The sequence below is a fragment of the Paenibacillus sp. J31R120 genome, from assembly GCF_056269225.1.
In genome coordinates this window covers 576,247-633,917 of record NZ_JBWDNN010000002.1, presented here as the reverse complement: position 1 = coordinate 633,917, position 57,671 = coordinate 576,247, and the positions used below count along the sequence as shown (strand labels likewise).

Here is a 57,671-nt window from a genome sequence, read left to right as displayed (position 1 = left end):
GGTTATTTTCACACTGGCGCTTGAGCCTTGAGACTCCTCCAGCGAACGCCCCCAGAGCACGTAATAACGGCCCTGCTCATCCAGCGCCAAGCCACCGAAGTACGGATATTCCTTGGGAATCGACTGCGTGCCCACCAGCTTCATCGACGAATCATATTTGGCGATAGTCAACTTGCCATTGTCGGCTTTTTCAGCTGCCGCTACATAAATATGGCCGTCAGCTCCAACTCTGGTTACGACTGAAGGAGCAACGTTATCATAGGATTCCAGAAACTGAGTGCCCATATCAATGTTTGATTCCACTTCCTGAGCGGTAGCTTCCACTAGAGAACGCTTCGCATTAGGATATTCGAATTTCTTCTCCAAATAAATCGACTTGGTGCTCGGATCCCATTCAATATCCGTATCCGTATATTCAGCAACCTGTCTGACAGGCAAGAAGGTCGTATTATTGATCGAGTAGGCATCAATGGATTTGGCCACCAGCTTGCCGTCCACATTGAGATTGACCTTAACCGACTTCAGCTTGACTTGGCTCGTCGTCTCGTAAGCGTAGCTATACTGATCTTCCGGTTTCTTCCCGTTATAGCGACCTTCAATAATAATAGTAGAAGTCGATGACTCGTACCTTACATTTTTGTTCAGCGCCTCCGCTACTTTGCGTACCGGCAAATAAGTGACGCCATTAAGCACAAACGGAAACTGTGTCGTCTCCTCATACCTCAAATACTCCGTATAATTATAGAAGACTTCAATACCGCCAAACTTGATCCACTGTTTTTCTTCCGTCTTGCTTGCGGCAGACGATAAGCCGCTCCAGGACGTGCTGACGATGATCCCTGCCATAGCGGCAGCCAACATTTTCTTGAACATATCATTCTCCTTTACACATGATCGCTAGTCGGCTATACAACATCTTCCATTATGCCACCTTATTCCTAGATCGATCAATAGTAATGCGAGACTTTAAGACTAGAGATGGAACGGTTAATAGCTCTTGCTAGAGCTGGTACGTATGAGTGACCCGAAAGGCATAATAGTTATACGTTAGACCTAACTTGGGCCGCCCGTTTCCTTCGATCTCTTATACAACCTGCGAATCACCGATATAAGGAGATACACAACGACAATGTTCAAAAACAAGCTCAATGGATTTAGACTTAGCGATGCCAATAAATTGGTCCGCCAGTTGCTATAGATCGTCAGGAATGGAATAGGGAACCCCACTTCTATCCATCCGTTTTTGACTGTTCGAAAGGGAACAACATAGGCCAGAATAACAACTATCCATGCGGATAGGTTAAATACTCTCCAATTGACTGGATCGAAATACTTCATCATCCGATTGGGTCGCTCCTCCCATGCAGAGTACAGCGCTTATCACCTAGATGGAACTGAATGCGAACATAATCTCCGCCTCGCACACCAGTTCACCGTTCACTGTGGCTACCCCTTTGCCCTTCACGATCGGCCACTTGACCCGGGTTACATCAAATGCGAGCTGGAGCTGGTCTCCCGGCTTGACCTGCCGCTTGAAACGGCATTGATCAATCCCCGTGAATAAGCCAAGCTTATTACCGCTCTCGCCATCCGACATGGCGATGCCCCCGACCTGCGCCAGCGCTTCTACGATTAGAACACCCGGCATAACCGGATAACCTGGGAAATGTCCCGTAAAATACGGCTCGTTGATCGTCACATTTTTAATGCCGACAGCTCTCTTCCCCTCATCCAGCTCCACGATTCGATCCACCAGCAGAAAAGGATATCTGTGCGGAATACGTTCCTGAATTTGTTCCGTGTTAAGCATAATAGCCTCCTAAAATGGGTTTATGTTCATAGTAACGTTATTTGGAAGAAATGACCACAACTAGGGCTCGGGTTACGCCAGCTAAAAAAGGCCGGCAGCCGCTTCAAAAGCGCATACTGCCGGCCAGTTCGCTTAGAAATGAAGGTGCAATTACTTCTTCCTCATTGCTTCGAGCGAATTTCTTCTATGATATGAGCTGCAAGCTCATGAACGTCTCTGGAACCGAGATCGCCTTCTCCCCTCTTTCTGACCGACACGGTAGAGGAGCTTAGTTCGTTCTCGCCCAACACGATCATATAAGGGGTTTTCTTCAGCTGTGCCTCACGGATTTTGTAGCCCAGCTTCTCGCTGCGACTGTCGATAGCTGCTCGGATGCCTGCTTCCTCGAACACTTTCTTAACTTGCAGGGCATAATCGACATACTTATCGGATACCGGAAGCAGCTTCACTTGCACAGGCGCGAGCCATACCGGGAACGCCCCGGCATAATGCTCCGTCAGGATGCCGATGAAGCGATCCACCGACCCGTACACCGCGCGGTGAATGACGACCGGACGATGCTTGCGGCTGTCCTCACCGATATAGGAGAGATCGAATTTCTCAGGCATTTGGAAATCCAGCTGAATCGTTCCGCACTGCCAGCTTCTTCCGAGCGCATCTAGAATATGAAAGTCGATCTTAGGTCCGTAAAACGCCCCGTCGCCTTCATTCAGACGGTATGCGACATTGCGGCTCTCCAGCACATTCTGCAGCGCCCGCTCCGCTTCGTTCCACAGCTCATCGGAACCCATCGAATCCTCTGGCCTTGTTGACAGCTCGATTCGATACTCGAAGCCGAAGATGCGATAGACCTGATCAATCAGTTCCATCACCTGGCCGATTTCCTCCTCGATCTGCTCCCTCAGTACAAACAGATGGGCGTCATCCTGGCAAAATGTCCGAACCCGCATCATGCCGCTAAGTGCACCGGAATATTCATGCCGATGCACTTGCCCGTATTCGAACATACGGATGGGCAGCTCACGGTAGGAACGTAGGCTGTTCCCATAGATCAGCATATGGCCCGGACAGTTCATCGGCTTAAGCGCATGCTTGGCGTCATCCACCTGTGCAAAGTACATATTGTCCTTATAATGCTCCCAGTGACCCGAATTCTCCCATATTTGCTGATTCATCATAAGCGGCGTGCGAACTTCTACATAACCGCGTTTAAGCTGCAGATCACGAGAGAAGTTCTCCAGCTCTGTGCGAATCGTCATTCCATTGGGCAAATAAAACGGCATCCCCGGAGCTTCCTCGGAGAACATGAACAGCTCCAGCTCCTTGCCCAGCTTGCGGTGATCGCGCTGCTTCGCTTCTTCCAGCAGTCGCAGATGCTCATCCAGCTCCGCTTTCTTAGAGAAAGCTGTGCCGTATACTCGCTGCAGCATTTTGTTGTTCGAATCGCCGCGCCAATAAGCGCCTGCGACACTAAGCAACTTGAATGCTTTGATGCGGCCAGTCGAGGGAAGATGCGGCCCTCTGCATAGATCCACGAACTCTCCCTGCTCATAGATGCTAATCTCCGCATCCTGGGGCAAATCGTGAATCAGCTCCAGCTTCAGCGGCTCATTCCATCCTTCGAATAAGCGAAGCGCCTCCTCCCTGCTGACAGCCTTGCGCACAATAGGGAGATTTTCTCGTACGATACGCTCCATCTCTTGCTCGATTGCCTGCAAATCCTCGCTGGACAAGGGCTTTTCGATATCCATATCATAGTAGAAGCCATCCGCAATGACAGGGCCGATCCCGAGCTTTACCTTCTGATCGCCAAAAATCCGTTTGATCGCTTGAGCCATTACATGCGCTGTGCTGTGCCGATATACGTCCAACCCTTCCGGGCTATCCAGTGTAATGATTTCCACGAGGCTATCATGTTCGATCGCGTGACTTAGATCTACAAGTCTGCCGCTTACTTTTCCGGCGACAGCATTTTTCTTCAGTCCTGTACTGATCGACTCGGCCAGCTGCATGACGGTGGTGCCTTGCTCACACCTCCTGACTGTATGATCTGCCAACGTTACCTTGATCTCCATGATCCTTGCCTCCATTTCCAATCTATTTGTGAACGCAAAAAAACGCACAATCCCGAAAGGGACGAGTGCGTTCAGCTCGTGGTTCCACCCTAGTTCAACCTGCATATGGTTGTCTGCGGCTGTTCTCCGCAGTCAGATGCAAGGTCCTCTGGTATCCGGTAACGAGGATAAGACGGTGTTCGCTTACTGCCTGTGAAGAACAGATTCACAAGGTTCAACGACACAGCTACATAGCGGTAATTTCTCGTCCGTGGCTGAAGAAGCTTTCAGCAATCGCTTCTCTCTCTGGGCAACCCGTGAAGGAAATATTGTCTTTGATCAATGCCTTGTATGAAGTTATGCCTTTGATCGTACATAATCACGATGGGAAAGTCAATATGGCTAAAAAAAATGGATTACTGCATACTACCATTCTTTTCGTTATGTTTAATGTGATAGATACGCGTTTCTCAACATTGAATCCCGTAATTGGCATGGAAATGACAATAACAATGAGGATCAAGCTGCATACGATTAAACGCTCTTTTTTGCTTGAATACAACCTCTACACTAACCCTATCGGAATAACAAAAAGGACCCTACTTCAGTATAAACCCTGGCCGCTCAGGCTTTTACATACATGATGCCAGACTTCATATCCTTATATGGATACTGCTTTATTCTTATTACCATACAAGAGCAATAATCCAAGGGAGAAAATCGTTAACCCCAGAGAAGTCGCGAGTTTAACCCACATATCCTCATTCACGGACCAAGAAGCATAGAACGCATTGATTAACGTATGAAAGAAGATGCACAACCAGATGCTTCCGCTGATCCGGTAGATGACAGCAAGCGCAAATGACATCCCAATAATCGAAATACAGAATAGTCCAAAACTCCAATTAGATTGACTTGTACCCGGGATGAAAAATAACGGCAAATGCCACAGTGCCCAGATGCAAGAAGTCATTAAAGTTGAAGGGATAAAGCTAAAGCGTGTTTCCAGATAAGGCTGCAGGATATACCGCCAGCCTAATTCCTCTAATCCGCCTCCAATAATCATCACAGGAATGGATAGGATAGCGATGTAGATTGGGAAATCAACTGTAATTCCACCCATGAGTGCAGGTATTCCAAAATAAGCAGCCGTCAGGAACAAAACGAGCATATACATCAGAAAAGGTTGTCTTACAGCAAAAGCTGTCTTTATAAAAGCTTTAAATCCGCTTACCTTGCCATGCTTCTTTAGCATAAAATAATGCAAGTATCAGAACTCCCCAAGTCAAAAGCGTCATAAGGTATGTAAATAAAATGAATTGCATGGTCATCTTACGGTCCCTGTTTTGCACAATTCCTGCCTCCAATTTAGTTTCCGCTATAACTTAGTATTTATCGTTCATACCACCACCACACCAGTATAAATGACTGCGTGTATCGCCACATTCCTCCAGAGATGTAACCTCGATCGGTCTTGAGATGGATAGGAGCAGCCTGTGGAAACACAAACAGGGAGCCCGGAGGCTCCCTGTTTTCATCCATTTAAAACATTTAAGGATTAGAATGAACGATATAGCTTTTTAATATTGCTTGCGCATGAGGCCGGATTTACGAGACCTATTATTTTCTATCTGCTAATCCGTCAAGGAGAGAATCATAGTCAAGCACCAGCTCTCTCGACGGCTTAATGCTCAGCTCCCTGGCGAGCAAACGAACATAGCTGCTATACTGTGCCGTCAAAGCTTTTTTATCAGCAGCCAGTACATGCCCCTTCATAAGCAGCCGCACTACGGATTCGTCCAGCGGATTGCGGTCATGCAGCTTGATCAGCAGCTTCATGGCCCCAGCCGTATCCCCTGCGCCAAACATCACCTCCGCCAGTCGTAATACAAATGAGGTGTAAAGCTCCGCAAGGCGCTCTGTCTCGTGAATGGCCCATACGTAAGCACGGTCCCCGAACAGCTCCCCAGTATATATCCGCTCCACATGCTGTGCTTCTTCGATATTGGAAGCATCCATATCCTTGAAACGTCCTGCCTGAGAAACGAACAACTCATAGTCAATGACCGCATCCTTAAGATCAATCATATAGCCATCATTCTCAGAACGAACGGCTTCGCGCAACCGAAGCGGCTCCAAGGATTTGCGAAGCTGGTACACGGTTGTATTCAGATAATTTTCCGCGTTGGCAGGTGACATGCCGCCGAATATATGGGTCAGCAACCGGGAACGGGGTACCCGCCTGCCTTTGTACAGCAGCAAATAGGCGAATAGCTCGGCACTTTTGCGAGAAATCCATTTCACGCGGCCTTCTCCGCTTTGCACGAAGACGTCTCCCAGCACGGTTACGACAGCCTGATGCAGTCGAGGCGATTGCGGCAACTCTTGACGTCCAGCCAGCACGCGGTTTACCGTCCGCTCCAGCCGCTCCTGTGAAACCGGCTTGACCAGATAATCGATGACCGATAGCTCGTACGCTTGCAGGGCATAATCTTTATGCGAGGTGACGAAGACAATTTGCGTCCTGAATTCTCCCGCTTCAGCCCTCGCGGCAAAAGTCATTCCATCTTCACCCGGCATAGAGATATCGACGAATGCAAGGTCAATATCACGATGCTCCCGCAAGAAGGCCGCTGCCGATTGCGTGTCTGTAAACGCTGCGCACACCTCGACACCAGGCAGCTTATCCAGCATCCTCCGCATGATCAAATGCATAGCCGATTCATCATCCACTAATATAACCTTCATCCGTCTCCCCCTATAAGGTTACGAATTCGCTCTGGCAATAATCGTAGCGATCATTTTGCCCAGCTTGTAATAATTATTAAATTCGGAGAGATAGTTCCCCACAACCTTATCCAGCATCTTCTGGATGATCATAATTCCGATGATGTCACGATAGACATCCCATACACTGTCCATCGTATCACCGATATTGTAGCCCGACAATATCATCAGCTTGATCGCCGGTTCAAACATGATGACCTCGGTCCTCCTCAATTGCCCGGTCACTTGATCGATCTTAATTCCTGCGTTGCGGAGGGCGGAAATCGTAATCATAATCGCGATTTCGTTATTGCTGAGCAGCTTCCGCTCTACCGAGCTAAGCTCATCATAAAGCGCCTGTCTCTCGCGTACAGAGACTTCTTTGATTATCTGATAAGTCTCCTTCAAATTGTTTCCGTTAGCCATCTGCAGCGCTTGAACCAGCTCGACAAGCGAGATCAGCCCCGAATCCAGCATCCCTTTTGCCACATCCTTGAACGTCCATCCGCCAATTCCTTTCAACTCGCCAAGAACCCAATGCGGACGGTCTCTCGCTGCGATCAGTGCCCCTGCCACTTCAGCAACTTTCGTAAATCCTCCATCGTACAGAGATAGGGCGATCGAGTAATAACTCTTCGTTGTGCTTTTGGAAAGCGTGATCGCAAGATCGTTTGCAGAATAGCCGTTTCCTCTCAAAATCGCAATGACACGGCCTGATGACAAGTTGAAGTATTTCAAATACTCCATCAGCGTGTAACCGTTCTGAATGAGCCAGCGTACCTGGTCTTCCTCTGACCGGCCCTTCAAATAATAAAGAGCTTCCATTCCGGTTAATCCAAGCTTCTTCAAAACGGCAGCGACATCATCACCGTTAAGATCCCAGTAACTCAGCGCACCCATGATTGCAGACTTGTCATAGCCTTGGTCACGCATGGTCAGCGCCGTATCCGCCATCGAAGCATTCGGCAAAGCGGCTCTTACAACCTCAATAACCTGAATTGCACTTGGACGGCTTCTCGACCTCATGTACTGCACAATGGCAGACGGGGTATTCGCTCCCAAACGAACCAGTTGCGCTGCCTGCTCGGACGCGCTGCCTGCATTTTGCAAATAGGAATTGTAGTATAAATACCTTGTAGTCAAAATGCTTGCGTGATCAAAGCCCAGATTGAGTAAGGTATCAACCAAATAATTCGTATCAGGGGCTGACTCCAACAATCCCCGTCTGTTAAGCTCTGCGGCAATAGAAGCTGCGTTCGCTCCGTTTTCCTTCATCTGTTTCAAATAAGCAAACAACGGATCGGTTCCGAATACCTCGGTAACCGCGGCGCGAATCTGCTCATCAGGCAATGCACCAGACATTACATTCGTTATCGCCAAAGCATCCATTTGGAACAGCACCTTCAAGGCAAGCACGATATCCGTCGCCTTGAAGGTTCCCTTCATGTATCCGACCACACCAGTCCCTGACGAGACATAGCCCGGCGGAATCAATCGGATCAGGTTGCCGATATTTTGACCGCTGTAATAGACGGCAATGACTGCCCAACCGACATCAAGTGCAGGATAGAGGGGCATAACCAGTACTGCTGCCTCGTCCGCGCTGAGTTGATAATTATCCTTCAAATATTGCAAAATATCCTTCAGCGGAATTTCCTGCTGATGCAAGACGGAGACAGCCCCTTCTGCTGTTTTGACACCATAAAGCCGCAACGCTTCCTCCAGAATATAGGAAGACGTATCGACTGCACCGTATACCTGCTCGACAGTCGACTGAATGGCTGATTCGGCATATTTGCCAAGCCCCGCCAAAATAGCTCTCGTCTCCGCCGCATTCTTGCCATAGCTCGTCTTTAAAGTCTTAATCATCCCATCCAGTCGGTAGCCGCCCGCGCTTAACTCCCTTGCCGCATCCTCTGCTGTGAGCAGGGCTCCGGCCGCTTGGAAAGCAGTCATCATGCTGTCATCGACAGTTCCCCCATAAACAGCGTTCATGGCGCCAAGGAGAATGCTTGTATCCTTCAAGCCGCTGTCCATAATCAATTGAACCGCTTCTGCAGCAGATTGGCTGTAATGGCCCTTCAAGGTTGCTGCAATCTCAAGCATGGTAAAGCCTTTGTTCCACAAATAAGGAACGGCGGCCGCGGCTTTTGCAATACCGCCCTCTTCCAGCGACTGAATCACAGCCTTCATCCCGAGTGCCTGCTCTCCATCCCTTCCATAGATGTGCTGGACGGCCAACGTAATGATGCCCTCGCTTTCAAGCTGCTGGCTTTTCAGCGCTTCAATCGTTGCAGCAGCGGTGCTGCCGTAATACTGTTTGGCGACGCCAATGACATCCTCAAGTCCATAGCCCATCGATCGGAGCAACGGAGCCGCTTCGATGAATTGGGTGATGCCGCTTTGCTGGAGCAGCTCCTCCAGGCTTTGGTTGATCGGTTTGCCGTATACTCGGCCGACAGCTTCCACAATATCCGCGCTTTTGTAACTGCCGGATTGCAGCAGGGCATAAGACGCTTCACCGGCAGACTGATTGTAATAGCTCTTGGCTGCCAGTACGATATCGCCTAACGCAAACTGTCTTTTCCCCAACTCGGAGATCGCATCAGCAAATTTCGTGATGCCCATCGCAGCCAGTGTATCCAGCATGGTCTGCGCAAGCGTCTGTCCATATATGGAGGCGACACCTGCTTCGATATCCGACTGGCCGAAGTAGCCGGTTGCCGCTAACTCTGTCGTAGCCTCCCCTGCGGTCAGGCCATAATGCTCTTTGCCTACGCGAATGATATCCCGCAAGCCAAAACTCATTTTTTGCAAATAAAGTACCGCATCGCCGAGCGTATCCAGATGCTTGGCCTTCAGCGAATCCACGATGCTGTCTCTTTGTGTGCTTCCATAGATTTCTGCAATTAGGGTAACAATGTCGGACTGATGATACAGATTGGATGCCAGCAGATGCTGCATAGCTTCCCCTGCCGACAGACCGTACCCGTTCTTCGCCAGCTTCATGCTTGTTGCCAGCATGAATTGCGATTGATAGACGAACACAATGGCATCGGCATAAGACGTCTTGCCCTGCTCTGCCAGCATGGCGTGAATGACAGGCTCCACAGATAGTCCGTATGCGGCAGCAACAGCGGTCACCAGCGCATTGTTGCTGCTTGTCATATGCTTCTGGGCAAATAGCGCCGCAGTCTGGCCCGCTGTCAGGCCATAACGCTCCTTGGCCAGATTCGCGACATCTTGCAGAGCGTAGCCTTCACTGCGCAAGAAATCGATTGCGGCATCGACTGTTGTAATTCCTGCCTTATCTAACGCCTCTGCGATTGTCGTCTCTAATTTCTGCCCGTAGAGACTGGCCAGCCCTGTCAAAATGAGCTTCTGATCGTACGGATAAGCGGCCAGGAGCAATTGCGCCGATTCCCCTGCCGATAGGCCGTAATGGTTCTTTAAAGCACCGGCAACCTCAGCCAGCTTATAACCGGCATTTTTCAAGAAAACAATCCCGGATTGCGGTGAGTCGCTGGACGAACTGTCCAGCAGTTGCGAAATGCTGATTTGCTGTTGGCCGTACATTTGCTGCAGCAATCTGACGGTTTCCTTCATATTGCCTGCAGAAGAACGAGCGATCAGCGCCTCCATAACCTCTTCCTGCCCGAATCCGCCCTGCATTAATGCGCGGCCAACTTTATCCGCTTGCCAGTAGGAAGGATATCTTGCACCAAGTGTGTTGATGACCGATGCCGCTGTTGCGCCTTGGGCACGAAGCGATTGAATCCAGAGCGGGATCGGGTCGCCTCCGTACGCCCAGGCTACGGCCCGGCTAATATCTTCCTTGTCTTCATTCGTAAGCTGGACGAGCAGCAGTACGGCTGCCGCCTGATCCAATTCATAGCTTTCACGCAGTACCAGCGCTCTGTCCTTTAACGGATAAGGAGCCAAGCGCACAATGACTTCATCCATATCAACCCGGATGCTTTGCAGATAGGCCGTCACATCACTTGCCGCAATGCCATGCTTGCTGAAGGCCTCTATCCAATCCGTCCATCCTTTTTGATCGAATACTGCGGCTACCTGCTCGAACGGGTATCCCCCGTTTTTGAGCGCTGCTGTGAGATAAGGCAGTCCCTTGGCTCTGACTCCGCCAGTAGGATAAAAGTTAATCGTCCCCTCAATAATTTCATCCAGCGTAAACAGCTTGGACATACTCATCGCGACCGTAATAGCCTCAATAGTCGTTCCCGGGAATACATATTGCGTATCCTTTACTATGACGGGCACCGAGCACGGACAATTAAATACGGGTTTAAAGGCATCCGTACGCTCTAACTCCACCCATTGCTCTATTGTCATGCCTATTTGTGTTTTTAAAGCTTTGGCAATCGCGAATTTATCAAACATATGGACGCTGTTCATTGTCGTAGCGAGGGTAGTGGCATTCAACGTTACCCCTGCATCCTGAGCAAAAGCTATCCGTAATGCCTCCAGAACTTCGCTCGCTTCATAACGGTTCATCGTGTCTTTGTTAAAGATAAGAACAGCATCTTTCATCGTGAACGAAGAATCATCTTCGATCAGTGCATCCCGCAGCGCCGACATCGCCTGCGCGTTGGTCAATCCCGCTAGCTTAAGCTGCCTGAACACCTCAATGCGTCGACCCAACTGCGCCGTGTCGTTCATAAAATAAAGCGCAAGCCCTGCAGGCTCATATCCGCCTTTCAACAAATATTGAAGCATCTCGTTTCTTTGACTCTGCGTCGCTTTTTCATATAAAGCTCCTGCGGCCGTCGCAATGTCTGCCTCATAAACTTCACGCAGCAACATCGCCTGCTTCACCAGATTATAGCCGTTCGCCCCAAATTGCTGCATCACATCGGACAAGGCTGTTCCCGCACTGCCCCACAGCTCTTTCACAACCTTGGCTACATCAAGGAGATCATACTTTTCGTGGTCCATAGCGCTGATGATTACACCTGGTTTATCGCCAGACGCAATCACGGCAGCACCTGTCTCCATCGGGCCAAAGCCCGCCTTAAGCAACGCTGTTGCCGCATCCGCCTGCGGATACGCACCTCGTGCGATTGCATAGACCTCAGTGGCAGAGAAGTCTGCATCAAGGAAAAGTTTTGTAAATGCGATGGCGTTGTCGAAGCTGTAATGCTGCTTGACTGCTGCCCCCGATACACTGGCTGTAAAGCCGGCTTGTGATAGCCACTTGAGACTTACAGTCGCATCTGCGTGGTACAGTTCTTGGATAACCACCGCGATCTCGGCTGCGGATTGCTTGCCTTCGGCCAGCGCCTCGACAACGCCCTCATTCGTCAACTTGTAGAGGGGCTGTATGATCAAGGCAATATCCTTGATGCTCACATCGATCGTCTTCAGCCATTCCACCGTTTTCTCCGACGGCTCGCGATAGACGGAGCTCAGCACGCTGGCAGTATCCTGGGCGGATACACCTGCACGGCGGTACACATAAGACAGCTGATTGCTGGCTACACCGAACTTGCGCAGGGCCGGCCCGATATCTTCCGCAGTAAAGCCTGCCGAAATCAGGGCCCCGACTCCCTCGTTCATAAAAGCATAATAACGGAAACCTACGGCATTCAACGCATCGTACAAGGTCAGAGCATCCACATCCATTGCATGCAGAAGCCTCGCGTATTCCGACCAATTATCGATACGATATTCGTAATAGACAGCACTATAGAGATTCGCCGTCTTAAAGCCGCCGGCTGTCAGCAGCCGAGCCGCCTCCAGCGCAGTCTTGCCGTATTGGTTATGAAGCACCTCTGCCACATATCTGGCATTATTGGTAGCTGCATAACCCATTACAAATCCGCTTGCGGTAGCTGTATTCGCTACAGGCGTCTCTTCAAAGACAGCCAAAAACTGTTGGTTGCGCGCCTTAATACGGTTGATGCCGCTGAAAGCCACAGCCACGGCCGACTTGGAATCGATCGTCTGGCCATTGGCATTCCATGTCAGGCTGATTTGAGTCGGGTCGGCTCCCAGCGCAGAGTGTACACTCGACTGCCATTTCCCGTTAATCTTGAGACCGAATCCAGAAGTAAGGGGCACTTCTGTCAGCGGTTTGTCAAAGGTCAAAATGACCTGTGCCCCGCTCTCGCTAGTTACCGCAGAGAGCAGCATGGGAGGCGTACTGACATGATTTACTTTCAGGTCAGCCCCGAAATCATGTCCAGGCTTGTCAAGCTTCAAGCTATGCTCCCGATTGTAGCCAAGGCCCGCTTCGATGCGGTACGTCAAGCCATTATCGGAAGCCGTTACCGACCTTAGCGCGACCGGATTGCCACCCTGCATAAGAGTAAACTTCAAATCCTGTACCGGAGCGGACAAGGAAATCGTCAACCCGTTTTCGTTCACGTTGGCAATGGCCGCATCCACATGAATAGGAACATATACGTCGAGCGCATGTCCAAACGTATACTTCTTATTGCCTAGCTGCAGCGTATAGGTGCTTCCCTCTGCCAAAACCGCTGCAATCTTGTAAGTTCCAGCCGACAGTCCGGGAATGATCTCACTTACGGCAACGCTGTCGCCATCCTCTCGCTTCAGTTGTACCATATCGGCTTGCAAATCAATTGAAGGCGACAGCGACAAGGTAATACCTTCCCTGTCTACGCTTATCACTTCACTGCGGACGGCAAGCGGCACAACCACTTCAAGCGGTCCTTCTACAGGGTGAGATGGATGATTCACAGTCATGATGTAGAGGGTTCCGGCGGCAAGAGGAACCGAGACGGTATATCCTTTGCCTGCATTCGCATTCTTGGCGTCACTATCGAAGAAAGTAGACGAATTAAGCGCAACCGAGTTGCCCGCCTCGTCCTTCAGTTCTACCTGCGATGGATTCAATTTCGGAATGGCTATGTTCAGCTTCAGCGTGAATCCGTTTGGTCTGATGTCAGTAGCCGACAGGCGGCGCACATCAAGCTGCAACGGTGTTCCAAAATCATAGCCCTGCGCCTTAATGGCGAGCTTGTAGCTATCCCCGCCGGATAAGTCGGCTGCTGCGGAATACGTCAGACCTCCATCTGCCGTAGTCAAGCTGCCTATTGTGACCACACTTCCCTCCTGATTAACCAGTGAGAGATTGTCCGATGACAAGCCGGCAACAGCAGCCGGCATCTGCAGCGTGAAGCCTTTGCTTGTAAGAGCGGTTAACCCAGCTATGACCTGAACAGGAACAACCAACTGCTTGCTCATGCCGAAATCATACCCGCTGCGTGAGATAGATAATGTATAGGCTGGTCCTTCTGCCAGCAGGGCTTGCACCTGATAGGACAGTCCTCCGTCCAGGGCAACCACTGATTGAACCGCAACCGGCTCTCCCTTATGATTCTTCAACAGGAAGCTTGACTGGCTTAAACCTGGCACCGCTTTGCTCATCTTCACCGTAAAGCCTGATTTGCGAATCTCTGCAATGGTCTGATCGATCGTAACCGCTACATCTACAGTTAGCGCTTGCCCAAAGGTATAGCCCGGAGCAGTCAGTGCAAGCGTGTAAGTCGCGCCTTCTTTCAACGCACCCGCTAATGTATAGGCGGCTCCGCCGCCCAGCTCCGTTGCAGTGACGGCGATCGTCTTGCCACTGGAATCACGAAGCGCAAAGCTGGCGGCGGTTAAGCCGCTGACCGCTGGAGCAAGCTGCACTATCAGACGCTCGGCGTTAACCTCACCTATACTAGCCGCAATCTCGCTCGGGAAGAACACGGATAGCTTTTCGCCCAAATCATAACCGCTCTTCTCTATCACTACAGTATAAGTCTGACCGCCCGTAAAGGAAGAGGCTAGACGGTACGTTGCTCCGCCATCTGCTGTTACGGCTGATACCACCGACAGCGAACGACCAGCGCTGTCTTCTACTTTGAAGTTACCTGCTTTCAAGCCCGGCACTGCCGGAGACAATCCGATATCCGTATACGTGCCGCTAGCGCGTATGACTGTCGTGTTCACAATGACCGGAATGTCCATCTTAACCGGCTCACCGAAATCATAGCCGCTCTTGACTGGCAGTACGGTATAGGTCTCTCCTCCCCAGAAGCTGGATTCGATTTTGTAGCTATAGCCGCCGTCGTTTGTCGTCACTTGCTGAACAGGAATATCCGTGTGGTTCCCGTTGCGCCTGATTTTGAAATCGCTGACTCGCATACCAGGCACCGGCTCTGTGAAACGCAGCGTAAACGCATGGTTATTGCCGCTCTCTGTACCCGCAAACGAAGCGATAACGGGCTTAATATAGACCGGAATAGGCTGGCCAAAATCATAACCCCATTTGTTGACAGTCAAAGTATAACTGACTCCTGCATCTAACGCCGTGGAGACATGATAAGTCAATCCTCCATCTCCGGAGGCGTAATAGAGCTTCACTTGCCGCCCCTGATCATCAACCATACTTAAGCTGTCCATCAATACCGGAGATGCAAAATGCAGCAAAAAGCCCTTCACGGAAAGCTCGCTGATTGATGCCTGCCCGGTGTTTAATGTGATCGTCGACGGATTGCCGAACCGGTAGCGATCTTTGCTTACCGTGACCGTATACGTTTTGCCTCCGGCAAGCGGAACCAGAATATCATATATTCTGCCGGCGTCAGCCGTGGCAAGACTTTGTACCGGAATGCGGTTGCCCTCATTGTCCTGTACGATAATGTCCGATGCCGCCAGATTGGGAATAGCCGGTGTTAGCGCCATCCGAAACCCTGTCTGCTTAGCGGCGAACACATAAGCATCTGCGCGCAGCTCCAGGCCAATCCGGAGAGGTTCTCCGAATTCAAAACCCGGATAGACCGTTTCCAGCGTATACGTATCCGACAGATTGAAGCTGCCTGCCAGATGGTACAGGCCCGCGCCTGCCTTGGTGACCGTCAATGGAACCTTCTTACCCTGACTGTCATACAAAGTGAACTGGTCAGCGGTCAGATCAGGCGGCCCTTGGGTCACATTAACAATTATTAATCCGGGTCTCGTATCCTCCAGAGTGACCTGAACAGAGACTGGAATATTGAATACAACCGGAGATGCCAGCCTGAAGTCATCCCGGACCAGCTCAAGCGTATATCCCTGTCCCGGCGCAGAGGCAAACCAGAAGTTAAACGTATAGCTAAGTCCCTGTTCTGTCGTTGTCATCTCATAATGAGCGTTAGGAATTACACTGCCGTCAGGATTTTTGAGTACAATTTGTCCGTACTTTAATCCCGCTACCTGCTCGCTGAACTGGACCTTCATCCCTCTCCAGGTTATCTGGCTTGGTGTCGCCGTAATGGTTTTGACAACGGAGAATGATACCGGGTGGTTCAATTGATACGGGACATCCGGCTTGTACTGCACGGTATAATACCTGCCTGCTGCCAGCAGGCCCGTGAGCATATAGGTAGCCCCGGAGTCGTCCGTTGCAGCCGATGACAATGAAATGTTTTCTCCAGATGCGCTTTTGATTATAAAGTGATTTGTAGTTAAACCCGGGATCGGCCTGTCCAGCTTAACCTTCAGGCCGGAGGCGGACGCCTCCAACACGGTCAGGGATGGCGGCAATACGAACGACACCGGATTCATTGCAAAATCATCTAAGCTTAATGTAAAGGTATACGCAGCTCCCGGCTCAAGCCGATTAGGGAAATAGAGCCGATAGCTGGCCCCACCGTCTGCAGACTCGAATAAATTAGGGTAATATACATTGCCGTCCAGATCCTTTAACGACAAGCCCAAGTAATTTTCGATTTCAGGCAACGCAGGTGAGAACCTTAGCGTCATATGACCGTCAAGCTCGACATTCGCGAGGCTTCCCTTTACAAACCGTCCGACATAAAAGGTAACGGCCGCACCGAACATCACGTAATCCTTCTGAAGCTTCAGGGTATAATCCTGTTGGCTCTTAAGGTTCGCTTTGACATGATAGCTGTTCCCGTTGTCTTCAGTCATCATCGTAATGCCCGTTAAGCGGTTGTTGTTGACATCGCGAATATCCAGATTTGCCGGAAGCAAGCCTGGAACAGCATGTTCGAACACCAGGTCAAAGCCCGCATTAGTTACATTCGTAACCAAGGTTTCCCCCGCAGCAATGGCAGCCTCTGCCACGAAGTCGACTCCCGCCTCCGGCAGATGGCCGTTCAGCTTCAGATTGTATCGTCCCCCAGGCAGACTTGCCTCCAGCCGGTACGAGCTTCCTTGATCTGTCGTCACGGCGGATTGAATATACACCGGGTCCCCCGTGTCGCTGTCCACAAGGATAAATCGGTCTGTGCCAAGTCCGTTAACCGGGTTGCTCAGCTTCGCGGTTACACCATTATTCGTGACGGCATCGACGGATAATGTGGCAATCACCGGGACCGTAAAAGAAAACACATTCATATCGATGTCGGCATCTACAGTTAATTGATAGCCGCCTGGCTTCAGGCTCGCCGCAATCTGGTAGCTGCCTCCCCCGTCATCGGTTGTAACAGATTGGATCACAACCGGAGTGCCGTCATTACGGATGAGCTTGAATCCATGTTCGGTATTGATCGCTGCAGGCGGATTAAGCCCTAACGTGAATCCGGAAGATGAAGGATTAATGATTTCATTGCGGACATAAATCTGAATGCTCCGCGGCTCGCCGAAATCATAGCCGGACGCGTGAGCCGATACACTGTATCTTTGCCCCGGCTTCCCGTCGAAGCCTACAATATAGATGCGTTGTCTGCTGTCCCATTGGACTTCGACAACCTCGACATCTTGTCCGGTGCCATCTTTGACGACGAAATTACCTTTGTCCAAATCCGGCACGGCGGGATTAAATCCAGCCATAAATTGTGTGATTTTCCCGCCGCCCCAGCGGTTTATGGTCGCGTTCACCAGCGTCGCAGGAGCGCCAAAGTCATAGCCGTCTGCCGCAATCGCCAGCACATAAGGGCCGCCTGCATTCAAGTCAGACGATATTAAGCTGTAGCTTCTGCCGTCATCGCTAGCGGTTACAGCATCCCATACAACCGAATTGCCGTCCGTCCTCTTTAATTGGAACTCGCTGGCTTCAAGGCCGCGTACCGGATGCGCAAAATGAACGGTCAGTCCGGTAATCCCGCCGAACGGCCCGTTGAAGGTTGTATACTTGTCAACGGAGATGGCCGACGGAACATCAATCGCACCTTCCGCATACCGGTCGTCTTCCGTCTCCAGACGGTAATGGTAGATGCCTGCGGCAGATAAATCTGCTTCCAAGATCGCCAAGCGGCCTCTGTCGTCCAGGTTAACATCCTCTATCGCAACCACATTGCCGGACGGATCCGTTAAGAAGATATCTTCCTTGGACAGACCGCTTACCGAATGCTCGAAGCGAAGCTGGAGCTCTTGACGGGCAATCCAGTCCATCTCCGCGTGCATAAGTAAGGACTCCACCTTCAACGATACAGGCTCGGCGAACACATACCCTTCCTTGTTCAAGGACAGAGTGTACGTATCATTCTTATCCAGCCCGGCCCAAACCTCATATTCTCTGCCTGCAACGACAGCGCTGAGCATATCGATGCTGACCGTATCGTTGTTGCTGTTTCTCAAATCAAAATTCAACGGGTCCAAATCCGCAACCATCTGATCCATCGAGAGGATGAAGCCGTTCCGTGTCACGTGGCTGGCCGCCGGGACGATCACCTGGGCCGACTCGCCAGGTATGACGATTTGAAGTGCCGCTCCAAAGCTGTATCCCTCTTTTACAATAGCGAGCGTATAGGCTTTGCCTGCTTCAAGCAGCGCCGTAATAGTATAGGTGAGGCCTTCATCGTCGGTTGCAACCTCGCTGATTTCAACATCAGAGCCGCTTTGGTCTGTCAAGCTGAGGCTTACTTTGTCCAACCCCGCCACAGGTTCGCTGAATGCAACTGCGAAGCCAGTGGTGCTTATATCACTGACAACTGGGACAACCTGGATGATCTCCGGAGCCGTTACCTCCACATACACCGTCAGCGGACCTCCAAAGTTGTAGCCTGTCTTCGTGAGGGTCAAGACGTACGTCATCCCCTCTGTGAGCGAGGCGGACAATAGGTAAGAAGCCCCGCTATCCGTTGTTTCTATTGATGCTATCGGGATGCTTGTACCCGTCCCGCTCTGTTTTAAGGTGAAATTTGCTGCCGACAGGCCGGCTGCCGGTTGGTCCATGCTTATTCGGAAACCAGCACTGCTGATCGTATCCGCTGTCGGTACGACGTTAATATCCGGCAAAGGCGTGGCCGGAACATGAATCGTAACAGCCGAACCAAAATCATAGCCTGTTTTGGAGAGAGAAACTGTATACGCGGCACCCTCTTGCAAGGCGGCCCCAACCCGGTAAGACTTGCCGTCCGTCAGCGTCGCCACCGATCCGACAGCTTCCGCTTCACCGGCAGCCCCTCTGAGCGTCACCGAAGCCGCAGTCAAATTCGGAACGGCAGGGCTGAACTCCAGCCTGAAGCCGGTAACGGTCGGCTGACTAGCCGTCACGCTTACCTTTGTATTCGTTCCGCCTGGTGAAGGAATGACAGGGCCGCCTCCTCCATCACTGCCTCCGAAATCACCCGATGCGCCGCCTCGGTCCGTCCTTATGACGGAATCCGGCTGAGTCTCGAACAGAACATCTTCGGCATCAACAAGAGCCAAGATAATTTTGCCGGATCCCTTCACATGGGAAGTGCCGTGCAGCTCCATTTTTTCTACGGTTACACCCTGGCTCAAAGAAATGGTAGAGGACTTGACACCCTCTTTCACGATGATCGAATCTACCTTTCCTGAGATGACGTTCAGCTTGACGTCACTCTCAATCTCCACCTTGCCGAATGCACCGGACAGGCTCACCTCTCCAGTTGTTGAAATGGTAATCCCTTCAATACTGCCGGTTGCCTCTGCACCCGATTCAATACGGGCATCCGTCAGGACATTCATATGCTTGATAATGGTCGTGCCGCCGACGGAAACCCGGATAACGCCATCCTTCCTGTCGACAATGACCGTGTCAAGCTGTGAGTTATCTATGTGGACACTATGCTCTCCGCCGCCATTAATTGAAGTAGTCCCGAGAACCGTTACCTGTTCAAGGAAGACATCTCCATCTCCGACCGATTGACCGATGACCAGATTTCCCTTGACCGTTACATTACGAAGGGTGGTGCCCGGCGCATGGATGATCAGGTCACCCGCAACGGTGAACGTCCCGGTAGCTGGACCGTATGTTCCTGCAGTATCCAGGGTCATAGCCTCAGGCAAGATGCCCCCGCCTTCACCGGCAGACGCTTGCTTGGTTGCCCGATCCAGCAGAATGACAGCTTCGGCCCTTGTTAATGCCTTGGAAGGACGAAGCGTCCCATCGCTATAGCCTTGCATATAACCCGCTTCCAGCACGGCAAGAAGCGGAAGGCGGGCATATTCAGGCACTCTGTCCCAATCCTTGAATGCGTAAGTAGCGCCAAGCGAATCGTTCATGATCAAAGGAACGAGCTTCGACAGCATGACGGCGGCCTCTACACGCTGAAGCGGATTGTCCGGACGAAAGGTATGGTCCTCATAGCCTTGAATATATCCAGCCTTGACGGCTGCCTGTACCTGGGAAGCAAACCACGACTCCGTGGACACATCCTTAAAGGCTGCATCCGTTATATCCTTGTAGCCGAACAGTCTGTTCACTAGCGTAACGAATTCTATCCGGTTGATCACGCTGTCCGGACGGACGGTTCCATCGCTGTATCCTTTAATAAGTCCTCTCTTCATCCAACCGGCCATCTGCTTCTCAGCCCAATGGCCCGCCAAATCGGATGGAACAGGGGGAACACTCTCCCTTCTGACATTCTCATTTGCCAAGACAATGCCAGGCTGAATCAGCCCGCATATCAAGCCCATAATGAGCAGCCAACTGAGGACGGGGAACGCCCGCTTTCCAAGCCATCTTTTTCCCACCATAATACCCCTTTTCATAAAAAACTGGTCTTTGACTGCCGCATGACCGCTCTCATGAGTGAAATCGCATAAATCGCTGCAGCCCTAAGACTTGATTATTGAATAATAGAGTTCAACTATCACTCTACCGGGGACGAATAAAAGAATTATGAATAAATCTGTCGAAAGATATCGAAAACCCGTGCAGGACGAGGCCTCACGGGTTTTTGGGGTCATTTATATTTTTTTATCAAAGATATTCCTGCTCCAGTTCTCCTTGTCCGCCAGAAGAGCGAGGCAAAGTAAAGGAAAAGGTCGTTCCCTTGCCGGGAATACTGTCGAACCACAAGCTGCCGCCATGAATACGAACAAATTCGCGAGTCAGCACCAGTCCGAATCTTGTATCTCCCGTATCATCGCCATTGCTCCTTACCTTGAAGAATGGTTCCTCCAGACGAAGCATTTCTGCCGTTTGCTCATCGATTCCTGTTCCATTATCGCTTATATGCACGATGATCGTATCGCCGTCCAGCACGGCGCTGATTCTGATCTCGCCGCCAATACCCGTATATTTGATCGCATTCGAGAGCAAGTTGCGCAAAATCAGATCCAGCATCTCTTTGTCTGCAATAACCGTTAGCTCATCACCTACCTGCTCGGTAAGCCGGATATGCTTCATGCCCGCCTTTGTTCCTTCAAGCGTCACAGCCTGACGGACAACCTGCTGCAAATTCCAGCCTACCGGACGAAACGCGACTCTTCCCTTCTGACTGCGGTACCAGTCCAACAAATTATCGACGAGGTAGAAGGTGCTTTGTACTTGTCCTTTCAGTTCCCGCATCAACTCCGCATGCTCGATATCCGCAGCGGTCAATTCATCTCCCAGAAGCTCGGTCAGACTAACCAGGAGTGCGATCGGATCTCGAATTTCATGCGCCATCACCGTAAACAATTTGTCCTTAAACGCATTGAGCTCCGACAATTGTCGAGCATTCTCACGCAGCCGGGCCTCGTTTTCCTTTATTTCCGTTATATCGTTGAACATCAGTATTTTCCCGATCGGTACGTTGCCCGTATCGTAGATAAACGATAAGCTGCAATAATAATAGCTAATACCACCGTCATGCTGCTTTTCGAACGGGAAGCGTTCATCGCTTGTACCGGCTGCTTCAATGCGGGCCAGCAGCTCTGGACGGTCAGGCAAAACCTCAGTCACAAGGGAGGGGTAACGTCTATCCCTGCCAAGCTCGGGAAGGACATTCTCAGCCGCTCCATTGTAACTTACGACCCGGTTCTCATAATCCAACAGAATAATACCGTCCCGAATCGTCTCGAATACCTTGGCAAGTGCGAGCGGTGTTAATCGCAGCAGATTAAAGCGCAGAATGCCCCACATATACGCGACTCCCGAAATGACGAACCCGAATGGCGTCAAGTCGACGCTAATTCCCAGCCAAAAACAAAGATTAAGCGCCATAGGCGCAATCGCACCTAACAGCAGGATCGCTATTTGTTTGCGAACCATCGGCAACGCTCGAAGGTACATCTGTAAAGACAGCAAAATTCCGCCTAGCAGGACAGCATAATTATATACGGTATGTAGCTTGTACCAAGGTCCTTTGACCGTTAGGTATAAGGGAATTTGACTTGCTGCATTAGGGACATAACGCTCATAGAGGAGATGATGCCAGTCATTCGTTAGATGGACGATGAAGACAGAGAAGGGAATCACAAGAAGCGCATATATAAGCTGTTTCCGGTAACGGGCTGCTGTTCCGGTGAACTGGATAATCTGAATAAGCCAGAGTGTGGTTACAAAAGGAATGCCAACATACTGAATGTGCAGAGATAGCTTGACTTCGCCCAGACTCCTGCTCAATAGCTCTATGGCATAGCCGGAGGCATAACATGCCGCTCCCAGCATGATCAGAATCATCGTTTTGGCAACAGGGAGATGCCGCTTCCGGTAAGATAAACAAGCAACTACCACCATCAATCCCGCCGAAATAAAAAGCAAGATCGACATCCATTGTCTTGTATCCACTTCTGAGGCCTCCTGTGCACATGATTATCGGGCAGCTATCGACTCGGTTCGACAAAGCTTCCTACAAAATCATAGCATCTTCGCGATGTTGTTGCTAGATGACAACATGCGAGAGAAGATCCATATATTTAATCTTTAAATCTCAATCGCATGAAATAAAAATGGCATTCCATTTAAGTATTTTTTTATTATGGCTTGTGCATAGGGCTGTTCTTCTTTTAGTCCCTCTGTTTCCCTTGGATCAGGTGCATGGTGACTATAGTTTTCGATCATTACCATTACGGTGAAAGTCTCTAGTTCTGAAAGCCATTCGACTCCCAATTTTCTGATGCTCTCGTAGCCTTTTATAACGATCTCCCTTTGAGCGGGATAAAGTCCCAGAATGGTATGCGCTATATCATAAAGATAATAGCCAAACCCACATCTTCCAAAATCGATTGGTCTAGGCTCACCATTAGAAAATACGAGGTTACCTTGATGCAGATCACCATGGATTAATCCGTAGCTCTGTCCGTCCTTGCGAAGATTGCTCATCCTAGAGAGTATCCTCTCAGCCGCTGACTGGTACAATGAAAATTCTGCATCTGTCAGAAAGCGATTATAATGTTGCGCTAAACGATCCATGGCTTGTCTAAAGCTATGCTCTTCCCATACAGGACGTGTAAAGTTTGAGGGTGGCACGAATTGCTGTGATGCTTGATGAAGGTTTGCTAATAGAACCCCTTCTTTATAGACTTGATCCTCAGTAAATTCTCCACTCTCGTGCACACCATCCACCCAGCGCATTAGTGAAGCGAAAAGATGGGAACCGTCCTCTTGATCAATTCTTACCGTTCTGATCCCATGACGACCCAAAACTCCCTTAGGAAGAGGAACCTCAATCTTTTCGCTCAAAGCATCCAACCAAACCAATTCGGAAATAATCTCTTCGTTATTCATTGCTGAATGAATTCGGAGTAAAAAGGAGCCGTCTATACTGGTTTGAATGATAAATGTACAAGTATCTGATAATTGATTAAACCGAATCTGTTCCCAATCCAAGTCATAGTTCTGTAGTGCCTTCAATGCTACATTCTTTAACTGCATTAAGGTTTTATTTATTTTTTCATCTGAATCTATATGAAATAACCCTGCCATAACTATCCCCTCTTCACTGAATATCCTTTCAAAAAAATAATAGCCAAGATTCTTGCTGCGAGGTAGGGAATCATTTTTTTAAATCAATTTTGAACGTGGAACAATCAACCATACATTCATTCGGCACACCGCATCCAGTGCAGTGGTCTCTGAAAAATAAGCAATTTTCCGCCTGTTAATTTCTCTTTTTCCGAACAGTCCGCCCCCTTATGATAGGGAATGACCAGAGCATTCTAAAATTAATGTGCGGGGAGACAACCCAATGAGACCTGCTATTCAACTATTACACTTTGGCTATCACCAGGCGATGAGCTGCATCTTTCCTGTTGCGATCTTCGGGACCTTAGCGCTCTCAACTGTCATAGATATCCCTTTCATGCATCGGTATGATGCCATTCTGCTTATTCTGCTGGGTGTGCAATACCTCATGTACCGCAGCGGGCTCGAGACGCTGGATGAGATCAAAGTCATCTGTCTGTTTCACGTGATCGGATTAGCACTTGAACTGTATAAGGTGCATATGGGGTCCTGGGCATACCCGGACCCTGGGTATACGAAGCTGTTCGGCGTCCCGCTCTACAGCGGATTTATGTATGCGAGCGTGGCAAGCTTTATGTGCCAAATATGGCGGAGACTGCGGATGGATATGACGGGCTGGCCCGGAATCGTACCTTCAATGCTGCTGGGCGGGGCCATTTACCTTAACTTTTTCACCCATCACTTTATTCCCGATTTTCGTTGGTGGCTGACGGGGCTGGTTTTCATTGTGTTCTGGAAAACATGGATTATCTACCGGGTGCGGGCTACCACTTATCGTATGCCCTTGTCGCTAGCCTTTATCATTGTGGGCTTCTTCATCTGGCTGGCCGAAAATATCGCTACCTTCTTCAACGCCTGGAAGTATCCCGACCAGCATGAAACCTGGCAGCTCGTCAGCTTCAGCAAGATCAGCTCATGGTTTCTTCTGGTCATCATTAGCGTCATCATCGTGGCGCAGCTTAAACATGTGAAGGCCAACCGTACGAAAGATGCAGGTTAACAAAAAATCTCGGAGTACAGGTTGTACTCCGAGATTTTCAGCTTTTTTGCTTCAATATTCCTCTGCCGATTAACTGCCTCCCCTGAGGGGAGTTACCACCTTTGAAGCCGATCCTATCGACTTAATCCTTCTCTTGAGGAGATATGCTGCATTGAAGTCGATTCTATCGACTTCATTCATGCTAGCAAGGGGATGTTACGCTTTTACGTCGATCTCACCGACTTATTCCCCGCTCATGGGGGCATATACTACTTTTAAGTCGATCCTATCGACTTAATCCCGCTCCGAGGGAAGCCGACAATTTCAATAGTGGGATACCTACAATTCCCTTCATAGGCTTCGTACAAAAAAGCACCGTTCAAGCAGGTTTAGCTATTATGAAGCCGTATAACGTTTACTTAGCCATTACACCAAATGGTTCTCCAAACAATTGACGTCCTTCCCTCTCCAAATCATAAACACAATCATCGTTTTTTTCGCAAATGGCATTGAAACGGGGAAACTTCTTCCTGCTCTAACCGTATTGATTTACAATTAGCGGAAATTAGGATAGATATACGAGGTGACCAATCATGAATGAAATCTGGCATGCTTCTATACAAGGCGTTCCCTGGGAGGCAGCGAAAATGATTCAGGCGGTTAAGCATCTGCGAAACCGGGCGACCGTCAGCTTCAGAGTTGGCGCGGACACGCTGGAGGATCTGGTTGAACTGGATGCACGGGTGTTCGCCAAACGGCCCGATCTTATTCTGTACCTATCAACGATGGATGAGAAGACCCGATATTCAGAGGAGTTTCTAGAGACGCTTGCGTCCTTGAAGCATGTTGCCGCTTTGCGACTGGATCTCCGCGAACCGCAGGACTTGTCCATGCTTGGTTCGATGACGCAATTGCAATTCCTTAATATTAGCTCACCCAAGAAACCGTTAGAACTGGCCTTCATCCACAGCTACAAGCAGCTAGCCTATCTAGAGCTGCATGGAAAATTCAAGGATCTGGGACCGATCGCTGAATGCATTCGCCTGGAGACGCTTGTTCTTAACTGCTCCATAGACCAGTTGAACTTCGTAAACGAGCTTCCGCTCATCAAGTATCTATCCATCGACAGCTGCGATTTAAAGGAATCGCTTGAGGTGCTAGCCCATTCCAATGTGAGCATGCTAAAACTATCTTCTGTGCGCAATCTGACGGATATTGAGCCGCTGGGGACACTGATCAACTTGGAGTTCTTGCATCTATCGCTGCCAAAGGTTGAGCGTTTATGCGACTTCTCCAAGCTGGACAACCTTCGGCAATTGGAGCTTGATTACATGAAAGCTCTGCGCGACATTCAGAATCTCTGGACGGCAAAGCAGGTTGAGACACTAGAACTGAAGGAGATCAATACAGCAATTAAAGCAGAGGCCTTCGAGCCCTTGAAAAATATGGAGCGGTTGCGGCAGATCGACTTCCGCTTCATCGATTCCGGCAAGCGGCGCAATGCGGCCATGCGCGAGCAATTAGAACGTTCAGACAAAGGCCATCTTCTATACGACCATATCCCGGAAACCGAGCGCATACGCTCCATGGCAATCGAGCATTTGACCCCGATCTTGACATAAAAACAAACCGGCCATTCCCTGCAAGGAGCAGTGAGGAGTGGCCGGTTTTATTTAATCTATTCCTTCACTTGCTTCAGATGACGCACCGCATGAATGGCAACTCGGATAAGCAGAACTGCGCTGATCAAGATGCCCGTATAACCGAACATGGTCACCATATTGAATGCATCATCCGATGTACGTTCCCCTACGCTGAGGAGTCCGATGGATATCCCGCCGAACGCCGTCCCGACAAAAGCAAGCAGCGCTTGCGAGATCCATTTGGTCACGAATGAAGCATTGGCCTTGTCGGAGAAAAAGCCTACCTTGACGGAAAACTCGCCTTTCTCCAGCATCGATCCTAGATGATCGAGCCGCCGCGGCAGCCTGCGGATTACGGGCAGCAACTCCAACAACTCATTCGTCGCCGTCTCCTTCAAGTCCGTAGAGGAACTGATCGGAAGGAACTGCGCCGAATGCTCTCTTGCAAACCGCCGCGATTCGTCCATCAGGCTAAAGGAAGGATTCAACTGCATCATCGTCCCCTCAAGGGTGATCAGCGAGCGGAACGCTCCTGCCACATTGGGATAAAACGATAATCCGAACTCTCCAATCATGCGGAACAGCCCCTGTATAAACGCATCCGAACCACCTGCCGCGTCATATGCGGTCTGAACGAGCAGTTGGCTAATCGCTTGCTCCAGATCATCCTGGTCGATCTCCTGTTTCGTCTCGACCAGCTGCAGCAGTGCGTCCTTGATCATATAAGGACTTCGCTTCTCAAATCCGATCAACAGCCGCTTAAGCGCATCAAGCTGCAATGTTCCAAGCCGCCCGACAGAGCCGAAGTCCAGCAGCGCCGGAGTCCCGTCATTCAGAATGTAGACATTGCCGGGATGAGGATCGGCATGGAAGATGCCCTTGAAGAAAATTTGCTCCAGCATGCAATCGAAGATTCGCCGCTGAACCTCTAGGCGATCGATGCCGCGTTCATCCAGAATGGCGGTGCCGCTCTTGACGCTCGCCCCCTCCATATATTCAATCACGAGTACCTTGGCATTGCTGTACTCTCGATATACATGCGGGATTTTGACTTTGGAGGGACTATGAAGGAGCGAAGCGGTCACTTGCGCGAAATTGCGGGCCTCAATCCGAAAGTCCGTCTCTTCCTTCATCGCAGCAGAGAAGCCTTGAGCCAGTTCGAGAAAGCCGATGTTTCTGGCCCAGGCGGATTTGCCCGACGCCCAAGCCGCGAAGCGCACCAGGATGTCCAGATCGCGCTGCAGCTTGGAGGATATATCCGGACGCAGCAGCTTGACGACAACCTGCTTCCCGCCATCGAGCAAAGTGGCGCGATGAACTTGTCCAATGGAAGCCGCGGCGAGCGGTTCCATCTCGAACGTCCCGAAGATGTCGTCTTGGGGCTGATTCAGCTCCTTGGCTAGTATTTCTTCCACCTGAGCCGTCGTCAGACGCACAACATTCTCTTGCAAGTGCGACAGCTCTTCGACGATAGCCGGAGGCAAGAGATCCGATCTCGTCGATAGAACCTGACCGAATTTGATGAAAAATCCGCCGCAAGCCTCTAATGTCTTGCGGAGCGATACAGCGAGCTTTTGATCCGAGGCGGGTGTTCGTTTGAGTGCCAGATTTTTGCCTACGCCATATCGAATCGCAATGAATAGCACCTGAATATATCTGCGCTGGCGCTTCCACCAGGCAGATAGGCGCTTGAACGGATTTTTGGTATCGGTAAGCCGCTCGCCTCTCTCTCCGATCGGAATCGGATCGAACATCTCAAAGAACAAATAAAAGAGCAGCGATACGATCACCATACTGAGCAGCCACAGCCACCCTGCTAATCCGAACTCATCAGACTTGTCGTATTGCAAGTACACGTAGTAGTAGACGGCAGACGTCACGATGACACTGAGAAGCGATGCCATCACCTGCTTCAAAAAGCTAATCCTTGTCCCGATCAGCCGACCGATGATGAAGATCATTACAACCGCTAATAAAATAAACTGAGAATACATCCATTCTCTCCTCTCAGCAAAGGTTTGCCTGCAAAATGATAGGTATTGTTGGTATCGGCAGCACAGTTCGAGATGTGAAGTGATTTTGGATTTTGCCGCTCATTTGATCATACTACAGAACCTTCCATATCAAAAACTGCAGCTCCGGATTGCAAGCCAAGTCCGCTATCAGAGTGCAATTTCTGCAATGGTAATAGTCCAGACCTAGTATTCCACCTGTCCATAGGCTCAGCAGACAATAGACTAAAGGACAGGTATTCGGCATAAAAAAACGCCAGCCGAACTCTTAAAGTCCGGCTGACGTAATGGTCTGGCATGCAGTAAGTTTTCTTTATTTCACTACCGTAAAGTACGTATCATTCTCTTGCAGATGATTAATTCTTTCCGAATAGTCTTGTTCGGCTTGAGCCACTGTTAGTATGCTGCTGGCAACGAGCAGATCATAAAAGGATTGCAGCATCTGTGCCGAGATTGGCATAGGGACTCTCTCCGACGTAATCATCATTCGTTGCCCATCAAGCAAGACAGACGCTAATTTGACAGGTTGGACGAGCACAATCCGGACGCCGGTCCCATCAATGACAATATACATTTCCTTGCCGTCCTCAAACACCAAATGCTCTACTTCCGCCCCGTTCGCCAAGCGGCTCTGCATTTCTTTGATGGAGTAACCCGGATTCGGATCATTGGCCAGAAGCCAGCTCGCAAATTCCTTAGCGTCAATACCCTCTGTATCATATGTCTTCCAGACTGCCCCGTTGTCCTTACTAATCTGAATGGCGTTGTCATTCGTTACACGCAAATAGATTTTGTCGTCGATATAAACCGCCCTATAGGCTGAAGCGTTAAGCTGATCAATCAACGTAGGCACATCCGATTGGGTGAAGGTTAGATCAAGCGGCATCAATGCAGTTGAGGCTTCTCCTTGATAAGAGGCGAGTGCGCTTTCAGCCGTAGTCTTATCGACACTTGCTGCCGCTTCCGTATTATCCAGAGCAGAAGTCGCAAAGACCGCAACGGCGCCAGCTACAATGACAACAGCCAGCAGACTCGCCGCGATAGAGTTTTTTCTCATTTTCATAATCGAGATAATCCTTTCTTCGATCGGATTTTTAGCAAATGCACTGGTCAGCGGAGACAGTCCGCTCTTCTTCTCTTCCATATGGACAAGCGCCATTGCATAGGCGGATTTCATGTTGTCCCCAGATATCTTTATTACCTTCTCATCACAGGATAGCTCGATATCACGATTCGCAAGAACGTACATCACCCACACAAGTGGGTTAAACCAATGAAGGCACAGACTGGCCGCAAGCAGCCACTTTTTGAGTGTATCCAATCGTCTGATGTGAATATATTCGTGGGCAAGAATAAGCGCTAGCCTTCTTTCGTCTGTATAATCCATACTCTTAGGCAAAAGGATCACTGGCTGCAAAATACCATAGGTGAGCGGTGTCACAACCCCCTCTGATTGCCTAATCTGCACCTTGCGCCATAAAGGATTGGACTGCTGCCATTGCTGGATGAAATCATGTTTTACCGGCAACGACATTCTGTAATGATGACGTGATCTTACGTGCGGGATGATAAAATACAATGCGCAAAGCGTAAAACCAACAAGCCACAACCACACAAAGGGAGATACTGACGAGGCCGTATGTAGCGGTACGGCTGGCATGGCTATATGATCTGTTATTGGCGGCATAAAAAGCGACTCGCCATTTACCGAGGATGTATGGTCCGCTGCAGGATTAATCGCTTGTACTTTGAACCTCTCACCTACATAGTTAATCATCGTAAAAATGCTCCATTGCGAATGAAACGAAACCGGCACAAGCAGCCGGAATAATGCAACGCACCAAAGAAGCATAAAAGCAATCTTCGGTATCTTGTGAAGGAGCAAGAAACGAAAGAGCACAACCGCAACAATAAAGACTGAAGCCGAAAAACTCATCTGAAGCAGTGACATCCCCTGACTCACTCCATGTTCTCGATCAGTTGTTTTAAGCGATTGATCTCTTCCTTCGTCAGCCGATTCTGCCCCAGAAGCGAAGCAATCAGCCTGTCAGGCGCACCGTTATACATCTTGTTGATTAGTTCTGTCGTTTCATGCTCCTGTGCTTGCTCTCTCGTCACAACCGCACGGCAAACGAAGTTGGGCTCGTGTCGTTCAATCGCCCCTTTATCCAGACATTTCTTAATAACCGTATAGGTCGTTGTTTTGCTCCAGCCTACTTCTCTCTTCGTCATTTCCGCTATTCTCTTGGCGGTCGTATCGCCCTCTCTCCATAAAATTTCCATAATGTTAAGCTCGCTATCGAACAGCTTCATCACCATTTGGAGCACCCCTCATTCCGTTTGCGTTCTACTACAGTAGAATATGTTGTTTTCATTCTACTTCAATAGAACGTTTTTGTCTAGCGAATGAGAGGTTATTCCTGCATAAAAAAGAATCCTGCCCGTCAATCGCAAGGTTACCGCGCGATCAACAGACAGGATTGAACCAAAACGATTAATACTGCACGCTGCTATAACTCGTCTGGTACCAGTTCCACCAGTCGGTCTCGCCCAGCGCGGGACGCGTGACATGCTTATGCTCGCGGAGCTTCAGCAGCTCCTTCGTCGGGCCGGTCACAATTAGGCCGTAGCTTCTGGCGCCATGCTCGCTCACATAGTCGATCCGCTCCTGAAGCTTGGGATCGGCGTGAACGATCTTGCGGACCCAGCGCTCATTCTTCTGCAGCTCCTGAAGGCCCCGCAGGAATGCCTGCTCCTTAGCCGGGCCATCGCCCCACACCTGAAGTCCGCTGCTATAATTGGCATATCGTAGCATCAAGTCGCTGCTCATGCCCCACAGCTCCCCGCTCCAGCCGCTCAAGAAGTTGCCTTGCCTTGCGCCAGCCTGCTCAAGCCCGGTATCAAAGGCGTACCAGACAAGATCCATATCATAATTCTGGAACATGCCATAGATTTCCTCCAGTGAATAGGCCGCATCCAGCGAGATGGCAAGCTCGGATACCGTCCCTTCCGGCAGCATCTCCAGCGCCTGCCATACTTCGTTATCTCTTTCCCGCTCATATTGACGGTCCTCATCCGTAAGCGTCCCTGGAGCTTCCGGGTATGCAAAGTAGAGATTGCTCTGATAGCCGCCGCCGAACCATTCGCGCTTCACATTCAACAGGTTGAACCGCATATCCCCGTGCAGGATGCCGTACAGCTCTTGCTGCCTCCCAACCTGCTTGCTCATCTTGTATTCCATGGAAAGGTTCAAGTAGAGTCCGGTATTGACCCCGCCGCTGTTCACATTCAGATTGGGCACCGTCATGCCGACAGCCGTCCCTAATACCTTGGGCAGCCGTTCACTGGTGCTGGACGATCCGCCCAAGCCATAGAGCAATCCGGTCGTGATGCCTGAGAGAATGGACAGCAGGATGAAAGCGGAAAGCAGATTAACCGACGTGCTCACGCGGTTCCTCCACTTGGCTCTTCTCATCCAGCGCTGCTGTTTGCCATCGGAGGGTCCAGCCTGTTCAGTCGTCGCGTGAGGAACAAGCGGCGCTTGGGCAGCCATAGCCTGGTCCAGTCTATCCTGGCAGGCCGGACATTGCTCCAGATGCGCTTCGCACAGACGCTCTTCCTCCGGTGTGCAGTCTCCTCTCAGGTAGCGGTCCCAGACCGGCTCCATCTCTTTGCATAATCGGTCAGTCATAGGTTATCCCTCCTCCGTAAGTTTGCTTGATCAGACGCCGCAGTTCCTCGCGTCCGCGATGAATGTTTATTTTAACGCTGGAGAGGGTCAAGCCCGTAATATCGGCAATCTCCTGGTAGGATAGCTGATAATGGTCGCGCAGCAGTACGACATGCCGCTTGTTCATCGCGAGCTTGCCCAGCAGACTCATCCAGCTCTCCGTCGCTTCGCGTGCCAGCGCCTCTTGCTCAGCGCTCCGTGCCGTCTCGCCGGAGGCAACGGTCTGCTCCATCCATGCAGGCTCGTAAGGCGTGCTTCGCCGCTCCTTGCGCTGCCAGTCGATAAAGGCGTGATAAGCGACCTTGAACAGCCAGGGCTTAATCCGTTCGTTGTCGTAGCTCTCCAGATAGACATAGGCTTTGTAGAAGGTGTCCTGCATCAGATCCTCGGCAACCTGGGGGCTGGCGGCGAGGGAGTACAGGTAACGGTACAAGTCCTGTCCGTATTGACGATATATAAGATCCAGTGCGTGTGTATCGACCGTGCATCCCCCTTTTCTGCTAGCTCATGGCGCCATGTTCTGACCTATTCACGTTTCAGAAAGGAATAAGTTACAATCTTGACTCTTTGGCCCGAAAAAAATATTTATCTAAAGCTGTCGATTTTGTCGTTCCTCATTCGTTGTCTTCATAGAGGCTGGTTAACAACAGTCAAACCAATCGATGAGAGGATGTTAAGTAAAATGGCAAAGTACACTACTTATATTGTATCGGAGAATGCAAGAGCCCAAGCTGAGTTTTATATAGAGGCGCTTGGAGGGGGGATTCAATCCGTCATGACACATGGGCAGCTACCTGGTGCAAAGGAAGAGCTGAAGGACAAGGTCGTGAATCTGCGTTTGGTTGCCGGAGGCATTCACTTCATGATGTCCGATTCCGTATTTGAGCCTGTCGTTCGGGGAAACGCCATCAACCTGTCCTTCGAGTTTGCAACGGAGGAGGAAGCTCGTGAAGCATTCGCCAAGCTGGCTGAAGACGGCAAAATCATTTGCCCGTTGGAACCAGCGTTTTGGGGCTCCCTGTTCGGACAAATCGAGGATCAATACGGCATCAGATGGATGATTACGACTGAAGCGCCGACCGCGTAACGATGTGAGCATAGCGATGAAAGCCGCCGAATGGCGGCTTTTTGCATGTATTTCATGTCGCTAAATAGCCCAATCAATGGTATTATAATTAAATTCAAAATTTTAAAAAAAGGATTTGATCGCATGCAGGCAACTAGTCCCGAGTATTGGATTAACAAACTGGAATTAAACGCTCATCCCGAGGGCGGTTATTATAAACGCACCTATCAAGGCGAAGAAAAGATTACGGATCAGGAGCTTTCCGTTGAATTTAATGGCCATCGCTGGCTGTACACCAGCATTTACTTCCTGCTTCGCTCCCAGGATATTTCACACTTCCACCGTTTGAAATCGGACGAGCTGTGGTACTATCATGCAGGCAGCCCGCTAACGATTCATGTCATTCACGAGAACGGCGCCTATGAGGAAATCAAACTGGGCAGCAACTTGGAAAATGGCGAAACGATGCAATATCTCGTTCCCAAAAATTCAATCTTCGGCTCCTCCGTTATGGAGCCCGACACCTTCTCGCTTGTGGGATGCATGGTTGCTCCAGGCTTTGATTTTCAGGATTTCGAGCTCTTCACCCAGTCAGAATTACTGGCCCAATATCCCGAGCATCACGAAGTGATCAAAAAGATTGCTTACGAAAAAATTCCGGTGGGTGTTTAATCATAAAATTAGCTTAATTTGCTTATTGCACTCCATACTTTCTTACATGAAAAGACTGAACAAGCGTTTGCTTGCTCAGTCTTTTTCGTTTCACTATCCACCATCAGCTTATGTCGTATGGACGATATATTGCTCGACCCGTTGTGTAATGAAATGGTACAGCTTTTTTGCTGCAGGAGACGCCGTTTCGTAAGAAGGAATAGCAACACCGATCGTTCGGTCATACTCCCCTTCGAGTGGCCGACAGCATACATGGCCCGTCAGTTGCGATACAGCCATCTCGGGAAGGATACTTACCCCTAAACCGTTTTGGACCATTGCGATGATGGCATGGTCCCCTTCTAATTCATATTTGATGTTGGGCTGAATTTGATGCTGAGAGAAGATTCTTTGCACATCGGCGCTGCACCCTGAAACCGGCATAATAAAAGGCTCATCCCCAAGTTGTTCTACCTTAATTACGGTTTGGCGCTCAAGAGGATGGTTCATCGGCAGCATGCACATCATCCTGTCTTTCTTCAGAGGAACTACATGAAAGCCCTCACGGGTAGGCAATGTGATAAACCCCAGATCCACTGAGCCGTCTAGCAGCATTTTTTCCATCTCGGCGTGGTTTCCATCCAGCAGCTTGATATCAATACCTGGGCATTGACTGTGAAAATCCTGGATGATAAGCGGCAGCCAATGAATGGTTACACTAGAGAACGTGCCGATCTTAACCGTACCCATTTCTACTCCCTTTAATGCGGCCACTTCCTGCTTTAACTTCTCGTTCAACTGTAATACTTGCCGGATATGCGGAATTAAGCGCTCCCCATCGGTAGTTAGCAAGACTCCTGATTTGCTTCTTTTTAGAAGACTCAGTCCGAATTCGGCCTCCAGGCTAGATACGGCATGACTGACAGCGGATTGCGTCAAATTCAGCTTCTCCCCCGCCTTCGTAAGGCTCCGCAGCTCGACCACCTGACTGAAAACCTGATACTTGATGAGACTCATTCCCGTCCCTCCTATGGTTCATGAAATTAATTCAACTATGTCATTATAAACATTCAATTTTTTTATCCATATTGTAACGGTATAATCTGGCTTATGCAAAACTTTGATATACAAAGGGGGGGAATGGAAGTGTCTGCAATTCAAGACAGATGGAGCATAAAACTAAAAGATAACTTTTATCGCAGGCTTGCCCAGCTTGCTTTTCCCTTGACGCTGCAATTTATGTTTACATCGTCTTTTGTCTTGATCGACACCTTGATGGTGGCAGGGTTGGGGGACAAGGAAGTAGCCGCGCTAGGCATTGCAGGCCAGTTCGACATGATGCTTGGATTGATCTTGGCCGGTGTTCTGAGCGGACCCTCGATCTTCATGATGCAATATTACGGCCAGAGGGATTATAGAACGATTAACGGATTGGCAGGCTTATGTCTGTACGCTGGACTCGCGATCGGGATCGTCTTTTTCGTGCTGCTGACACTAGGTTCGCCCTATCTGTTCATACCGTTTAGCCAGGATATGGAGTTGTTAAAGTTGACTTCTTCGTTTGTTGCCATCGTGAGCTACGGGTATATCGCATCTGCCGTTTCTACCGCGTTCGCGATGAGCCTAAAAAGCATAGGGGACGTCAAAGCCGTCATGTATATGACGACGTCCTGCCTGTTGCTGAACACACTGCTCAATTATCCGCTCATCTACGGACATTTTGGATTTCCCGCCCTCGGCATTCAAGGAGCAGCCCTTGCTACATTGATCGGGAAGCTATTATTAATGATTTTGATCGTTGCTTACGTCTATACGAAACGAAGAGAAGTCGCGGTATCCCTGCGCAAGCCTGTGACGATTGACCGGACGCTCACCAGAGCAGTGTTCAAGCTGACGATGCCGATCATCGCGCACGAGGCGCTCTGGGGACTCGGCACGGCAATCTACATGATCGCTTTCGGATTGCTTGGCGCGACGGCGCTCGCTGTTATTCAAATCTCCAAAGTGGTCAGCATCTTTGTATTCGCCGCTGTGGCGGGTTTCGCCCAAGCGGCAGGCGTCATGATCGGCGAGCAAATCGGCCGGCGCCAGCGGGAGCTCGCGCAGACCTTCGCCCGACGGTTTACCCGGATCGGCATTCTGTTGGCTGTGGTCATCGGCACTCTTTTATTCATTACGGCGCCGCACATCGTGGGTCTGTTTCAGTTCGGTGCGCCTTTGAATAGGCAGGCCATTAACATCATTCGCATCTTTTCTTGCCTGATGGTATTCATATTCGTCAACAATATCTGGATCGTCGGCGTCTTCCGCAGCGGTGGAGATACTCGTTATTCGATGAAGCTTGTTCTGGGTTCGACTTGGCTTGTCGGACTGCCCATCACCTTTATTGGCGCGGGGGTATGGAAATGGCCGATCGAATTCGTATATGCGCTGTATTTGACGGAGGAAGTCATCAAGACCATTATAGGATATTTCCGCTATCGATCACTTCGCTGGCAGCATGATTTGGTCGAGCCATCCATAAATCAGCCGCGTTCAACAAGCGAGGCAACTCTTTCAATGAACCCGACAAGAAAAGGATGACTCCTGATCTATTAAGAAGTCATCCTTGACGGCTAATTCGTTAATATCGCCTATCCCTCGTATTCCAACACCGATTGGCCGCTAATGATCGTACCGATCCCATGATTGCCTTCACAAATCTCTTTCATGGAGCCAGGCTTGTCGAAGTTGAATACATGCATAGGCAGATTGTAGTCTCTGGCTAAGATGAATGCCGACTGATCCATGACCTTCAAATTATGCTTCAGGACATCGTTGTAATGAAGTGATTTGAATTTCTTGGCTCCTTTATCCAGCCGCGGGTCTGCGCTCAGCACTCCGTCTACGCCTTGTTTGGCTACTAGCAGAGCATCGCAAGAAACTTCAATGGCTCTCTGAACGGAGGGATAGTCTGTAGTTACATAGGGCTGCCCGTTTCCTCCTGCAAAAATAACAATATAACCTTTCTCCAGATGGTGCATGGCTCTTAGCCGGATGTAGGGCTCTGCCACCGATGTAATCGGGATGGCCGTCATGACGCGGACTTCTTTGTCCGTTTTGGCTTTCAGTACGCCTCGGAGCATCAGGCTGTTAATGACCGTGGCCAGCGTTCCGATGTTGTCGGCTTCCGCTCTATCGATGCCCCAGCTTTCCGCCATATTGCCACGGAAGATATTGCCGCCGCCAATCACCAATGACACTTCAACCCCCAAATTGACCACGGACATTATTTCGTCCGCAATGTGGTCCAGCCGCACAGGCTCGAATCCAAATTCCGTGCTCCCAGCCACTGCCCCGCCGCTTAGCTTAATCAGAACCCTTTTGTACATCGTCACCTTATACACCTCCGCGCAGAATAAAAAAACACTAAAGCAATAAATGCTTTAGTGTCTCCATGGAACGAAAATATGAAATGGAATGGTCATTACGTTCGGATTGTGAACCTTCCGCTTCCGCCTCATATTTCCACTCCTTCCAGTAAATAAATTCAACCTATTCTATCCTGCGCGGGCGTTAAATGCAACCCGTTATTTCACTTCGTATACTCCAAGCTTCCTCTGCCATGTGAAGAAGCTCTTGTGTGACAGCTTCCAGATGGCTCTCATTGGATTCTTCATTCATGCTATTGCCTTCTTCCAAGCCACGCAGCAGCTTATCCGTAACCAGAATATATCTGAGTGATGCGGCCACCATAAAGCCGAAACGAGCCAGTCTGGAGTCTCCCTCCCACCCTGCGGCTCTTAGCCCTTGCACATAACTCAAAAATAGCTCTTCTTTATATTTCTCCGCTTGGTCAACGGGAATCTTCTTCTTTAATAACGCATACCCAAACATCCGGCCCAGCTCTTCACCTACGCCGGATATACTGGCAAACTGCCAATCGATCGCGACGAGTGAGTCATCCCCATTTCGTTTTTCCAAAAAGATGTTGTCCCAATGCACGTCTTGATGGGCCAATACACGGGGCAATTGCTCTAGCGTCTCCAGCAAGCTGCTTGCTCGGCTTCTGTTGTTCAGATATTGCTCCCACAGCTCGTTGTTGCCGCTCAGCTCATCCAAATTAGAATCCCAAATCACTTGCTGCTCTTCCACGGGTTTCGCATAAGCCGTACACACTTCTACCCAAGAACGCATCCATGCGCGGCATAGGAACCCATCCGTCGGGAGAGAAGTGCCTGCCAAATACGCGCCATTGAACTTTCCTAGCAGATAGAAAGTTTTGCACATGTGAGCCAGGGACCAATCCTTCTGTAAGGTTTCGACAGGAATATCTTCAAGCCAGACTCTCACCTCCCCGTCAGCTTGCTCTTCGACCGCATAGCATCGAGGCGCTCTTATCCCTTCGGGCAGCTGGCTCAGTATCCCGGATTGGTACACTAACGCTTCACGCTTCCAATAGTAGTAGTGATCAGCCTCATTCCGCATGGAGTCAGGCTTTGCTAGTTTCAGAATTAGAGAATAGTCCCTCCTGTTATCGTCATAGAGCTGGACTGTGCAAGACACCCGATAGACCGAGCTTTCTTCTTTGCTGTCTCCAAGCGGACTGCAGCTCCATGAGATGAGCTGACGAATTTCTATAGGTGCAATTTGTTGCAATTGTGACTGTATGCAGGCAGGATCAATAACAAGCGAGTTCACGGACATTGTCATATACTGGCCCCATTTCTTCAAACCATATCTATTTAAGATTAGTTGAAATGGCCCTCGATTCCTTCCTCGCAAAAAAATACATCGCCTAAGGGGCCACGCCTCTTGACGATGTATCTTCCGTACCCTTTACTTTGAACGCATCAACAAGTATAGAAAATACGGCACACTCAGCATGGTCACAATAATACCTGCCGGAATATCCGCCTTAAAGCTGACCGTGCGGGCAATCGTATCCGCTGCCAGCAGCAATAGTGCACCAATTAGCGCCGAAGTTGGCAGAAGCACCTTATAGTCGGGACCAACCAGCTTGCGCGCCATATGCGGACTAATGAGTCCAATAAAGAAGATCGATCCTCCGAGTGCTACGCAGCCCGAAGCAATTGCCACAGCCGCAATTGCCAGCAATAAAAATTTCCGCTTAACAGCAACCCCTAAGCTTGTTGAAATCTCGTTGCCGAGTACAAGCGTATTTAATGTTTTGGCATGGGCAATGATCAACACAAACAGCAACAACACCCAAGGGGCCAATAAGCTGATATAGGACCATTTGTCACCCCATAAGTAACCTGCTTGCCATCTCTGGGCGAAATCATACTTGTCACTATCAAGCTTTAACGTTAAAAATAACGTCAGTGCGCTTAAGCCTACATTAATGGCAACACCGGTTAGCACTAATCGCGTAGAGGACAGTATACGATTTCTTCTGTAAGCCAGCACGTAAATCAGGACTGCCGCCAGCAAGCCGCCGCCAAATGCCATTAAGGGCAGAAGGAAAGCTATAGCAGCGCCTTGAATTCCTATTGTTGTAATAAATACCAACACCATAAGACCAGAGCCTGCGCTGATGCCAAGCATACCGGGATCGGCCAGATCATTGCGCAGCAATGCTTGCATGACAGACCCTGCCAAGGCCATCCCGAAGCCTACAATAGCGGCCAATACAATTCGAGGAAGACGGAACTTATAGACGACGAGCTGATGATCCTCTGGGCCTTGTCCCAGCAGCACCTGAAGCACTTCCATCGGACGCAGTGACATTTTCCCCATATTAAGACTGAGAATGGCTCCGGCGGCAAGAAGAACGAGAAGCAATAGAATCAGCAGTCTCGCTTTGTAAGCTCGAAACATGATCATTTGAAGGCCCTCCTCTCTCTGCTGGCAATCAGCAAGAAGAAGGGAACGCCAACAATGGCAAAGATAATGCCGAGCGCTGTCTCAGACGGACGATTAATGATCCTGCCCGCAAGATCCGCCACAACCATAAGCACGCCTCCATAAATGGCCGACGCCGGAATAATATAGCGATAATCCACGCCAACAAAAAAACGCATCATATGGGGTACGATTAGTCCCACAAAACCAATAGGACCCACCAATGCAACAGACACCCCTGCAAGCAAGAGCACCGCAAGCGTTGCCAGCAGTTTCACAAGACCGATGCGTTGCCCGAAGCCCTTTGCGATTTCCTCGCCCAAGCTCAACATGGTGATGGATCGCGCGATAAATAGCGCTAGTCCAAGACCGCCTAAGACCCACGGTATCACGAGTTTGATTTCCATCCATGTCGCTCCTGCCACGCTCCCCGATGTCCAGTAAGCAAGGGCATGTCCAATTCCATAATTCAGAGATATAAATGTACCTAGAGCACCAAACAGCATGGTAATCGACATCCCTGCCAGTACAAGACGTTGGGGTGTCATCCCCCGGCGGCTCATCGAAACAGCAAGATAAGTCAGTCCTGCCCCCAGCCCTGCACCAACGAAGCTAATGAGCAAGGTGGCCGTTTGTAATTGACCTGGCATAAAGGCAAGGGCAATGGCCATAGCAAAAGCCGCTCCTGCATTTACGCCCATCAATCCCGAGTCAGCTAGCGGGTTTCGCGTATAACCCTGCATGACGGCCCCAGCTACCGCCAAGCACATGCCAGCAATAATATCTGCCGACGTTCGTGGAATACGAAGAGACTGAATGATTTGATGCTCCGTTAAATTAGGGTCAAAATGGAACACGGCAGTCCAAGCTGTTGCCAAGCTCATGCGAGCAGCGCCATAAGAAATAGAAGCTGCTGCCGCAAGCAGCAGCAACAGCACCCCCATTACCATAAACAAACCAAAGTACGGCCTGCCGCCTACAGGACGGATAACGGCTTCCCTGTCGTCCAGGCTTCTATTTTCCTTAGTTCTTCCCATTGGCTTCCAGCAACTTCTCAACGATGAAATCTAGCTGTTTATCCAGGGAGTAGATATCGGAGTAATACGAGAAATCAAATCCAATCTCGATCAATCTGCCTTCCTTAATAGCCGGGATACTGTTCCAGACCGGGTTGTTCGACAAGTCATCTGCCCCATCCCATACCGAGCGGAATACAAAGTCGCCTATATAATCAGAGAGCACTTCCAAGGAAACGGAGTTGCCTGTCGCCACAGTGGACGAATCTATCTTTTTCTGTATAATCTCCGGCGCCTTTAGCTCCAGATATTCATAGATAATTTGAGAGCCCCGTCCATACAGCTTGCTCTCTATGACCGACATTTCCTTCTTGCCGCCCTCGATAATGGTTACGGTCTTACCCAGGATACCCTGCTCATCAAGCTTCTTCTTGCTCTCTTCCACTTTCGCGTGGAAATTGTCCAGCAGCGCTTTGGCCTCCTGCTCCTTGCCAAATACTTGGCCAATCATCATCACACGGTCATCAGTCGACATCTTGTCGAATGGAATTAACACCGTTGGTGCAATGTCCTTCAGCTTCTCATACGTATCCTCGGAAGGGGCCAGGATCAAATCAGGCTTGAGCGCCATGACTTCCTCCGGATTAGGCTCAAACCATATGCCCAGATCTTCAATCCCCTCAAGAGCTCCGGCAAAGGCTGCCCCCGCATAAACATCAGAAGTGCCTACCGGCTTGATGCCAAGTGCGATGAGATCCCCTTGCATATATAGAACGACAACCCGCTCCGGATTGGCCGGAACAACAATATCGCCTTTAAGGGTAGATATTGTTCTCGTCGCGTTTTCATTATTGGCATTCCCCTCTGCGGACGACGTACTGGCTGGTGCTGACGATGTTACGGATGGTTTTGGATTATTGGACGCAATTGTATTAGAGCCCGTATTGGCTGATCCGCAAGCACTCAATAATAAAGTAAGACTGAGCATCATGGCTAAAATAAAACTTGATTTTTTGGTTATTTGCATTGGTGAAGACCCTCCGATTAGTTTGTTTTGATAATGATTATCATGATCAATAACATTATATCGAGGGGGTACGCTTCCGCCAATGGAGGATCCCAATATGCTGAATGGACGATTCGCAGACGCGCTCTGCCCTCTGCTTGTCTTCCGATACCGAATGGGAGACTGCCCCATATATTTTCGGAACATGCGGCTAAAGTAATAGACATCCGTGTATCCAACTTCTGCTGCAATATCCCGAAGTGAGGCATCGGTCCCCCGCAACAGCTCTTCTGCATAATGAAGTCGGCAACGTATCAAATATTCAATTAGACTCGATCCTGTCTGCCCCTTGAACCGCATCGACAAATGGCCAGGGCTGTAATTGAATTGCTCCGCTAGCGAATCCAATGACAGGTTCTCTCGATAATGCTCTTGGATGTAGCGCTCAACCTGCTGGATGACATCCGGTTTCCGAGTATTCCCTTCGCCGTTTGCGAGCTGCTTCATCAACTCGTGAATGAATTGGTAGAACAAACCTTTGATCTGGATTCGCTCCAGTTGACTCGCCTGTGTCCAAATCTGCTCCATGGCAATCAGATGATATTGCAGCGCCAATGGCTCCGATGGCTCGAAACCATATTGCATCCGAAATGGATTGCTGCGTTCCATGAGCCTTGCTATATCCTTTCTTCCTGGCAGAGAGGCCCTGTAGAATAGCAGAAAATATTCAAATATCTCCTTAGCCTCGATGTCGAGGCGCATACCTTTGCCGCCATGCAGGATATAATGACGGTCAGCTTCATACTCTATGCCGCCCAGACGCAGACTGGCCGAACCGCGCACGCCATAAATAAACCCGCTTGCCGGGAGGATATACTCATGCAGCTTGTCCCCTGGATTCATAACAGCATGCCGAATATCCAGCACTTTAACAGCTGCGTGATTCCATGCGGCTATATGATCTTCCAGCTTCATTTTTTCATTCCACTCCGATCTACTACACCATCCAACCAGGCTATTCCACTTTCCTTAGTTGATAATGATTATCAATGATATCCCTTAGTATTAGGCAGGTTCTCTTTTTTGTCAATCGCAGTCGGGTCTTTCCTGCAATAAAATGACTTCTGCGCACAAAAAACATCGCCAAAGGCGCAGCCCTTGTGGCGATGTAATCCGTGCACATATGAATACGTTACAAATACGATCTAAGCTTATAAGCTTTGTAAAGAAGCAGTGCAAGGTCGATAAGAAAAAACAAAACGATGAAATAAATAACATTAGCGGTTACGTTATTCCAAACCGACAGGACGGAGCCAAAGTCTTTGCCGTCCGTCATTTGCCGGGCAATCTCTTGCAACTGATGCACAAATTGTCCATTCCAGATCGTACTGTCAGCGAATATGATCAAAGCCGCTATAAAGACAAGCACACTAATGATGATGTGATAAACAATTAGAGCTTTCGACCATTTTCCCGCTACGAGCTTCAAAATTCCCTTCAGTACCATAAGGGCTGCGCTGCCCCATATTAGCGGAGCATAGGCCTTTAATATTTCAACATTAAAGACTGGAACATGATAGTATTCATCAAAATGTGAAATGTGTACACCGATCCATTCAGGCAAGCTAATAAAAATAGCGGTAAACAGCACGGTAAAGATAATGCTGACAATGGGATCGGATTTTTTGATCTGCAGCTCCGAATTTGGGATCGGCGGCAGATCGGATGGCTGCCAAGACTTTTTTGTCCCTGAAGCCAACGCCGCAGCATCCTTAACCCCCTTGTACTCCAGCAAAGCAAAGATAACCGTCACCCAGACAAATCCCTGTATGCCCGCTTCAATGATCGGACCAATCCACCTGGTAAAGATGTTGCTGAATGCCGTGACTGGGTTGCCGCCAGTCGGTTGCGGTTGAAGCATATCAATGACCCATACAACGCTCATCGCTATAACAATCGCCATGCCAACAACCTTCAACACTCGCACATAGCTGTCAAATAACCCTGGACCAATCAAATAACGACTGCGTCCGCTGTACTTGGCTGCCAACTCTGCCGGCGGACCCAGCTCAAGCAGCACCGCTTCAATCTCAGCGGTGTCTGCCGATCCGCTGTCATGCCCCGTCCTCTCCTCCAGCATATCCTCGATCAGCCCGCGCAGCTCCTTCTCAATGTCGTCCCGCTGCTCAACCGGCAGTTTGCTTATTACAGCATGCACATACCTTAGTACCAACTCCATATGCCTTCCCCCTTCGCCGTATATCCCCCAATTATGGCCTGCCTCAGTCTGTACCGATTAGTCGATCCATATTGGCCACCATCGTTCTCCATTCCTTGCAAAGCTGGTCGTAAACCTCTGTCCCCATCGGGCTAAGCAAATAATATTTCCGCGGCCTTGTCTCCTGCGTATCCCACTCGCTCTTAAGAAGTCCCTGCTTCTCAAGCCTGCGCAATAGCGGATACAAGGTTCCCGGATCAATCGTAATCCCCTTGGACTCCAGCATCGCAACTAGCGAGTAACCGTATTGCGGTTCAGACAGCTGACTTAATACGCTAATGATAAGCGTACCTCGACGAAGCTCCTGCAGCAGACCGCTCAATACTTCTTCCACTTCTGCCATATGATCAACTCCTGATTTCATTATACTGTGTGTCGTACACTATTGTAAATAGTCCTATATAATGAGATGTACATATATGTATGGAACTTCATTATATTTTGTATCTCCGAACGTTCTAATACAAAAAAAACACCGCCAAAGGCCTCTGGCCCATGCAGCGGTGAATTTTATAGTGATTGAACACGCGCCGGGCAGGCCTCTAAGCCGAGAAATTCGGCTTACAGCTGCGGCTCACTCAGCCGGCGGGCCTCTAAGCCGAGAAACTCGGCTTACAGCTGCGGCTCACGCGCCGGGCGGGCCTCCAAGCCGAGAAATTCGGCTTACAGCTGCGGCTCACGCGCCGGGCGGGCCTCCAAGCCGAGAAATTCGGCTTGCAGCTACGACTCACGCGCCGGGCGGGCCTCCAAGCCGAGAAACTCGGCTTACAGCTGCGGCTCACGCGCCGGGCGGGCCTCCAAGCCGAGAAATTCGGCTTACAACTGCGGCTTACTCAGCGGGCGGGCCTCTAAGCCGAGAATCTCGGCTTACAGCTGCGGCTTACTCAGCGGGCGGGCCTCTAAGCCGAGAATCTCGGCTTACAGCGGCTGCCCCGCATCTGATCTTGTTTATATTTCGGCCATTCAGCCTTCGCAAGGCAACAACTTCTTAGGAGAGTCATCGCTCCAATATATACCCCGCATAACGCAACGTTTCCGGGTCGTGCACCCTGTCCAACCGCTGCGAAATTATAGTTTTAAATTCCGTGAGATCAGAAGATTTGCCGTACCCATTCAAAACATGCAGCGCTTTTAGAAAATCCGCATTACTTTCAGAATGCAGCAGTTCGAGAAGAAGACCTCTTCCAGCCTCAAAAGAGGTTTTACAAATTAATTGAATGGCTATGAGCCGGTCCTCTTGTCCTTGCTCCGCAACATTTCTCAAAAAAACTATAGCTGCCCGCGAGATTTTCTTAAACTTGAACATACCATTCAGTGCTTTTAATTGCGTATCCTCGTTCGAGGCATTTTGATAAACCTGAATCAGCGCTTGCTCATCACCCGGCATTTTGCTGCCAAACCATGAGGTTTCGTAATCCAGAATCATTTCATCCAACCAGCGCTCATACCAATCCAGAAAGCTGTCCTCATAGACAAAGAAAAAGGGATGATCGGGATGAAAGTCCGACGTGTATACGATTCTCCCTCTGTATTCCCCATTGAGCACGAGATACATATCGTATTCGCAGCCTTGTGTGCCAATGCACAACATGCCGCCCAGCACCCTGTCGCGGGCAGCGTCATATTCCTCATCGCTAATGTCCTCATCACTTGTCAGCGGCTCAATTAATTGGTTCCATTTCTCTTTTGTCATACCAGGATGTAGAATGCATGCTGCAGCGAGTGCATGACTTTCGGTATAGGAAGCTGCTTTTTCTAACGAATAAATGCCGTAATATGGTCCAGCTCCTCCATTTCCGACTTGCGTCAAAAACTGCTTATACGGCTCTGGAAGAGTGACCCCACTTTTCGCTTCCCAGTCCGCGAGTTCTTTTGCGCTTAGCTTTTCATGGACTTTGTACTTATGCGAGGATGCCCCAAACACCGACAAAGCCTCATCTTTCCGCTTGGCCTTTTCCAGCTTGGTTGTGACGCGATCCGTTTGCGTTTCTTTCTTCCAAAATGGCATCGTGAATCCCCCTGTTGACTATATCCCGGCTTCCTTCGTGTGCTTATCCAGCAATTTCAGCAGATACGGGAATCGGTATGCTCCGTACATACTCTGTATGTGTGCGGCAGCAACTCCCAACTCCATACCGACAGCGGTTATGTACAACGGCTTGGAGCTGTTGCCTCGGTGAATTTTTTGAACATAGGCTTCGTTGCCGTGAAAAGCGGTTTTTGCCACACCGATCACGGGAATTTTCCCTGAAAGGTTGGTGTAGACATGATGTCCAAGCCCAGGCTTTTTCTCATCATTTAAGTACACATAGCCATCCACAACAATAGCTTGTAATTGGTTTAAATCCGCAAGCTTCAACAGCTCCTGTATGCAAGGAAGCTCTCGTTTATAGAAAGCACCCGGTTCGTATTCGAGAGGGTTATCTGTATAAGAAACGATGACTTCGAGCGGTTCGGCATCATCCCAATGTTGAAAAATAACCCCCACTGATTTCGCTTTATGTTCCTCATAATACACATCGACAGCGATGATCATGACTAGCGGTTCCTTCCCTCATGCTCGTTATAGGCTATAGATGTTCCCATTATATCATCTGGTATTTTTTTCTGTTGTGCAGAACTGGAGGATAAAGAAGCCGCATAACAAAACATCGCCAAGAGCAGGCGGCCCTGTGACGACATATTCAATCAGTCGTATATTACTATATCGTTAAAGGCTTCCCCTTCTACTGCCCCTTTTGCAAACAGGCTTATTCGTATAATCTCATTAATGTCGCTGACTTTCCGAACGATTTCGAAGAATTTTTATCCATTTTTGATTACAATTTCCCCCTCACCTCTTGGCTCTTCAAACCCATTAAGAAAAGCTGTTAATATTTCTTCCGTTATCGTAAAAGCTGCATTTGCATCAAAACGTTGGCTTCGTATCTTAAGGCGCTCTCGTAATTCATCTGGATGTACTTTCAAAAAAATGAGCCTCCACTTCCCCCCAGCGTTTTCAATAAGACGCTTGTATTCATCCCTGTCAGACCGATTCCAAAAACTAGAGTCGACCACAATCTGTTTTTTATCTGGAATCAACGCGATTAGCTTATTACGTAATCGTTCATGCGCTTCATCCAAGTACTCCCTATATTTTTCAGCGGGATAATCAATTCCATATCGGCCATGGGTAGACCAGACCTCCTCATCGATAGAAAGACGTATAAAGCCATGCTTTTCCAGCTCCTTAGAAAAGGTCGTTTTTCCAGAGCCAGCTAACCCACACATTAACATGACTAAGGCAGCATCATGATCCCCTTCTCGACGGATAAGATCTTCAATACTCTGCTTCTCTACCATTCCATCACACCTCCGAATGATTAGCCTCGATACGAAATATCCTAATTATACCATCGCTGAACAGCACAACAGTCACCTTAGAGTATCCGGATCCAACACCTGTTTACAATGGTATCCATAAACAGGTCTAAAGTATGGAATGTTTTAAATTATTCCATATGGCTCTGTTTCAAAGCAGCGATATCGTTTATATTTTTAAAAAACGGTACAATTAGGAGGCTTGATCAAGACGATGACAGCTTACAAGCACTCGGCTGGCGTATCCCGTCTTATGATGGGAATCATAGCGTTGCTCGTAATTGCAATTACCCTCGTCCCATGGCAAGGCCGCGCAGCCGCTGAAGCAACTGCCAACCCCATACAAGTTCAACTGGATGAAAAAGTGATTGTGTTCGAAAAAGACCCTTTCAAAATCAATGGAACCACACTTGTTCAGTTCCGCCCTTTATTTGAAGCATTGGGAATGGACGTTGAGTGGGACAGCGCGAACCGGGTCGTGACCGGGACAAAGGATGGTCTAGCCATTGTTTTGAAAATTGGCAGTACTCAAGCCACCGTAAATGGAGCTTCCGTCACGCTGCTGCAAGCACCCCAAATTCAGAATGGCCATACGATGGTACCGATCCGCTTTGTTAGCGAATCAACCGATGCTCTGGTCGCCTGGAATCCGTATAAGCCCCAAATTTTGATTTATACAACCTCTTTCCTGGATTCCGTCAGCTTGTCGAAAGAACAGGTCCAAGCAGCAATTGATAAGGAACTGGAACGAATCAAAGCCGAGTATGAGGCTGAGCAGGAAGCCAATGCGCCTGTGAAACCAGTAACGGTCCCCCCTGTTCCCAAGGGAAGTGGTGAATACAAGCCTGCTGCTTCGGATACGGTTGATTTAAGCAAGCTGCAAGGGATGTACTATGGATTCAGATCAGATTATGGTGGCTATGATTGCGGTGGCATCTGCTGGGATCTGTACACGTTTCTGCCTAACAGCAAGTTATTAATCGGCGAACCGCCCAATGGCGGGCCGGAGACGATCGATTGTAAGAAGGACAACTGCAGCAGCTATACGATCAAGAATAATGTATTGATACTCGACAATGGTGATACCTATAGCATTAGTAAGGAAGATGGAAACCTCGTCATAGACGATGTCGTCTTATCACGGGTGAAGACAGCAACCAATAATCTGAAGCTGTCCAAAGAGTATGTCTACAGAGGTTACTGGGGATTGATCGGCATTACCGGCGGCTCAACTTCCTGGACTGAAAAAATTACCTTTTATGCCGATGGCACATTCAAAAGCAACCGTCTGATGCTCGGCACTGTCCAAGGGGGAGGTACGACTACGGGTACTTCCAGCAAAAACCTTTCCGGATCATACCGTATTACAGGCAATACCATTGTCCTTGCTTATAGTGATGGTAAAGTTGCCAATCGCTTGTTCTTCCTTCATGAGGATAAGAACCGGGGAGAACTGGGCAGTATTCAGATTGGTGATAACAATTTCTATGTCGATACTAAAGATGAATAGAAGTTCAGCATTAAGCCGCCTCCATTCCTGGGGGCGTTTTTTTTGATACTTGGTCCGTATTCGGCTTTTTCACCATAATCTCCATATAACGATCTATTCCAGTAGTCTGTCAGCCTAACGGCACTCTGTGTGTAAGAAGGTTGGGTGCAGATTTAACTTTTCACCAATAGGAAAAGCTGTTATGATAGTGGCTATCTGCATCGGCAGTCGCGGTTCGAGACCATCCCGCGTTACCAAAACTAAGGAGGCTTTTTAGGTTATGTTCAATTTGCTGTGGGGCGTGCTGTTCATGCTCGTCCACTTCGGCCTCTTTTTGCTCTGCTACCGCATGTTCGGCAAAAAGGGTCTGTACGCCTGGGTCGGCTTTGCCACGGTGATTGCCAACATCCAGGTAACCAAAACGATCGAGATGTCCATCGGCACCTTCGCTATCGTCATGACGCTGGGCAATACGATCTACACGACCATCTATATGACGACGGATCTGCTCAATGAAAAATACGGCCAGCAAGCCGCTAAACAAGCGGTCTGGTTCGGATTCTTCACGCTCATTGCATCGAATATCCTAATGCAGATGACGCTCGCTTTCACTCCACAGGCGGAGGACTTTGCCCATGAGCCGCTGACGGCGATCTTTGGATTCCTTCCGCAGGTTGCGGCAGGAAGCTTGTGCGCTTACTTTGTCAGCCAGTTCCTGGACGTACGGGTATTCAGCTATCTGAAGAAGAGGTTCCCGGTGCGCAACCAGTTCTGGATTCGGATCAACGGCAGCTCGCTTGTCAGCCAGCTTCTCGATTCCCTTGTATTTTGTACGATTGCTTTCTACAAGGTTCATACGTTCGATATCTGGATTCAAATTTTCCTGACAACTTATGTGCTCAAGCTGCTCATCTCTTTCCTGGCTACACCAGTTCTATACTGGGCGAGAAATATGAAGGTGAAAGAAGACTAGGCTTCCATAACGGGTCACGGACATAAAAAATCGCTCAGGGTTCACAACCCTCGGGCGATTTTTTTTATTTCATATAAGCCCTTAAGACTCCATCTGCATCAAATCCGATTTATCCCGCATCATCCTTCGACTTATAAAGCTCATTCAGCTCCAATAAGGCATTAATATAAATCTTTAACGCAGTTAACAGATTCGGAATGGACTGCACCTCGTCCGGCCCGTGAATATGTCCATGACCTTCCGGAAAATGGAGCGGTGATAAGTCAGCCGGCAAGCCTGGGCCAAAGCCAACGGCATGAGACAGCTTCCTGGCATACGTGCCGCCGCCCATGACGATGGGCTCCGCTCGCTCTCCTGTCACGTCACGATAGACTTTCATGAGCCGATCGACCTCTGGCGTATCAGGATTATAATAACTCGGCTCACTGATATGCACATGAGACAGTGTAAAGCCGCTCCCCTCCAGCTGCTGCAACATTGTCTCCGAAGACTGTTGAATGGGATAACGAATGTTTAACTCCAGCGCCAACTTTCCATCCTGTGCTTGCAGTTTCGTTCCCACGCATGTTAACGCACCAGATATTGCATCCTCGCACTGTATGTCTAATGCCAGGCCATCATGATACCTGCAGATTTCATAAATCTTCTCAAGCTGTTTGTGTACGGACCCCTCAAACCATGCGCATTCGAGCAGTGGCTCCAGCAGCACGGCTATCGCATTGTAAGTGCCGTGAGGAAAGGCAGCATGCCCGGCCTTGCCGGCAGCGGATAATATAATCTCCTCTTCGCTTTCACTATACTGAATGACAGGCGGAAGAGAGCTAAGCTTGGCTATCGCAGCATCATCACGTCGTACAACAAGCTCGGCATAGCCCGGCACACTATTAGAGGCTTCGCCTCCTCGCAGTCGTACAATTGAACGATCCGATAAATCGCAGTTTAAGGTAACCGAGAGCATCCCCTTCTCTCCATAACACACTGGAAAGCCGCTATCTGCCACAATGTTAAAATCAGGAATCGTATAATGCTTGCGATAATACGCAACATCATGCATCCCAATCTCTTCGCCGCTGCCGATGATATGCCGAAGATGATAGTTCAAGGGGATGCCCAGCTCCTGAATAAATCTCAGGGCATAGAGCACAGCAATTACGGCTCCTTTATTGTCTTGCACCCCTCTGCCGATGAGAAAGCCGTCCCTGACTGTGCAAGCAAAGGGCGGATAGATCCAGCCCTCTCCTGCCGGGACTACATCGGCATGACCCCATATGCCAACCGAGCGCTTCGCCGCATCACCAATGCTGATTTCCGCACAATAATACTCCCGGTTAATCGTTTGGAAGCCGTATCGTTGACCTAAATCCAGTACATATTGGAGCGCCTCCGCGCATCGTTCCCCGAACGGATAGGGGGATAACGGAGCATAACTCGCTACACTCGGAATGCGTACAAATCCGGCAATATCCCCTAGCAAGGAGCTATTATGCTCCTCTATCCATTGCTCAATTCTCACATCATTAGCTAAGTCTCTCATCTTAAACCTCCTGTCTCGAACTCAGCCTCAGTCCTAGCCTTTAATAGCCCCTTCCGTCAACCCGGCGATAATATACTTCTGCCCTGCTGCATACACCGCCATAATGGGCAGCATCGCCATCAGATATGACGTGAACGCCATTGTATAGTTGAACGAATACTCCGTCTTGAAGTTATATTGGAACAAAGGCAGGGTCCAAAACTCCTTTGCTTTATTCAATATTAGCAGCGGCAGCATGAAATCATTCCAGAACCATAAGGCATCCATAATGACAAGCGTCACCAGCATCGGCATGATCAACCGCAATACAATAGAATGATAGATTTGAAAGGTGTTGCAGCCATCAATTCTGGCGGCCTCTTCGATTTCCGTCGGCATGCTTTCGATATAATTGACTAGCAGGAATACCCCTCTCGTCAAGCTCAGCGCGCCATACAAGAGGATCAGTCCCACAGGATTCAACAGATCGAGATTGGTCATGATTTTCGTGAGCGGCAGCATGATGACCTGAAACGGCACGAACAGCCCCAGCAAAATGTACAGGTAGATAAAGTTGTAGTATTTCTTGTGGCGATTGCGGGCGATGGCGAAAGACACAGTCGGATTAATGAGCAGCACCATCACGATCCCTCCGATCGTGATGAACGCCGTATTCCATACATATCGCCAGTAGTTCCCTTTGGACAGCAGCTCGGCATAATTGGAGAAGTTCAGTGTCTGAGGCAGGCTGAAGAAACCTCGGCCCGCTTCCTCCAAGGATTTGAAGGAATTGATGATTACCAGATACATCGGTCCCAAAATAACGAGGATGCCCATAAGCAATATAACGTTGCGAAGTATGCGCCAGCCTAGTCCTTCTTGTCGTATCGATACATTCATGCTTAATGGACACCGCCTTTGCGCGATAGCTTGATTTGGATGAAAGATAATACCGCAATAATAATGAACAGAATAACTGCTTCCGCATTCGCCATCGCAAATCTCAGGTTTTGGAACGCGTCATTATAGATCATGATGCCAATCACATTCGTAGATTTCACCGGCCCACCGCCTGTCAGCGTGTAGGCATAGTCGAAGGATGTAATGCCTGCTTTGATCGCAAGCACCATATTGACCGTAATTGTAGGAATAAGAAAAGGAAACGTAATGTAGCGAAAACGGTTGAAGGTGCTCGCTCCGTCGATTCTGCCCGCTTCATACAGCTCGGAAGGAACGGACTGCAAACCCGCGATAAAGATAAGCGTCGGCAACGCTACAGCCTGCCAAATGTTGACGATCACGACAGCAATCAGCGCATACTTGGGATGAGCCAGCGGACTTTGGTATAAAGCCGTTAGATTCATCGCCTCGCCAATCAGAGGAACGACCCGGACAAACAGCTGGTCCCAAATCAATGAGATCGTCACTGCGCTGATCATGGCCGGCAAAAAATAAATCGATTTGGCAAACGTTTGGAGCTTCTTAAGAGAGTTCAGACTTAGCGCTAAAATGAGCGAGAGAATCATGACCCCGGCTACAAGCATAACGGCGTATTTTCCGGTGACAATTAAGGACTGCTTGAAGTTGGGATTGTTCCACAGCTCCACATAGTTGCTGAAGCCTACATAGTTATAGCCGGAGCTAATTCCGTTCCAATCCGTGAAGCTATATTGAATGCCTACTACAACGGCATAGGCGAAAAACAATGTATACAGAATGACAGCAGGAAGAGTGAATAAGAAATAGGTTGAGCGTTCCAGAAATTTGCTTGTCATGCGACACCTTCCTCATCTCGTAATGCCTTGAACGGGCAGACAAGCTGAACGACAACTTGATAGACTCAAATTGCCGTTCAGAATCATGCTATTGAATTAATTAACTGCGTTAAGCTTGATCGTTTCATCTATGTTCTTCAGGTATTGCTCAGGTGTCTCGTTATTGATCAGATAGCCTTGAGTCGTACCATACAGCTCTGTGACGATCGCGCTTGGAAGCGTGGAAGACATCCAGTCATGAACATTGCCGTTGTCGATAAAGTCCAGCAGCGGCTGCAGATACTTGTCGTCATAGGTTGTGCCAGTAATAATCGACGGCTCACCGGATAGATCAGACCATTTCTGAGCAACCTCCGGGCGGGCCAAATACTTCAGGAAGGTAAGCGCAGCTTCTTTCTCCTCTGGCTTGGCTTTTGCCGAGATCGATAGAGAAGCATTGACGCCGGATAGAGCTGTTGTTGTTTCCAGCGTATCATTCGGCAGCGGGAACGCACCGAACTTCAGATCTGGATTAGCCAGCTTAATATTGCCGCGGCCGTAGGAGCCGGAAATAATCATGGCAGCTTGTCCATTCGCGAATGCTTCTTGCATCATTTGAGCGCTCACGCCAAACGCATCCTTGTTGGCATACTCCGTTAGCTCTCTCAGCTTTTTCGCATATTCCAGAAACACCGAATTGCCTTCAATTTGTCCTTCTCCCTTGGCTGCTTTGGCCATCTCTTCAACGCCGCCAGGCGCGAATGCAATGTTCGTTGCTTGGAAAATATGGCCTACATCCTTCAGTGGAAGGTACAGCGGCGTAATGCCTTTGCTTTGGAACAATTTACTCGCTTCAATAAACTCGGCATACGTCGTTGGAATTGCTACATCATTTTGCTCGAACAGCTCGACATTATAGTAGACGGCCATATAGTTGCGAGCATAGGGCAGCGAATAGTAGCCGCCGTCATCAGCCGGCGTCATATCCAGATACTTTTGATTCACATCTTTGATAAAGGGCTGATCGCTCAAGTTTTCGATAAATCCGTTCTTCACTTTTTCCTTAAACTGAAGCTGCGTCGGATAATCCGTGAAGAGCGGCGGGATATCATTGGTTGCAAAGCGAGCGGTTAACACTTTAACAGGGTCGGGCACGGTATTCATGTCGATGACAATATTCGGATATTCCTTCGAGAAGTCAGCGATAACCTCGCGATAAGCGCTCTGAATCGCTTCCTCGCCCTGCTGCTGGAAAAACTCGATTTTGATCACATCGTCTTTACCCTTGTTTCCGTTAGAAGGCGCATCCTCTTTGCTGCATGCGCTCATCACCAGTGAGGCCAGCAATACCGCTATAATCGATAGTTTTGTTCTTTTTTTCATCCTTATCTCCCCTGACTTTAACCTGTTTTGTCACACATATTGCGCTTATTTCCCTAATGCGCGATTGGCCAAATTCGTGATAACCACATCGTCCATTGGCGGGTTGTGAAGCCCGGCCCGAACATCGCGATACATGCGCTCAAGCGGAAATGACCGCGACAGGCTCAGCCCCCCTACAATTCTCATAGCCTGATCCACAATACGTACAGCTGCGTTCGTCGCAACATGCTTAGCCACGCCCAGCTCAACTTTAAGCTCTGCTCGGCGCTCCGCTTCCTTATCCCAGCGGTCGGCCGTATGGTACAGATAGGTTCTTGCCGTAATCAGATCAAGCTCCATCTCTCCGATTTGCCGCTGGATATGCGGAAGCTCCGCGATAGGCACTTGTAAGGAATTCGGCTTATGCTTGGCTGCAAAGGCAATCGCGAAGTCACGTGCGCCATGCGCAATTCCCAGATAGCATGCCGGAATATGAAGCATATTCCCATCTGTCGGCACCGGCTTGCGCAGCTGGCTGTTGGCTCCGCCACGTATCAGGTACCGGTCCGGGACAAACACCTCATTCATAACGATGTCATGACTGCCGGTGGATCGCATGCCAAGCGTATTCCAAGTTTCCAGAATTTGAACCCCTTCTCCCGCTTCCATAAGGAAGGAACCAACCGTATCGCTATCGGTCATCGTGGCAGAGACAATAAACTTCCTCAAAACCGGACTTAAGGTACAGAACGATTTCTGACCTGAGATCAGCCAGCCCCCGTCCACCTTTACCGCTTTCGACTGGGGTTTGCCGCCGCGGGAGGGGCTGCCTGTTGCCCGCTCACTTGCCAGTTCATTCAAAATAAGTCCATCTTGCACAACTTCATGGCATAGCTCGCGGAACAATTCCTCCGGACAAGCGCCCGATAAGTGAAGCTGCTTCAATAAACCAATATGCCAGCCGATCGCCAGCGCTGTGGAGCCGTCTCCTCTAGCCAGACGTTCTTGAGATAGAACGAGTTCATAGATGGATGCCTCCTCTCCTCCGTATGATTCTGGTACGGTAAGAGCCAGGTAGCCGGAATCTCTTAACTCATCGAAATTCTCGAAGGGAAATGCTCCTTCAAGATCATGCTTAGGAGCCCGCTCTGCAAATATCGCCGCTAGCCGATCTGCTCTCGCTGCAATGTTCGCTTCCCGTTCATTTCGTATAAAGCGATCAGAAGGATCAGAGTATGTCACCATGAACAACGCCTTTCTTATAAACCTCATTGGTTTACTTTGTTTTATAGTAATCGTATTCCATTATGAATTAAAGATAAAAAACCCGAGCTTTTTATTGTAAAAAACCGAACTAACTCTCGCCGCATTGCTGCTTGCGATATTCATTAGGCGTACAGCCGCAATGCTTCTTAAACACATTGGAGAAGTATTGCGGGTCCTGCTCAAACCCGCATTGATCCGCTACTTCATAGATCTTTAATGCAGGATATGAACGCAAGAGCTCCTTTGCCCGCTTCATTCGAACGGTGGTTAGAAACTGGGTATACTTCTCGCCTGTATCCTGCCGGAACAGCTTGCCCAAGTATTCGGAGTTCAGGAACAAGTAATGCTGGGCAAGCCACTGCAAGGAAAGCTGTCTGTTCTGAATATGCTCTACGGTTAACTGCTTTATTTTGAGAACAAGTATGGCCTTCTTATCCACCTTGCGGAAATGATAGCCTGCATATAGCCTGCCCAGCTCCTTCTGGAATGCTTGCAGGTCTTGCCCCTCTACAGGCGTGTGCGGGATGCTTACGCCATATTCTGCATTCAGCTGATTGCAGATATAAGTTAGAACATCGTTAATGTTCTCCTGGATGGCTCGCAGCGTCACGCCGTCACTCAGCAATTGCTCGTTCCAGCTTCTCGATACCCTCATTAATTGGGCTTCATCCGCATGAACAATGGCCTGCAGAAGATCACTCGGAATGGAAGACAGGATGCCTTGTTGATCTATCTTTGTTGCGTCGACAGGTTGCATGGAACTTCCATAGTGGCTGCGTGCAGCATCTACCTCCTGCTTGGACCACTCCAGCGCTTCTGCAATCTCACGCTCATCGCTTGGCTTCAGCAAATACCTGCGTACGCCGAAACGCATCGCCTGCGTGGCCAGCTCGAATTCCCCAAACCCGGATAACACAATAAACACGGTATGAGAAGACAGCTTGGAACCTTGTTCAATCAATTGAAGTCCGTCCATCATTGGCATCTTAATATCCGTAATGACCACATCCGGCTGAAGCTCATCAAGCATCGCTAATGCTTGCTGCCCATTGGCGGCGGTTCCTGCCAACACCATTCCAAGACCCGTCCAGTCTATCGACTCCGCGATTCCCTCTCTCACCATACGTTCATCATCCACAATTAATACCCGATAGCTAGTCATGATGATCCTCTCCCTTCAATAGCACAGGAATTCGAATCCGAATAATGGTGCCTTGATCGATGCCCTCCAATATGGCAATGCCATATGGCTCGCCATACAGCAACTGCAAACGTTCATGAATGCTCCTTAGTCCAATGCCGTCTCCTAAGTCCTGGTCCAAGTATTGCGTATCCATCCCTGGTCCTTGATCCGCTATCCAAATATCAAGCTGATCTCCGAAGCGTTCGCCGTTAATTGTAATATGGCATGTTCCAGTCCGATCATCGATGCCATACTTCATGGCATTCTCTACAATCGGCTGCAGAATCATCGTTGGAATATAACAGCTCGTAAGCTCATCAGGGATATTAATCTCACAATGCAGCCGTTCTTCAAACCGGTATTTCTGAATGAGCAAATAATTGCTGACATGCTGGATTTCTTCCTGGAGCGTAACCATTTCCTTCTTGCTCGTTGTGCTTCTGAGCATATCGCCCAGCGCCTTGACCATGCTGGAGATGCGATCCTGTCCGTTGCGCCGTGCCAGCCAGTTAATCGAATCCAGCGTATTGTAGAGAAAGTGAGGATTAAGCTTCGCTTTAAGCGCCTCATATTGGGACTCTTTGATATGAAGCTGCTTAATGTAATTGTCCTTGATTAACCGGTCCAAGGAAGCCGTCATCTTATCGAAGCTGCTTGTCAGCCAGCCGATTTCATCCATATTTTTGGCCGGCAGCTCGCGATAGGTCGCAAAATCCCCCTGCTCCACCTTGCTCATCCGATTGGCCAGCTTCTCTATCGGACGAGTAATGCTTCTGGCAAATATAAAGCCTATCCATACA

At 49.3% G+C, this 57,671-nt stretch carries 39 protein-coding genes (2 of these 39 only partly in view); 8 read left to right on the top strand and 31 right to left on the bottom strand.

What is annotated here, in order from left to right; genetic code table 11:
* The 8 genes from AC0YNW_RS09330 to AC0YNW_RS09295 all read right to left on the bottom strand — a co-directional run.
* Window positions 1-873: the 5' end (the start) of a stalk domain-containing protein gene (locus AC0YNW_RS09330; protein ID WP_475831709.1), read on the bottom strand. The gene continues 969 nt to the left of window position 1, outside the view; 873 of the gene's 1,842 nt are visible here — the first part of the coding sequence; its start codon is at window positions 871-873; its stop codon lies off the left edge, out of view.
* Between the two features lie 511 nt (window positions 874-1,384).
* On the bottom strand, window positions 1,385-1,810 hold the full coding sequence (fabZ, locus tag AC0YNW_RS09325) for a 3-hydroxyacyl-ACP dehydratase FabZ (RefSeq protein ID WP_475831708.1): 426 nt from the start codon (window positions 1,808-1,810) through the stop codon (window positions 1,385-1,387).
* 161 nt (window positions 1,811-1,971) lie between these two features.
* Window positions 1,972-3,885: a threonine--tRNA ligase gene (thrS, locus tag AC0YNW_RS09320; RefSeq protein ID WP_475831707.1), complete on the bottom strand. Its 1,914-nt coding sequence runs from the start codon at window positions 3,883-3,885 to the stop codon at window positions 1,972-1,974.
* A 640-nt stretch (window positions 3,886-4,525) separates the two neighbouring features.
* Entirely contained in the window at window positions 4,526-5,131 is a 606-nt protein-coding gene (locus AC0YNW_RS09315) for a lysostaphin resistance A-like protein (RefSeq protein ID WP_475831706.1), read from the bottom strand.
* A 353-nt stretch (window positions 5,132-5,484) separates the two neighbouring features.
* Window positions 5,485-6,612, bottom strand: a complete 1,128-nt coding sequence (locus tag AC0YNW_RS09310; RefSeq protein ID WP_475831705.1) for a response regulator — start codon at window positions 6,610-6,612, stop codon at window positions 5,485-5,487.
* An 18-nt stretch (window positions 6,613-6,630) separates the two neighbouring features.
* The gene (locus AC0YNW_RS09305) at window positions 6,631-20,490 is read right to left on the bottom strand and encodes an S-layer homology domain-containing protein (protein ID WP_475831704.1); all 13,860 of its coding nucleotides are present in this window, start codon (window positions 20,488-20,490) and stop codon (window positions 6,631-6,633) included.
* Between the two features lie 286 nt (window positions 20,491-20,776).
* A complete protein-coding gene (locus tag AC0YNW_RS09300) occupies window positions 20,777-22,570 on the bottom strand; it encodes a sensor histidine kinase (RefSeq protein ID WP_475831703.1) in 1,794 nt (597 codons plus the stop codon).
* Between the two features lie 135 nt (window positions 22,571-22,705).
* Window positions 22,706-23,707: a phosphotransferase enzyme family protein gene (locus AC0YNW_RS09295; protein WP_475831702.1), complete on the bottom strand. Its 1,002-nt coding sequence runs from the start codon at window positions 23,705-23,707 to the stop codon at window positions 22,706-22,708.
* Between the two features lie 262 nt (window positions 23,708-23,969).
* Between AC0YNW_RS09295 and AC0YNW_RS09290 the strand changes: the two genes are divergently transcribed.
* On the top strand, window positions 23,970-24,746 hold the full coding sequence (locus tag AC0YNW_RS09290; RefSeq protein ID WP_475831701.1) for a DUF817 domain-containing protein: 777 nt from the start codon (window positions 23,970-23,972) through the stop codon (window positions 24,744-24,746).
* Between the two features lie 572 nt (window positions 24,747-25,318).
* The gene (locus AC0YNW_RS09285) at window positions 25,319-26,347 is read left to right on the top strand and encodes a leucine-rich repeat domain-containing protein (protein WP_475831700.1); all 1,029 of its coding nucleotides are present in this window, start codon (window positions 25,319-25,321) and stop codon (window positions 26,345-26,347) included.
* A gap of 56 nt (window positions 26,348-26,403) precedes the next feature.
* Here the strand turns inward: AC0YNW_RS09285 and AC0YNW_RS09280 are convergent, their stop codons facing one another.
* The 5 genes from AC0YNW_RS09280 to AC0YNW_RS09260 all read right to left on the bottom strand — a co-directional run bounded on the left by AC0YNW_RS09280 (window position 26,404) and on the right by AC0YNW_RS09260 (window position 32,576).
* On the bottom strand, window positions 26,404-28,362 hold the full coding sequence (locus AC0YNW_RS09280; RefSeq protein ID WP_475831699.1) for an ABC1 kinase family protein: 1,959 nt from the start codon (window positions 28,360-28,362) through the stop codon (window positions 26,404-26,406).
* Window positions 28,363-28,693: 331 nt separating this feature from the next.
* Complete coding sequence (locus AC0YNW_RS09275) at window positions 28,694-30,316, bottom strand: M56 family metallopeptidase (RefSeq protein ID WP_475832198.1); 1,623 nt, start codon at window positions 30,314-30,316, stop codon at window positions 28,694-28,696.
* A gap of 23 nt (window positions 30,317-30,339) precedes the next feature.
* Window positions 30,340-30,699, bottom strand: a complete 360-nt coding sequence (locus AC0YNW_RS09270; protein WP_475831698.1) for a BlaI/MecI/CopY family transcriptional regulator — start codon at window positions 30,697-30,699, stop codon at window positions 30,340-30,342.
* Between the two features lie 175 nt (window positions 30,700-30,874).
* Window positions 30,875-32,071, bottom strand: a complete 1,197-nt coding sequence (locus AC0YNW_RS09265; RefSeq protein ID WP_475831697.1) for an anti sigma factor C-terminal domain-containing protein — start codon at window positions 32,069-32,071, stop codon at window positions 30,875-30,877.
* Complete coding sequence (locus AC0YNW_RS09260; RefSeq protein WP_475832197.1) at window positions 32,064-32,576, bottom strand: sigma-70 family RNA polymerase sigma factor; 513 nt, start codon at window positions 32,574-32,576, stop codon at window positions 32,064-32,066. Before AC0YNW_RS09260 ends, AC0YNW_RS09265 begins: the two co-directional genes overlap by 8 nt.
* Before the next feature lie 216 nt (window positions 32,577-32,792).
* Between AC0YNW_RS09260 and AC0YNW_RS09255 the strand changes: the two genes are divergently transcribed.
* Both AC0YNW_RS09255 and AC0YNW_RS09250 read left to right on the top strand, forming a co-directional pair.
* Entirely contained in the window at window positions 32,793-33,197 is a 405-nt protein-coding gene (locus tag AC0YNW_RS09255; RefSeq protein ID WP_475831696.1) for a VOC family protein, read from the top strand.
* 123 nt (window positions 33,198-33,320) lie between these two features.
* Complete coding sequence (locus AC0YNW_RS09250) at window positions 33,321-33,848, top strand: cupin domain-containing protein (protein WP_475831695.1); 528 nt, start codon at window positions 33,321-33,323, stop codon at window positions 33,846-33,848.
* Between the two features lie 108 nt (window positions 33,849-33,956).
* On the opposite strand, the gene AC0YNW_RS09245 is transcribed toward AC0YNW_RS09250, so the two are convergent.
* The gene (locus AC0YNW_RS09245) at window positions 33,957-34,844 is read right to left on the bottom strand and encodes a LysR family transcriptional regulator (protein WP_475831694.1); all 888 of its coding nucleotides are present in this window, start codon (window positions 34,842-34,844) and stop codon (window positions 33,957-33,959) included.
* A 129-nt stretch (window positions 34,845-34,973) separates the two neighbouring features.
* Here AC0YNW_RS09245 and AC0YNW_RS09240 point away from each other — a divergent pair, with 129 nt between their 5' ends.
* Window positions 34,974-36,410 carry an MATE family efflux transporter gene (locus AC0YNW_RS09240; RefSeq protein WP_475831693.1) on the top strand — a complete coding sequence of 479 codons (1,437 nt, stop codon included), beginning with the start codon at window positions 34,974-34,976 and terminating at the stop codon, window positions 36,408-36,410.
* A gap of 50 nt (window positions 36,411-36,460) precedes the next feature.
* Here the strand turns inward: AC0YNW_RS09240 and pyrH are convergent, their stop codons facing one another.
* The 7 genes from pyrH to AC0YNW_RS09205 form a co-directional block, all read right to left on the bottom strand.
* Window positions 36,461-37,204: a UMP kinase gene (gene pyrH / locus AC0YNW_RS09235; RefSeq protein WP_475831692.1), complete on the bottom strand. Its 744-nt coding sequence runs from the start codon at window positions 37,202-37,204 to the stop codon at window positions 36,461-36,463.
* Window positions 37,205-37,382: 178 nt separating this feature from the next.
* The gene (locus AC0YNW_RS09230) at window positions 37,383-38,519 is read right to left on the bottom strand and encodes a phosphotransferase (protein WP_475831691.1); all 1,137 of its coding nucleotides are present in this window, start codon (window positions 38,517-38,519) and stop codon (window positions 37,383-37,385) included.
* A gap of 126 nt (window positions 38,520-38,645) precedes the next feature.
* Window positions 38,646-39,653, bottom strand: a complete 1,008-nt coding sequence (locus tag AC0YNW_RS09225) for a FecCD family ABC transporter permease (RefSeq protein ID WP_475831690.1) — start codon at window positions 39,651-39,653, stop codon at window positions 38,646-38,648.
* On the bottom strand, window positions 39,650-40,708 hold the full coding sequence (locus AC0YNW_RS09220; protein WP_475831689.1) for a FecCD family ABC transporter permease: 1,059 nt from the start codon (window positions 40,706-40,708) through the stop codon (window positions 39,650-39,652). Before AC0YNW_RS09220 ends, AC0YNW_RS09225 begins: the two co-directional genes overlap by 4 nt.
* Entirely contained in the window at window positions 40,695-42,668 is a 1,974-nt protein-coding gene (locus tag AC0YNW_RS09215; protein ID WP_475831688.1) for an AraC family transcriptional regulator, read from the bottom strand. Before AC0YNW_RS09215 ends, AC0YNW_RS09220 begins: the two co-directional genes overlap by 14 nt.
* Before the next feature lie 217 nt (window positions 42,669-42,885).
* Window positions 42,886-43,932, bottom strand: a complete 1,047-nt coding sequence (locus AC0YNW_RS09210; protein WP_475831687.1) for an HAAS signaling domain-containing protein — start codon at window positions 43,930-43,932, stop codon at window positions 42,886-42,888.
* 43 nt (window positions 43,933-43,975) lie between these two features.
* Window positions 43,976-44,314: a PadR family transcriptional regulator gene (locus AC0YNW_RS09205; protein ID WP_475831686.1), complete on the bottom strand. Its 339-nt coding sequence runs from the start codon at window positions 44,312-44,314 to the stop codon at window positions 43,976-43,978.
* A gap of 172 nt (window positions 44,315-44,486) precedes the next feature.
* Between AC0YNW_RS09205 and AC0YNW_RS09200 the strand changes: the two genes are divergently transcribed.
* Complete coding sequence (locus AC0YNW_RS09200; protein ID WP_475831685.1) at window positions 44,487-44,963, top strand: hypothetical protein; 477 nt, start codon at window positions 44,487-44,489, stop codon at window positions 44,961-44,963.
* 5 nt (window positions 44,964-44,968) lie between these two features.
* Here AC0YNW_RS09200 and AC0YNW_RS09195 read toward each other — a convergent pair whose 3' ends face one another.
* The 3 genes from AC0YNW_RS09195 to AC0YNW_RS09185 all read right to left on the bottom strand — a co-directional run bounded on the left by AC0YNW_RS09195 (window position 44,969) and on the right by AC0YNW_RS09185 (window position 47,313).
* Window positions 44,969-45,979 carry an SMI1/KNR4 family protein gene (locus AC0YNW_RS09195; protein WP_475831684.1) on the bottom strand — a complete coding sequence of 337 codons (1,011 nt, stop codon included), beginning with the start codon at window positions 45,977-45,979 and terminating at the stop codon, window positions 44,969-44,971.
* A gap of 18 nt (window positions 45,980-45,997) precedes the next feature.
* Window positions 45,998-46,507: an endonuclease V gene (locus tag AC0YNW_RS09190; protein WP_475831683.1), complete on the bottom strand. Its 510-nt coding sequence runs from the start codon at window positions 46,505-46,507 to the stop codon at window positions 45,998-46,000.
* Between the two features lie 269 nt (window positions 46,508-46,776).
* Complete coding sequence (locus AC0YNW_RS09185) at window positions 46,777-47,313, bottom strand: P-loop nucleotide/nucleoside kinase family protein (protein WP_475831682.1); 537 nt, start codon at window positions 47,311-47,313, stop codon at window positions 46,777-46,779.
* Window positions 47,314-47,545: 232 nt separating this feature from the next.
* Between AC0YNW_RS09185 and AC0YNW_RS09180 the strand changes: the two genes are divergently transcribed.
* Entirely contained in the window at window positions 47,546-48,841 is a 1,296-nt protein-coding gene (locus AC0YNW_RS09180) for a copper amine oxidase N-terminal domain-containing protein (protein ID WP_475831681.1), read from the top strand.
* A 259-nt stretch (window positions 48,842-49,100) separates the two neighbouring features.
* The gene (locus tag AC0YNW_RS09175) at window positions 49,101-49,793 is read left to right on the top strand and encodes a queuosine precursor transporter (protein ID WP_387470243.1); all 693 of its coding nucleotides are present in this window, start codon (window positions 49,101-49,103) and stop codon (window positions 49,791-49,793) included.
* A gap of 109 nt (window positions 49,794-49,902) precedes the next feature.
* Here the strand turns inward: AC0YNW_RS09175 and AC0YNW_RS09170 are convergent, their stop codons facing one another.
* The 7 genes from AC0YNW_RS09170 to AC0YNW_RS09140 all read right to left on the bottom strand — a co-directional run.
* On the bottom strand, window positions 49,903-51,327 hold the full coding sequence (locus AC0YNW_RS09170; protein ID WP_475831680.1) for a Sapep family Mn(2+)-dependent dipeptidase: 1,425 nt from the start codon (window positions 51,325-51,327) through the stop codon (window positions 49,903-49,905).
* A 33-nt stretch (window positions 51,328-51,360) separates the two neighbouring features.
* Entirely contained in the window at window positions 51,361-52,206 is an 846-nt protein-coding gene (locus AC0YNW_RS09165; RefSeq protein WP_475831679.1) for a carbohydrate ABC transporter permease, read from the bottom strand.
* A 2-nt stretch (window positions 52,207-52,208) separates the two neighbouring features.
* On the bottom strand, window positions 52,209-53,081 hold the full coding sequence (locus tag AC0YNW_RS09160) for a carbohydrate ABC transporter permease (RefSeq protein ID WP_387470249.1): 873 nt from the start codon (window positions 53,079-53,081) through the stop codon (window positions 52,209-52,211).
* Window positions 53,082-53,177: 96 nt separating this feature from the next.
* Window positions 53,178-54,443, bottom strand: a complete 1,266-nt coding sequence (locus AC0YNW_RS09155; protein WP_475831678.1) for an ABC transporter substrate-binding protein — start codon at window positions 54,441-54,443, stop codon at window positions 53,178-53,180.
* 45 nt (window positions 54,444-54,488) lie between these two features.
* Window positions 54,489-55,667, bottom strand: coding sequence for an acyl-CoA dehydrogenase family protein (locus AC0YNW_RS09150; RefSeq protein WP_387470253.1), 1,179 nt, complete (start codon window positions 55,665-55,667; stop codon window positions 54,489-54,491).
* 109 nt (window positions 55,668-55,776) lie between these two features.
* Window positions 55,777-56,850 carry a response regulator transcription factor gene (locus AC0YNW_RS09145; protein WP_475831677.1) on the bottom strand — a complete coding sequence of 358 codons (1,074 nt, stop codon included), beginning with the start codon at window positions 56,848-56,850 and terminating at the stop codon, window positions 55,777-55,779.
* Window positions 56,843-57,671 carry the end of a cache domain-containing sensor histidine kinase gene (locus AC0YNW_RS09140; protein WP_475831676.1) on the bottom strand. The gene runs 899 nt beyond the window's last position, so only the last 829 of its 1,728 coding nucleotides appear in the window; its start codon lies beyond the right edge, outside the window — the gene reads right to left on this strand; the stop codon is at window positions 56,843-56,845. The genes AC0YNW_RS09145 and AC0YNW_RS09140 overlap by 8 nt, the downstream gene beginning before the upstream one ends.

Bases quoted from the DNA above. Each gene is read 5' to 3' on its own strand.
- AC0YNW_RS09145 (WP_475831677.1), bottom strand. From the start codon at position 56,850: ATGACTAGCTATCGGGTATTAATTGTGGATGATGAACGTATGGTGAGA.
- AC0YNW_RS09295 (WP_475831702.1), bottom strand. From the start codon at position 23,707: ATGGCAGGGTTATTTCATATAGATTCAGATGAAAAAATAAATAAAACC.
- AC0YNW_RS09175 (WP_387470243.1), top strand. From the start codon at position 49,101: ATGTTCAATTTGCTGTGGGGCGTGCTGTTCATGCTCGTCCACTTCGGC.
- AC0YNW_RS09180 (WP_475831681.1), top strand. From the start codon at position 47,546: ATGACAGCTTACAAGCACTCGGCTGGCGTATCCCGTCTTATGATGGGA.
- AC0YNW_RS09160 (WP_387470249.1), bottom strand. From the start codon at position 53,081: ATGACAAGCAAATTTCTGGAACGCTCAACCTATTTCTTATTCACTCTT.
- AC0YNW_RS09310 (WP_475831705.1), bottom strand. From the start codon at position 6,612: ATGAAGGTTATATTAGTGGATGATGAATCGGCTATGCATTTGATCATG.
- AC0YNW_RS09230 (WP_475831691.1), bottom strand. From the start codon at position 38,519: ATGACAATGTCCGTGAACTCGCTTGTTATTGATCCTGCCTGCATACAG.
- AC0YNW_RS09245 (WP_475831694.1), bottom strand. From the start codon at position 34,844: ATGAGTCTCATCAAGTATCAGGTTTTCAGTCAGGTGGTCGAGCTGCGG.
- AC0YNW_RS09210 (WP_475831687.1), bottom strand. From the start codon at position 43,932: ATGGAGTTGGTACTAAGGTATGTGCATGCTGTAATAAGCAAACTGCCG.
- AC0YNW_RS09280 (WP_475831699.1), bottom strand. From the start codon at position 28,362: ATGTATTCTCAGTTTATTTTATTAGCGGTTGTAATGATCTTCATCATC.
- AC0YNW_RS09265 (WP_475831697.1), bottom strand. From the start codon at position 32,071: ATGACTGACCGATTATGCAAAGAGATGGAGCCGGTCTGGGACCGCTAC.
- AC0YNW_RS09185 (WP_475831682.1), bottom strand. From the start codon at position 47,313: ATGGTAGAGAAGCAGAGTATTGAAGATCTTATCCGTCGAGAAGGGGAT.
- AC0YNW_RS09270 (WP_475831698.1), bottom strand. From the start codon at position 30,699: ATGGTGATGAAGCTGTTCGATAGCGAGCTTAACATTATGGAAATTTTA.
- AC0YNW_RS09165 (WP_475831679.1), bottom strand. From the start codon at position 52,206: ATGAATGTATCGATACGACAAGAAGGACTAGGCTGGCGCATACTTCGC.
- AC0YNW_RS09170 (WP_475831680.1), bottom strand. From the start codon at position 51,327: ATGAGAGACTTAGCTAATGATGTGAGAATTGAGCAATGGATAGAGGAG.
- AC0YNW_RS09255 (WP_475831696.1), top strand. From the start codon at position 32,793: ATGGCAAAGTACACTACTTATATTGTATCGGAGAATGCAAGAGCCCAA.
- AC0YNW_RS09190 (WP_475831683.1), bottom strand. From the start codon at position 46,507: ATGATCATCGCTGTCGATGTGTATTATGAGGAACATAAAGCGAAATCA.
- AC0YNW_RS09205 (WP_475831686.1), bottom strand. From the start codon at position 44,314: ATGGCAGAAGTGGAAGAAGTATTGAGCGGTCTGCTGCAGGAGCTTCGT.
- AC0YNW_RS09275 (WP_475832198.1), bottom strand. From the start codon at position 30,316: ATGAGTTTTTCGGCTTCAGTCTTTATTGTTGCGGTTGTGCTCTTTCGT.
- AC0YNW_RS09195 (WP_475831684.1), bottom strand. From the start codon at position 45,979: ATGCCATTTTGGAAGAAAGAAACGCAAACGGATCGCGTCACAACCAAG.
- AC0YNW_RS09215 (WP_475831688.1), bottom strand. From the start codon at position 42,668: ATGAAGCTGGAAGATCATATAGCCGCATGGAATCACGCAGCTGTTAAA.
- AC0YNW_RS09155 (WP_475831678.1), bottom strand. From the start codon at position 54,443: ATGAAAAAAAGAACAAAACTATCGATTATAGCGGTATTGCTGGCCTCA.
- fabZ (WP_475831708.1), bottom strand. From the start codon at position 1,810: ATGCTTAACACGGAACAAATTCAGGAACGTATTCCGCACAGATATCCT.
- AC0YNW_RS09220 (WP_475831689.1), bottom strand. From the start codon at position 40,708: ATGGGAAGAACTAAGGAAAATAGAAGCCTGGACGACAGGGAAGCCGTT.
- thrS (WP_475831707.1), bottom strand. From the start codon at position 3,885: ATGGAGATCAAGGTAACGTTGGCAGATCATACAGTCAGGAGGTGTGAG.
- AC0YNW_RS09225 (WP_475831690.1), bottom strand. From the start codon at position 39,653: ATGATCATGTTTCGAGCTTACAAAGCGAGACTGCTGATTCTATTGCTT.
- AC0YNW_RS09250 (WP_475831695.1), top strand. From the start codon at position 33,321: ATGCAGGCAACTAGTCCCGAGTATTGGATTAACAAACTGGAATTAAAC.
- AC0YNW_RS09285 (WP_475831700.1), top strand. From the start codon at position 25,319: ATGAATGAAATCTGGCATGCTTCTATACAAGGCGTTCCCTGGGAGGCA.
- AC0YNW_RS09305 (WP_475831704.1), bottom strand. From the start codon at position 20,490: ATGGGCTTGATATGCGGGCTGATTCAGCCTGGCATTGTCTTGGCAAAT.
- AC0YNW_RS09290 (WP_475831701.1), top strand. From the start codon at position 23,970: ATGAGACCTGCTATTCAACTATTACACTTTGGCTATCACCAGGCGATG.
- AC0YNW_RS09150 (WP_387470253.1), bottom strand. From the start codon at position 55,667: ATGGTGACATACTCTGATCCTTCTGATCGCTTTATACGAAATGAACGG.